A 46699-nucleotide genomic window follows, 5' to 3' on the forward strand; every position below is an offset into this window, starting at 1 on the left:
GGTTTCGGCCTTTTCGGGCGTGTAGGACAGCGAATTCTGCGCCGAGGCGCCGCCGGGGCTACCGGGCGCGTGCTCGGAAGCCGCGAAGGCGGCGACGACGGGCGCGAAGCCGCGATCGGTATCGACCTCGACCAGCGGGTCTTCCTCGCCGGTCTGGGGGATGCCGGCGCCGTCGCGATCGATCGCATGGATGCGCTGTTCGGCGGGCGTGCGCGGGGATTCGGTGCCGAACGGCTCGGACGCGGCGGCGGCTGCGTCCAGCGTGGCGGGGGGTTCCGCTCGCTCGCCGGCCGACGCTGCTTGTGGCGCGGTGGACCCCGGCACGAGGCCGGGGTGACGAGGTGGGGTTTCGCCGACGCCTTCCTTCTTGAGGATGTTGGCGGCGCGCTTGTAGCCCGCGAGCAGGTTGGCGCCCTCGGGCGTGGTGACGAACGCCTGAAGCGCATGGACGCGCGCGAGCAGGCGGACGAGATCGTCCTCGCCACCGAGCGCGAACACGGCGTCGATCAGGTCATGGCGGACGCCGGCTTCGCGCTGCTGGACTTTGAGGCGGTCGGCGAAGAACCGTGCCAGATTTTGCTCAGTCTCGCCGAAGAAAATCTTCTCGAACTTTGCGAGATCGTCCTCGCAGGCCGCAAGCAACGCCCGCTCCAAACGAAAGCGTAGCGATTTGCGCACGACAATCGCGATTACGGCCAAGGCGGCACGGCGAAGCGCGAACGGGTCTTTCGAACCCGTCGGCGGCATATTCTCGATATAAAACTGAACAATTGTATCCAGCTTGTCCGCCAGCGATACCGCCACCGTTACCGGCGCCGTCGGTACTTCATCGTCCTGCCCAACCGGCTTGTAGTGATCGCGCACCGCTTCCCACACCTCTGTGGGCTCGCCCTGGGCGCGGGCGTAATAGCCGCCCATCAGGCCCTGCAATTCGGGGAACTCGCCCACCATGCCAGTGACGAGATCGGCCTTGGCGAGCCGCGCGGCGCGTTCGGCCATGTCGGCCAAATCTCCCCTCCCTGGAAGGGAGGGGTTGGGGGTGGGTTGGACCTTCGAGGCACGGTCTTGAGCGCCATCACCCACCCCCGGCCCCTCCCTTCCAGGGAGGGGGGCAGCAGGAACGATCCCCTCCTCCACCAGCCAGCGCGCGAGTTTGGCCACGCGCTCGACCTTGTCGGCGACGGTGCCGAGCTTTTCGTGGAAGACGATCTTTTCGAGCTTCTTCGCCTGCTCGTCGAGCGGCAGCTTGAGGTCGGTATCGTAGAAGAAGCGCGCGTCGCTGAGGCGGGCGGCCAGTACCTTCTGGTTGCCGGCGACGATCTTCGCGCCGCCGTCCTTCGCATCGATATTGGCGACGCAGATGAAGGCGTTGGTCAACTGCCGCGCGCGCGCTACCCCTCCACCATCCGGCTGCGCCGGACGGTCCCCCTCCCCGTTCCGGGGAGATGTTTCGAGGACGAAATATTTCTGGTTCACGCGTGCGGTGAGCTGGATCACCTCGGGGGGCACGCTGAGGAAGCCGGGGTCGAAGCGGCCGAGGAGCGGCACCGGCCATTCGGTGAGGCCGGCATTCTCGGCGACGAGTCCCTCGTCCTCGACCAGTGTCAGGCCGGCATCGGCGGCGAGCGCCGTGGCGCGCTCGCGGATCAAGGCGCGGCGTTCGTCCTGATCGACGATGACGTGGCATGCGCGCAGCTTTTCGACATAGTCGTGCGCGCCGCCCAGCGTGATCGGGCCGGGCGCGTGGAAGCGGTGGCCGAGCGTGGCGTAGCCGCTTTCGATGCCGGCGATCTCGCAGGGCACCAGTTTCTCGCCGAAGATCGCGACGATGCCCTGGAGCGGGCGCACCCAGCGCATGCTCTCGGTCGAGCGCGAGGCATCGCCCCAGCGCATCGACTTGGGCCAGGGGAAGGCGCGGACGATCGCGGGGATCGCGGCGGCGAGCACGTCACCCGTCGCGCGGCCGGGCTTTTCGGTGACGGCGAACCAGATGCCGTCGCGCTCGGTCAAGGCGTCGCGGGCAAGGCCGGTCTTGCGCAGGAAGCCTTCGAGCGCCGCCTCGGGTGCCGAGGTGCGCGGGCCCTTCATTTCCTCGCGCACCGCCTCGGTCGCCTGTGGCAGGCCGCGTGCGATCAGCGCCAGCCGGCGCGGGGTGGCGTAGGTGACGATCCCGGCGGCGGCGATGCCGGCCTTCGCCAGCTCGGCGACGAACAGCTTTTCGAGATCGGCGCGCGCGCGGTCCTGCATGCGCGCGGGGATTTCCTCCGATCGCAGCTCGAGCAGGAAATCGGTCACAGCGACCACTCCGGGAAACGCGCCTGCCATTCGGGCGTCATCCGCTCGATCTGCTTGGCGCACGCGCCCTTCGCCAGATCGCGCACGCGGCCCATATAGGCCTGCCGCTCGGCGACCGAGATGACGCCGCGTGCCTGCAACAGGTTGAACACATGGCTGGCCTTCACCGCCTGCTCATAGGCGGGGATGGGCAGGTCGGCGGCCAAGCTGTTCTCGCACTCGGCGGCGTGCTTCCTGAACTGGTCAAACAGTCGATCGGTATCGGCGACCTCGAAATTCCAGGCCGACATCTGGCGTTCGTTCTCGAGGAATACCTCGCCGTACGTCACGCCCTCGTCGTTGAAGGCGAGATCGTACACGCTGTCGACATTCTGGATGTACATCGCCAGCCGTTCGAGCCCGTAGGTGAGCTCGCCCGCCACGGGCTTGCAATCGAACCCGCCCATCTGCTGGAAATAGGTGAACTGCGTGACTTCCATGCCGTCGCACCACACTTCCCAGCCGAGGCCCCAGGCACCCAATGTGGGCGATTCCCAATCATCCTCGACGAAGCGGATGTCGTGCGCCAGCATGTCGATGCCGATCGCGGCGAGGCTGCCCAGATATTGCTCCTGCAGGTCGGCGGGCGAGGGCTTCAGGATCACCTGATACTGGTAGTAATGCTGGAGCCGGTTGGGGTTCTCGCCATAGCGGCCGTCGGTGGGGCGGCGGCAGGGCTGGACGAAGGCGGCGTTCCACGGCTGCGGCCCCAGCGCGCGCAGCGTAGTGGCGGTGTGGAAGGTGCCGGCGCCCATCTCGAGGTCATAGGGTTGCAGGATCAGGCAGCCGCGCGCGCTCCAGTAATCGTGGAGCGTCAGGATCATGCGCTGGAAGCTCATCGGAGCGGGAGTGGACACCGTCGCAGCCTTCGCGTGTGCGGGAGAAAATCCCGCACCCCTTGGCGCAGCGTCGCGGGGGGGTCAATGGCGCGGCCTTTCGACAAGCCGGCGCTTTGCGCTATCGCGGGCGGCGATGCTGCGCCTCGCCCTCCTTGCGCTTGCCGCCCTCGCGCTTGCCAGCCCCGTCGCCCCGCGCGAGCCGCAGCCGGCGACCCCGCCCCTGTGGGTGGTGCGCGATGCCGACACGGTGATCTGGCTGTTCGGCAGCGTCCACTGGCTCAAACCCGAACTCGGCTGGTTCGACGCGCGCGTGCGCGCCGCCTTCGATGCCGCCGACACGCTGGTGCTCGAGACGCCGCCCGCCGACCCGGCCGTGGCGCGGCGCGTGCAGGATGCCATCGGCAAGACCAGCGAGGGCCCGACGCTGCCCGAGCGGCTGCCGCCGGGCTATGCCGCGAAACTCGCGACGGCGCTCGCCGAACTCGGCTATCCTGAAGGCGCGTTCGACCGGGTGAAGCCGTGGCTGGCCGCGACGACGCTGTCGGTGCTGCCGCTCCGGCGGCAGGGCTATGACCCGCGCGAAGGGGTGGAGGCAGTGCTCACCGATGCCGCGCGGCGCGCGGGCAAGCCGATCATCGGCCTCGAGCCGCGCGCCGAGCAGCTCGGCTATTTCGACGATTTGCCCGAGGAAGTGCAGATGGCGATGCTGACGCGCCAGCTCGACAATCTGGATGCGGCGACCGAATCGACCGATCGCGTGCTTGCCGCCTGGGTGGCGGGCGACGCGGCGGTGCTCGGCGCACTGGTCGACGACGACCAGCGCCAATCCTCGGCGGCGTTCACCGAGACAATCCTGACGCGCCGCAACGCGCGCTGGGCGGCATGGATAAAGGCGCGGCTGGCGCAGCCCGGGCAGGTGTTCATGGCGGTGGGGGTCGGCCATCTGACGGGGCGCGATACGGTACAGCGCGCGCTCGCGCGGCGCGGCGTGCGCATGGCGCGCGTGCAGTGAATAGCGCCTTGCCGCGCCGCGCGGCATCGGCATGATGGCGGCCATGCAAGGCGAAGGCGCGGCCGAACCCGATATCGAGGCGATCGCGCGCGATCCGCGCTACATCGCGCTGGTGCGGCGGCGCTCGCGCTTCACCTGGGGGCTGAGCGCGGTGATGCTCGTCGGCTATTTCGGCTTCATCCTCGCCGTCGCCTTCGCCAAGCCGCTGCTCGCGCGGCCGATCGCGGCGGGGGGCGTGACATCGTGGGGGATCGCCATCGGCTTTGGCGTGATCCTGCTCGCGATCGTGCTGACGGGCATCTATGTGCGCCGCGCCAATCGCGATTTCGATCTTGTCGCGGCCGATCTCGCGCGCGATTTCGCCGCGTGAGGATCGCGCTCGCCGCCGCAGCGCTGCTCGCGCCCGTGCCGCTACACGCCGCCTCCGTCGACGCGCCCACGCCCACCAACTGGCCGGCGATCGCGATGTTCGCGGCGTTCGCGCTGTTCACGCTCGGCATCACGCGCTGGGCGGCGCGGCGCACGCGATCGGCGGCCGATTTCTATACCGCGGGCGGCGGCATCACCGGCTTCCAGAACGGCCTCGCGATCGCGGGCGATTATATGTCGGCGGCCTCGTTCCTCGGCATCTCGGCGCAGATCTTCAGCGACGGTTATGATGGGCTGATCTATTCGATCGGCTTCCTCGTCGGCTGGCCGATCATCCTGTTCCTGATGGCCGAGCGGCTGCGCAACCTGGGGCGCTTCACCTTCGCCGACGTCGCCTCGTTCCGCTTCGCGCAGGCGCCGGTGCGCGTGTTCGCCGCCGTGAGCACGCTGGTGGTGGTGCTGTTCTACCTGATCGCGCAGATGGTGGGCGCGGGGCAGCTCATCCGGCTGCTGTTCGGCATCGACTATGCGCTTGCGGTGACGATCGTCGGCGCGCTGATGACGCTCTATGTGCTGTTCGGCGGCATGACCGCGACGACATGGGTGCAGATCATCAAGGCGGTGCTGCTGCTGGGCAGCGCCAGCTTCATGGCGGTGATGGTGCTCGCCCCGTTCGGCTTCTCGCCCGAGGCGCTGTTCGCGCGCGCGGTGGACGTGAAGACGGGCCTCGCCGCCGCGGCGGGCGCCGCGCCCGAGGCGGCAGCGGCGGCGGGACGCGCGATCATGGCGCCGGGCGGCTTCATCCGCGATCCCATATCGGCGATCTCGTTCGGCATGGCGCTGATGTTCGGCACCGCGGGCCTGCCGCATATCCTGATGCGTTTCTTCACCGTGCCCGATGCGCGCGCGGCGCGCAGCTCGGTGCTGTGGGCGACGGGGTGGATCGGCTATTTCTATCTGCTGACCTTCATCATCGGCTTCGGCGCGATCGTGCTGGTGGCGAGCGAGCCGGCCTATCTTGATCCCGCCGGGGGCTTGCGCGGCGGCGCCAACATGGCGGCGATCCATCTGGCGCAGGCGATCGGCGGCGACCTGTTCCTCGGCTTCATCTCGGCCGTCGCCTTCGCCACGATCCTTGCGGTGGTCGCCGGCCTCACGCTGTCGGGCGCGTCGGCAGTAGGGCATGATCTCTACGCGACAGTGGTGAAGCGCGGCACCGCCACCTCGGCGCAGGAGCTCAAGGTCTCGCGCCGCACGGTGCTGGTGCTGGCGGTGGTCGCGATCCTGCTCGGCATCGCCTTCGAGCAGCAGAATGTCGCGTTCATGGTGAGCCTTGCCTTCGCGATCGCGGCATCGGGCAATTTCCCCGTGCTGCTGATGGCGCTGCTGTGGCCGGGTGCGACGACGCGCGGCGTGGTGGCGGGAGGCAGCGTGGGGCTGGTGCTGGCGCTGGTGCTGACCATTCTGTCGCCGGCGGTATGGGTGGCGGTGCTCGGCTTTGCCGACCCCGTCTTTCCCTATTCGTCGCCGGCGATCTTCTCGGTGCCCATTGCCTTCGCGACGATCTGGATCGTCTCGCGGCTCGATCGCTCGCCACGCGCGGCGGTGGATCGCGGCGGCTATGCCGCGCAGCGCGTGCGTGCCGAAACGGGGCGGGGGGCAAGCGGCGCGCAAGCGCATTGAACGATCAACGATTGTCGCCCCGCGCGCATCGTGGCAGAAGCGGCGCCGGCGAGCCGCGAATCGGCCGCCACGGGTCGCGCCGAGTGTTTTCCGGGGGGAAGATATGGCTGCGACCGCGCGACACATCATGGTCATCGAACCGTCCGACGCGCTGCGCGCGCGCTATGTCGCGACGCTTGCCGAGGCGGGATATTGGGTGCGCGGATCGGCGACGCCCGCGCAGTGCGACGCGGCGATCGCCGAGGCGCCTGCCGACATCGTCGTGCTCGACCTGACGCGGCCGGTGTTGCGCGCGGTTCCGAACGGTCGCGCACCCGCAGCCGACGCGCTGCCTATCGATCCCGTCGCGCTGCTCGATCGCCACGCCGCGCTGCAGCGGCTGGCCTTTGGCGGGCTGGTGATCGACGCGCTGGCGCGCACGCTGCATCACGGCGCGCAACCGATCATGCTCACGCGCGGCGAATTCACCTTGTTGTGGCTGCTCGCCTCGGCACGCGGCGCGGTGCTGACGCGCGACCGGCTGTGCAACGCGGTGGCGCGCACGCCCGCCGACAGCGATCCGCGGACTGCCGACGCGCTGGTGCGCCGCATCCGCCGCAAGATCGAACCCGTGGCGGGCGGCGGCATCGTGCTGACGGTGCCGGGCCTCGGCTATCGGCTGGGCGCGGAGGTACGTGCTGCCTGAGCGGCGCCGAACATTTGTTCGCTGTCCACATCCTGTCCGTTGTCAGCCGCTGACGATGCCGCGAACGTCGGCGCACGCAGGGATCAGGCAGGGCGCGGCCGGGCGGGGTGGAACCCGACGGCGGCGGGCACGGTGCCGGACCGGCGGATAGCGGGGTCGTGACAGCATTGGAACCGTGGCGCTGCGCAGGCGGCGGCCGCGCATGTTGTGGCGCATCCGCCCGGTCCGCTCCTTCCTGAAGGCGGGGGAGAAGCGGGCATGGCGATCATCACGTTGAACCGGGGCGAGGATTTCGCGCCTTCCATTCGCGGCGAGCACATGGTGTTCGGCACGCGCGAAGGCGCCGAGACGATCCGCGTCGACCTGTCGGCCGACACGCGCGTGGTGCTCGACGGATCGTTCAACGCCGGCGGCGACCATGTGATCGTGAGCGGCATCGGCCCGGGGCTGACGATGCAGCGCTCGGGTGCCGCCGTCATCTTCGCGATGCCCGATGGCGGATCGCTGGTGGTGCCGGTGGGATCGGCGGCGATCACCGTCGAGGTCGGCGGCGAGACCTTCATGCTCCAGTTCCGCGACGGCGCGGTGATGTTCGGCGACGCGGTGGTGGGCAACGACCCCGCGCCGCTGCCGTTCGACAACGAAGCGCCCATCTTCGCCGCCGACGCCGCCGTCACCATCGACGAGAACGGCACGCTGGTGCGCGCGACGGGCGGCGCCGGGGACGCCGATGGCGATGCGCTCGCCTATCGCATCGTCGGCGGCGACGATGCCGCGCTGTTCGTCATCGACGCCGAGACGGGCGCGCTGTCGCTGCGCGACGCGCCCGATTTCGAGGCGCCGGGCGATAGCGATGGCGACAATGTCTATCGTGTCGAGATCGCCGCGTCCGACGGGCTCGCTGAAACGCGCCAGACGATCGCGGTGACGGTCGCCAATCTGAACGAGGCGGCGCCGGTGCTCGACGTGCCCGCGACGGTGGAGATCGACGAGAACGGAACCGCGATCGTGACGGTCGCGGCGAGCGACGCCGATGGCGACACGCCGCGCTTCGCCATCGCCGGCGGCGCCGATGCCGCGCTGTTCACGATCGACGGCGCGACGGGCGCGCTCGCATTCCGCGATGCTCCCGATTTCGAGATGCCGGGCGATGCCGATGGCGACAATCGCTACGACGTGGTGGTCAGCGCGAGCGACGGTACGCTGACCGCGACGCAGGCGATCGAGGTCCGCGTCGGCGACGTGAACGACGAGGCGCCGGTGTTCGTATCGCCCGCCACGGCGACGGTCGCCGAGAACAGCCTCGTGCCCGTGCGGCTGCCGCTGATCGTGGCGCGCGCCGAGGACGCCGACAGCACGACCATCCGCTACGCGATTGCCGAGGGCGGCGACGGCGCGCTGTTCACGATCGACGCCGAGAGCGGCGAACTGCGGCTGCGCGCGCCGCTCGACTTCGAGGCACCGGCCGACGCGAACCGCGACAATGTGTACGAGCTGGTGCTCGAGGCGAGCGACGGCGCGAATATCGGACGGCAGACGGTGCGCGTGAGCGTGACCGATGTCGACGAGACCGCGCCGCCACCGCCACCCCCTCCGCCGCCTCCGCCTCCTCCGCCACCCCCGCCGCCGCCGCCCCCGCCACCGCCTCCGCCGAACGAGGCGCCGGTCATTACCACTGCCGCCGCGCTCGGCGTCGACGAGAACGCGCTCGCGGTCGTCACCGTCGCCGCGACCGATGCCGATGGCGATACGATCACCTATGGGCTGGCGGGCGGCGCCGATGCCGCGCGCTTCGAGATCGACGCCGTGACGGGCGCGCTGCGCTTCCGCGCCGCCCCCGATTTCGAGACGCCGGGCGATGCCGACGGCAACAACGCCTATCAGGTGACGGTCTCGGCGAGCGACGGCACGGCGACCGTCACCAAGGCGCTCACCGTCACCGTCGCCGACCTCAACGACGAGGCGCCGGTCATCACCTCGGCGGCGAGCGTCTCGACGCCCGAGAACCGCCTGGCGACGGGGCTCACCGTCACCGCGACCGATGCCGATGGCGACACGCCGGCTTTCCGCATTTCGGGCGGCGCCGATGCCGCGCTGTTCCGCATCGATGCGACGACGGGCGCGCTGTCATTCGCTGCCGCGCCCGATTTCGAGGCGCCGGGCGACGCCAATCTCGACAATCGCTACCTCGTCGAGGTCGAGGCGAGCGACGGGGCGAACGCGACGCGCCAGATCGTCACCGTGATCGTCACCGATGTCGACGAGACGCCGGCGGGCGCGCTCGAGGCGGCGCTCGCCAACGACAGCGGCCGCAGCGCGACCGACGGCATCACCAACGACGCGACGATCGCGGGCAGCATCGACCCCGCCAATGCCGGTGCGCTGCGCTTAATGCTCGATGGCGGCGCGGCGATCGACCTGTCGGCGCTGGTGCAGAGCGACGGCAGCTTCAGCTTCGACCTTGCCGATCTGCCCGGCGTCACGCTGGCGCAGGGCGCACGCATCGCGCGCATCGAGGCGGGCGACGAAAGCGTCGAGGTGGCGTTCACCTATGACAGCATCGTGCCGACCGGCGGCAGCGTCGCGCTGGCGCGCTCGTCCGACAGCGGCACGATCGGCGACAACATCACCGCGCAGGGCAGCGTCACGCTCGTCGGCACGGGCGCCGAGGCGGGCGCGAGCGTCACGATCGCGGGCGCGCCGGCAACGGTGGTGACGGGCGCGGGGCGCTTCACGCTCGAGGACGTGGCGCTCGTCGAGGGTGCCAACCGCCTGTCGGTGCGGCTGTCCGACGCGGCGGGCAACGAGACGTTCGTGAGCCTCGAGGTCGAGCGCATCGCGGGCGGCGCCGAGAGCGACATGGTGCTGTTCTGGAACAATGTCGCGCTCGAGGTGATCGCGGGGTCGGCCGCACCTCCGGGCGTCGCCAGCCGCGCGCTCGCGATGCAGAGCGTGGCGGTGTACGACGCGATCAGCGCGATCGACGGGTCGCCGCCCCTGTGGGTCAATCTCGATGCCGGCGCCAATGCCAGCATCGACGCGGCGGTCGCCTATGCGTCCTATGCGATGCTGCTGGCGATCTTCCCCGGCCGCAAGGACGTGCTCGACGCGCGGCTGGCCGAAGTCGCCGACCAGCTCGGCAGCGGCGCGTCGCTCGCCGAGGGGCGGGCGCTGGGCGAGGGGATGGCCGAGATCATCTTCGCGCTGCGCGAGGGCGACGGCTACGACGCCTATGTCACGCATGCCGGCGGCAGCGCGCCGGGCGAATGGGTGGCGACGGGGCCAATGTACGGCGAGCCCGAGCTGCCGCAATGGGCGAGCCTCGACACCTTCGTCATCAGCCGGCCCGACGAATTCCGCGCCGGGCCGCCGCCCGCGCTCGACAGTGCCGAATATGCCGCCGACTTCAACGAAGTGAAGGCACTGGGTGCGGCCGATTCGACCACGCGCACCGCCGACCAGACGCAGATCGCCGCCTTCTGGCGCGACGGCATCGGCACCGCGACGCCGCCCGGCCACTGGAACGACATCGCCGAAGTGGCGGCCGAGATGACGGGCGCGGGGATCGGCGCCAATGCGCGCATGTTCGCGATGCTCAACCTGGCGCTCGCCGACGCGTCGATCGCGGCGTGGGATACCAAATATTTCTACAGCGGCTGGCGCCCCGAGACGGCGATCGCGCGCGCCGACGAGGACGGCAATGCGCTGACCGAGGCCGATGCCGACTGGGTGCCGCTCCAGTTCAGCCCCGCGCATCCCGACTATGTATCGGGCCACTCGACCTATAGCGGCGCGGGCGCGGCGGTGCTGACGCATCTGTTCGGCGAGGATTTTGCCTTCACCGTCGGCTCGCCGACGGTGGCCGGCATCACGCGCGACTTCGACAGCTTCGCGCACGCCGCCGACGAGGCGGGGCGCAGCCGCATCTATGGCGGCATCCATTTCGAGTTCTCGAACGCCGCGGGCAAGGCGATCGGCAGCGATGTGGGCGCGGCGGTGATCGACGCGCTGTCGCGCAGCGAGGACCGGCAGGGGCCGCGTATCGTCGTCACCAGCGACGACGACCAGGTGGTGCGCGCCGCGCTGGCGATCGAGGGTTTCGCGATCGACAATCTGTCAGGCGTCGAGGGTCTGGAAGCGCGCATCGACGGCGGCGACTGGGAAAGCATCGCCTCCGACCAGCTCGGCCGCTTCGCGCTGTCGGCAGGCGGCGACGACGGTGAGCATCTCATCGAACTGCGCGCCGACGACGCTGCGGGCAACGCATCGGCAGTGGTCGAATATCGCTACACCGTCGACAGTCTGGCGCCGACGCTTGCCTTCAGCGGGTTCGCCGACGGCGCGGTGCTGGCAGCGGGGGCGCGCATCGCGGGGCTTGCCGACGGCACCGGATCGACGATCACCGCGCTTTCCTACGCGGTCGATGGCGGGCGCGACGTGCCGATCGGCTTCGATGCCGGTGGCCGGTTCGACGCGGCGTTCGACATCGCCGCGCTGGCGGCCGGCGGGCACCGCGTGACGCTCACCGCGCGCGACGCGGCGGGCAACAGCGTCACGCAGACGCTCGACTTCAGCATCGCCGATGCCGCGCCCTTCACCGTGACGGCGATGACGCCGCGCGCCGGATCGGGCGAAGTCGGGCTGACGCAGCGGCCGCAGGTGACCTTCTCGAAGGCGGTCGACCCCGCGAGCCTGACCGAAGACAGCTTCTACGCGACCGACGCCGACGGCAATGTGCTCGCCGCCAGCATCGTCGTCGCCGCCGATGCGCGCAGCGCCTATCTGTTCTTCGACGAGGCGATGCCCGGCGCGCAGCGCATCACGGTACATCTCGATGGCGAGGCGGTGCGCGCCGCCGATGGCGCGCTGCTCGATGGCGACCGCAACGGCGCCGCCGGCGGCGACTATGCCGGCAGCTTCACCACGATCAACGACGCGCCCGTGGCCGGCACGACGATCACCGGCTTCGTCGTGGGGCCGGGCGCCGACCTCAAGCCGATGACGCCCGACGATTTCCGCGCCGGGCCCGACGGCGTGCCGCACACCGCCGACGATGTGTTCCTCGAACGGCTCGCGGGCGTGAAGGTGTGGATCCTCGGCCGCGAAAGCGAGGCGGTCTATACCGATGCCAATGGCGCATTCACGCTCACCAGCGTGCCCGGCGGCGTGGTGAAGGTGGCGATCGACGGCCGCACCGCGACCAACGCGCCCGAGGGCGTGTTCTTCCCCGAGATGGTGATGGACGTGCGCGTCCGGCCCGGCGTGGAGAACACGCTGATGGGGACGATGGGCTCGACCGATCTACAGGCCGACAACCTGACGCGCGGCGAAGTGTATCTGCCGCGCATCAGCAAGGAGATCCTCGTCGAGGTGAGCGACACCGAGACGACCTATGTGGTCGCCAAGGGCGACGACTATACCGGCCTGACGCAGGCCGAGCGCGACCGCCTGACGCTGGAGGTGAAGCCGGGATCGGTGCTTGGCGAGGACGGCCAGCCGGTGGCTGGCGCGCAGGTTGGCATCTCGACGGTGCCGCCCGAGCTGGTGCGCGACATGCTGCCTGACGGGCTGTTGCAGCACACCTTCGACATCACCATCCAGGCGCCCGGCGCGGCGGTGTTCGCCGAACCGCTCCAGATGATCTTCCCCAACACCTTCGGCGCGGCGCCGGGCACGCAGCTTAACTTCCTGAGCTTCGACCACACGACGGGCCGCCTCGTCATCGAGGGCACCGCGACCGTCTCGGCCGACGGGCTTTCGGTCGTCACCGATCCGGGCACGGGCATCAGCAAGCCCGGCTGGCACGGCCTGACGCCGCCGGGATCGCCGACGGGCCTGCCCAACAATCCCGATCCGCGCCGTCCCGACAGGCCCGACGAGCCCGATCCCGACAAGCCCGACGAGCCGGAAAAGCCGCCGTGCGAGGGTAATGGCATCGACGGCGCCGAATTCCTGGGCATCGCCAAGGAAGTGGCATTCACCTTCAAGAACACGCTGCAGGAACTCGGGCGCTTCGGGCAGATCGCCAAGTGCATCACCGACATCGCCGACAAGGCTGCCGAGATCTTCAACACCGGCTCGACGCTGGCGGGATCGATCTTCTCGAGCAGCTCGTCGGTATGGGTCGACGCGTTCAAGAGCGCCGATGCGATCAAGCAGGGCATCAAACTCGCCGTCGACAAGGTGTTCAGCGAGGCGACGGGCCAGACGATCAGCAAGGCCAAGGCCGCGGTCGAGCTGGGCATCGGCACGCTCAAGACCGCCGAGAAGACGCTCGAGGCGCTGCGCTCGACCTCGACCGATCCCGATTGCGCGACGCCGGGCATCGACGGCGCGCTCGCCGCGATCAAGGCGACGCTGTTCCTGGCCAGCCAGGTCAAGAGCGCGATCGCGTTCGGCGAGAATCTGGCGTCGCTCGCCAAGGGCGCGGCCGTGAAGGCGACCTTCGAGGCAGTGTGCGCCGTGGTCGACAAGATCAAGTTCATCCTCGACATCAAGGGCCTGTCGCCCTCGGCGGCGTCCGATGCCGATCTGGTGGCGCTGGCGCGCGCTGCCGCCGATGGCGACGAGACCTCGCTCGGCGACCTGCTGACCGCCGAGGAGCTCGCCGAGCTGCAGGGCCTGCTCGCCGAGCTCGACGCGGCCAATGCGCAGCTCGTGATCGACACCGCGCTGCCTGCCGACCGCCCCGCCGACGCGATGCTCGACCAGTTCATCGACTGGGCCGATTACGGCCTTGCCGACCTGTCCTACGGCATGTCGACCTTCCTCGATCTTTCGGGCGGCGCCTATTACGTCATCGAAGGCGGGCCGCAGCCGATCCGCGGCCGGCTCGAGGCCGACGGCACGCTCGACGTGTTCCTGCCCGCCGAGACGGTGCTGACGCTGCGCGTGCTCGACCTTGCCAATGGGCTGATCGGCGAGACGGTGTTCACCACCGGCCGTTCGGGCCAGTCGACGAGCATTCCGCTGCCCGATCTCTACGGCAGCGCCGGGCTGCCCGACACCGATGGCGACGGCCTGCCCGACGAAGCCGAAACGATCGTCGGCACCAGCGTGACGCTGGCCGATACCGATGGCGACGGGCTGTCGGACCTGTTCGAGCTCGAGAACGACCTAAATCCGCTGGGCGACTTCCCCGCCGCGACGGGCGTGGTTGCCTCGATCGACACCGGCAATGCCGCGGTGGTCGAAGTGGTGACGGTGGCGGGCCTCGGCTCGTCGGCGGCGCGCCTCGCCTTCGTGCAGGCGGGCGATGCGCTCTCGATCGTCGATATCGCGCAGCCGATGAACCCCGTGCTCGTCGCGCGGCTTGCGGTGGCGGGGGGTGCTACCGACGTCGCGGTCGACGTCGCCGCCGGGCTCGCGGCGATCGCCACGGGAGCGGGCATCCGCATCGTCGATGTCGGCGATCCGGCGGCGCCGGCGCTGCTCGCGACGTTCGATTTCGATGCGCGGCAGGTCGAGCTGGTCGACGGGCTGCTCGTCGCGAGTGACGGCAGCCGGCTGCTGCTGGTCGACCCCGCGACGGGCGAGGTGCTGGCCGAACGGACGATGGGCGCGACCGTGAGCGCGCTCGCGATCGAGGGCGACCGGCTCTATGTGCTCGCGGGCAACACGCTGTCGGCCTTCACCGTCGCCGCCGAGGGCGAGCTGATCGGGCATGACAGCATCACCGTGCCGCAGGTGTCGGTCAATCCGCAGCTCTTCGCGGGCGGCGGGCATGTGTATGTGCCGGGCTATAACGGCTTCACCGGCGGCTATGCGACGATCGACGTGCGCGATCCCGATGCGCTGGTGCTGGCAAGCGGCATCGACAATGGCGGGCTGCCGGGCAGCGACATCGCGCTCAACGGCTCGGGCCTGGCGGTGATCGTGGGCGAGGTGGGCGGCGTGTTCGGCGTCAACGCGATCGACGTGATCGACGCGAGCGACCCCGCCGACACGGGTACGCTGGTGACGCGCTACGAAGTGGGCGCCGCGCCGACGGCGGTGTCGATCGCCTCGGGCTTCGCCTTTGTCGGCGATGCGACGGGCGGCTTCCACGTCGTCAACTATTCGGGCTTCGATACCGCGGGCATCGCGCCCACCGTAACGCTTGGCGGGCTGCCTGCCGATGTCGATACGGCGGCGGCGGGTCTCCAGTGGATCGAGGGCCGCGACATCGAGCTTGCCGCGACCGTCGCCGACGACGTGCAGGTCCGCCAGGTCGAGGTGCTGGTTAACGGGCAGGTGCAGACGATCGATACGGGCTTCCCGTTCGATCTGGGCGTGCGCGTGCCGACGCTGGCCGAGAATGGCGACGTGGCGACCTTCACCGTGCAGCTGCGCGTCACCGACATGGGCGGCAATATCGGCCTGTCCGAACTGGTGACGGTCGAGCTGGTGCCCGATACCGTCGCGCCGGCGCTGATCCGCTCGAACATCTCGGACGGGCAGACGGTGGGGCAGTCGTTCCGCACCTTCACCTTCGTGTTCGACGAGGCGCTCGACGCCGATTTTGTCTCGATCGACAGCTTCAGCCTGCTGCCGGCAGGCGGCGGCGACGCGATCGCGCCCGCGGCGTTCCAGCTGCGCGATGGCGGCCGCGCGATCCGCGTCACCTTCGACGCGCTGCCGACGGGCGACTACGACCTCGCCATCGCCGATGGCGCGCTGCGCGACAAGGCGGGCAATATGGCCGCGCCCGAGGTGGGCGAGGCGAGCTTCCGCGTCGCCGACTTCTCGATCCTGTGGACGGGCGCCGCGAGCGACGACTGGAACGATCCGGCCAACTGGAATCTCGGCCGCGTGCCCGACGAGACCGACGACGTCGGCATCTCGCTGTCCGATGGCGGCATCGTGACGATCCGCAGCGGCACCGAGGTGACGGTGGCGACGATCACCTCGAACGCCGAGATCGTGGTGGCGGGCGGCCTGAAGATGACGCTGGGGTCGATCGACACGCTGACGATCACCAACGGCCGCGTCGACGTGGCCGACAGCCTGACGCTCAACAGCTTCGACATGCCCGGCTATGGCTATGTCTCGGGCACTGGCGACATCATGGTCCGCGACGGCGGTACGCTGCGATACGGCCAGTTCGAAGGCACCGGCGCGCTGGTGGTGCGCGACGGCGCCGAGATGCTGTTCGGCGATCCGCACGACCCCGACCAGCCCTATTCGAGCAGCTATCTCTACATCGGCAAGCCGGTCGTCATCGAGGGCGATGTCGTGGTGGGCGCGACGCAACTCTATTTCGGCGTGGCAAGCTATGACGACGAGGCGCAGGCGTACGTCTATCTGCCCGGCATCCTCGACGTGCGCGACGGCGGCAGCCTGACGCTCGATGGGCCGCGCGCCGACCTCTACAGCTATTATACCAATGTCGAGAACCGCCTGACCGTCGCTCCCGGCGGCATGCTGCGCAAGACCGGCGGCGGCACCTCCGACATCGGCATCGCGCTCGAAGCGACGCCCGAGATCGTCGAGGGGACGGTGGCGATCGCGAGCTACGGCGAATATCGCATCCCCGCCGGCGCGGTGATCGACGAGCTCGTCGTACGCGGCGGCACGGTCTGGATCGACGGCGACGCGACGATCGGCACGCTGCGGATGGAAGGCGGCACGATCCTCGGCGACGGCGATCTCACCATCGCCACGGCGCTCGAATGGCATGGCGGCACGATGACGGGCGCGGGCACGCTGGTGATCGGCGCCGATGCCACGGCCTCGATCGGTCGCGAGCCCGATCCCGACGGCTATGTCTCGCAGGAATCGGTATCGCTCGGGCGTACGATGCAGGTCGAGGGCGAGGTGGTTCTGGGCGACGTCTATGTCGGCCTCAACACCAGCGTCTATGACAGCGATGCGGGGCGCTACGATTATTTCGACGGCCGGATCGCGGTCGCCGAGGGCGGCGACCTTGCGATCGCCGGCACCGCGCGCATCTACAACGGCAACCGCGACGGCACGCCCGACATCGACGGGCCGGTCACGGTGCGTCCCGATGCGGTTCTGCAGGTGCAGTATGAAGCCGACAGCGCCGGCATGACGGTGGACGGCACGCTCTATGTGGATGGCGGCGTGTTCCATCTGCGCGCAGGTCATGCGATCGACGCTATCATCGTGCGCCAGGGCGGCATGGTGATCGTCGAGGACGATGTGACGCTGCCCGAGCTCTACATCGAAAGCGGCACGCTGACGGGCGCGGGCGACCTCACCGTCACCAGCAGCTTCGACTGGCGCGAGGGTACGCTGATGGGCGAAGGCAGGCTGGTGCTTGCCGATGGCGTGGCGGCGGCGCTCGGCGGCGCGGCCGATCCGGCCAATCCCGATTCCAACCGCTCGCTGACGCTCGGCCGCACGATCGAGACGAGCGACGACGTGACGGTCGGCAACGCCTATCTCTATAGCCCCGACACGATCTACGATCCCATATCGCGCAGCTATGTCGCCAACGCCGGCGGCATCGTCGCGAGCGGCGACGCGCAGGTGACGCTTGCGGGCTTCGTGTACCTGCACGGCGCGCGCGACCCGATCGCGCTTGCCGATGCGGCGACGGTGGTCAAGACGGGCGAGGACATCCTCTATCTGCTGGTGCCCTTCGACGATCCGATCGCCGCCGATGCGGGGACGATCTTGTTGCAGTCGGGCGGCAGCTGGTCGCTGCCGGCGGGTGCCTTCGCCGCCAACCTGACCGTGGCGGGCGGGCGGCTGACGGTGGCCGACGCATCGAGCGTGGGGCGGCTGGTGTTCCAGAGCGGCACGATCGACGGCGACGGCACGCTGACGGTGACCGAGTCGATGCACTGGACCGGCGGCTGCATGACCGGCACCGGCCAGACGGTGATCGATGCCGGCGCCGAGGCGGTGTTCGGCGTCGAGCATGGCGGCGATGGCGGCCAGTCGATCTACTATCAGTATCTCGACCGTCACCTGACGATCGAGGGCAGCGCGCTGGTCGAGCAGGCCTATATCCTGATCGGCTCGGCGACGGGCGGTGTCGCGATGCCCGGCACGCTCGAAGTGGCGAGCGGCGGCACGCTGACGCTGGACGGCCGCTACAGCGACATCTTCCGCGGATCGAGCAGCGTGGGCGGCTCGTTCGTCAACGACGGCGACGTCGTCAAGGTGGGCGGCGGCCGATCGGAGATCGATGCCGCCCTGACGATCTCGGGCAGCGGCAGCTATGTTGCCGAAGAGGGCGTGATCGACCTGCCTTCGGGCGATGTAGGCACGCTTCCGGTCATCCCGCCGCTCGCCGATGCGGGCGACGTGATCGGCGCGAACACCGTGGTCACGCTTACCGACGGCACCGTGCTCGACGCGCTGACGCTCAATGGCGGCACGCTCATCGTCGAAGGCAATGTGACGATCGGCACGCTGGTGATGAAGGCCGGCACGCTCATAGGCGACGGCACGCTGACGATCGACGACCGGCTCGACTGGGTGGGCGGGCACATGGCCGATACCGGCGTGACGCGCATCGCCGCGACCGCGACGGGCATGATCGGGCGGCCGACCAACAGCGACGCCCAGCCCTCGATCACCTACCCCTATCTCTCGCGCGAGCTCGAGATCGCGGGCGATGTCGTGATCGAGCAGGCCTATATGTACCTGGGCTTAGGCTATTATTCCGATGCAGACGATGCCTGGGTGTATCTGCCCGGCGTCATCGACGTCGAGGCCGGCGGATCGCTCACGCTCGAGGGCGGCAATGCCGATATCGACTGGAGCAGCGCGCGCGGGTCGATCACCGTCGATCCGGCGGGCAGCCTCATCAAGCAGGGCGGCGGCACCAGCAACCTCATTGCCGACTTCACCGGCGCGGTGACGGTGACCGAGGGCACGCTGCGGCTCTATTCGGACGAATCGACGCTGACCGGCGCGAGCGGCGACGGCACGCTCGACCTGTGGGGCGGCACGCTCAGCGTCGACGCCGCGCTCAGCATCGCCAGTTTCTCGATCAGCGGCGGCGTGCTCGACGGCGACGGCTCGATCGCGATTACCGACCGGTTCGATTTCCTCGGCGGCACGATCACGCTCGCGGGGGGCATCACCGTCGAGGAAAGCGCGTCGATGCGCTTCGGGCGCGATCTCGGCCCCGGCGACGGCGATTATTCGGGCGCCGGCTATCTCGCCACCGATCTGCTGATCGAGGGCGAGGCGGCGATGGAGGGCTTCCGGCTCTACATGGGCACCAGCACCTACGACTACGACCTCCAGAGCTGGGTCTATTCCGACGGTGCGCTGACCGTCGCCGACGGCGCGTCGATGACCTTCGAGGGGCCGGGCAACTATCTCTACGACGGCAATGGGCGGCCCGATAACCGCTTCGTCGCCGAGCCGGGTGCCAGCGTCACGCATGTCGGCGAGGGCGCGGTGCAGTTCGCGATCGAGATCGAGGGTATCGAGGCGCTGCTGGGGAGCGTGACGATCGTCTCGGGCGGCGTCTATCGCCTGACGGCCGACAGCGACGTCACGCATATCCGCCTCGACGGCGGTACGCTGATCGTCGAGGAGGATGCCGATCTCGCCTCGCTGATCGTCGCCTCGGGCACGGTGGCGGGCGCGGGGCGCCTGACGATCACCGACACGCTCGACATCCAATACGGCACGATAATCAACACCGGCGGCACGCTGGTGGCCGAGGGCGCCGCGATGCGGCTGGCCGAGCTTCGCCCGGTCGTGAGCAACACGTCCTATCTGTACCTCGGCACCGACCTGACGATCGCCGGTACGGCGCTGATCGAGAAGGGCGCGTCGTATCTCGGCTATTCGGCGACGGTGGAAGGCACGTCCTATGGCGGCGAGGGCACGATCCGCGTCGTCGACGGCGGCGCGATCGAGGTGCGCGGCAACCAGAGCAGCTTCTACGACTATTACAATCTCGACAATGCCGTCGTCGTCGAGGCGGGCGGCAGCCTGACCAAGACGGGCACCGGCACGCTCGATCTGGGCGCGGCGCTCTCGGGCGGCATCGAGGTGGTAGACGGTCGCGTGTCGCTGTCGGGCAATGGCGAGCTCAGGCTGACCAACGGCATGCACTATGACGAACTGGTGATGACCGGCGGCACGCTAACGATCGAGGGCAACGTCACGATCGGCCGGCTCGTGCAGAGCGGCGGCACGCTGACGGGCGACGGCACGCTCACCGTCACCGGCCATTATGGCTGGAGCGGCGGCACGCTTGTGGGCGACGGCGCCACCGTGATCGACGCAGGCGCGACGATGCTGCTGGGCCGCGCCTTCGATGCCGATGCGACGGGCGCATCGCACGGCATGACGCTGCTGCGCGACCTGTCGATCGAAGGCGAGGCGAGCTTCGCGCAGGCCAATCTGGTGATGGCGAGCTATGGCTATGATGCCGAGGGCAACTGGATGGTGCAGGGCGGCACGCTGACCGTAGAGACCGGCGGCACGCTGGCGTTCGAGGGGCCGTTCAGCGATGTGCTCGACTATGCCGGCACGGCAGGCGCGGCGGCGATCGTCAACAACGGCACGATCATCAAGCGCGGCGACGGCACCTCGACGATCGCCCCCACGATCGACTTCACCGACAATGGCACGCTGGTGATCGAAAGCGGCACGCTCGTTCATTCGGGCAGCGGATCGCCCGCGCCGCTCGGCATCGCGCTGTCCGATCTGCTGGCGAGCGTGACGACCGACGATGCGGGGCTGTTCGACGATCCCGCCGATGCGCCTGCGGTCATCATCGCCGAGCCGGTGTCGGCGGCGGGGCTGGTGCTGCTCGACGATGTGGTGAGCGTCATGCACCCGATGATCCCGGTGGCGTGACGCGCGGAACCCCGCTGCCGGCCGGCTGGTTGACCAGCCGAGCCAGCAGCCGGGAGCCGCAACGATGACCGACACGATCGACATGATCCACGAAGACGCGCTGCCGGGGCACGAGAGCAGGCTCGACCCCAAGCCCGAATGGCAGCCGCGCTATCCCGGATCGGGTCGACTGGCGGGCAAGGTGGCGATCGTGACCGGCGCCGACAGCGGCATCGGGCGCGGGGTGGCGGCACTCTATGCGCGCGAGGGCGCCGATGTCGCGATCCTCTATCTGTGCGAGCATGATGACGCCGCCGAGACCGCGCGCATCGTGCGCGAAGAGGGCAGGCGCGCGCTGACGATCGCGGGCGACGTGGGCGACAAGGCGTTCTGCGAGGAGGCGGTGGCGCAAGTGGTGCGCGAGCTCGGCCGGCTCGACGTGCTGGTCAACAATGCCGGCGAGCAGCATCCCGACAAGGACATTCGCGACATCACCGACGAGCAGCTGCGGCGCACCTTCCAGACCAACATCTTTTCGATGTTCTACATGGTGCAGGCCGCGCGGGCGCACCTGAAGGCCGGGGCGGCGATCGTCAACTGCACGAGCGTGACGATGTACAACGGGTCGAAGGAACTGCTCGACTATTCGGCGACCAAGGGCGCGATCACCGCGTTCACCCGCAGCCTGTCCGAAAATCTGGTGAGTGAGGGCATCCGCGTCAACGCGGTGGCGCCCGGCCCCATCTGGACGCCGCTCAACCCCTTTGGCGGTGCCAGCCCCGAGAAGCTGGAGAATTTCGGCGAGAAGACGCCGATGGGTCGCCCCGGCCAGCCCAACGAAGTGGCGCCCGCCTTCCTGTTCCTGGCGTGTGAGGATTCGAGTTACATGTCCGGGCAGGTGCTCCACCCCAATGGCGGGATGGTGGTGAACGGGTGAGAACGAGGCATTCGCACCCTATCCGTTCGTGCCGAGTAGAAACCGAGTAGCGCCGCCAGGCGCGTATCGAGGGTTCGTATCGAGGCATGGCGACCGCGACCCACCTCCCTCGATACGCGCCTTCGATACGGCGGCAGCTCCGCCTACTCAGTCGCTACTCGGGACGAACGGATTGGGGATGAGCGCTATCCCTCACTGCACCGCCGACGCGATTTACCCCGCCGCCTTCGCCACCCCCCCCACCGGCCCCACAGGCTTCTCCTCGCCGCGCGAATAGGTGCCCGTCAGCAGCCCGGCGGCGAGCACACGGCCGTGCATCGCCTTGAGCACCGTCGAGCGGCCGGGATTGTCCTTCACGTCGGGGCCGTCGGCGAGCGCGAAGAGCTGGAAGGCATAATGATGCACGCCGTGGCCGGTGGGCGGATCGGGCGGCAGCCAGCCTTCGGCGCGGTAGCTGTTGCGGCCGACATCGCTGCCGTCGTCGCTGGCGCGGCGCTTGTCGGCGACGATCGCGCCTTCCTTCAGTTCGCCGTCGCCCGGCGGCAGATCCCACACCACGGCGTGCACCAGCGGCGATGGCGTGGGCGCATCGGCATCCTCGACGAGCAGTGCGACGCGCACCGTCTCGGGCGGCAGGCCCGTCCAGAACAGGGGCGGCGAGATGCCGGCGCCATCGGCGGTGAAGCGCTCGGGCAGCCGCGCGCCATCGGCGAAGGCGGGGCTGGCGAGGCGGATCGAGGTGAAGCTGCCGAGGCCAGGCTGGACGATCGCGAGCTTCTCCTCGCCCGCGCGCAGGCCCTTCAGCGCCTTGCCGAGCCATGACGGGACATGTTCGAGCATGATGGTCCCCCCTTTACAGGTCGAGTTTCTCGTAATCGGCGTGCGGGCTCACGACTTCCATCCGCTCGGCGAGCAGCGGGCGGAAGCTCGGGCGGCTCTTCATGCCGACATACCAGCGCTTGGTCGTCTCGTGGCTCTTCCAGTCGATGCCGCCCAGATAGTCGGCGATCGAGATCTGCGCGGCGGCGGCAAGGTCGGCGAGGCTGATCGTCGAGCCGGCGATCCATTTGCGGTTGTCGAGCAGGTAATCGGTATAGTCGAGATGCGCGACCGCGGCCTTCATCGCCTCGCGCAGCCGCCCGGCATCGGGCGATTCGCGCAGTACCAGCCGTTTCTCCATGCGCTCCTTGAGCAGGGGGGCGGTGATGTCGCGGTAGAAGAAGGTGTCGAACCACGTCACCAGCCGGCGGATCTCGGCGCGGTCGGCCGAGGTGCCGCCGAGCATCGACGCCTTGTCGACCGTCTCCTCGAAATATTCGCAGATCGCCATCGAATCGATCATCGGCAGGGCCGCCGGGCGCTCGGAATTGACCATCACCGGCGTCTGGCCGGCGGGGTTCATCTGGAGGAACTCGTCGCGCCGCAGCCACGGCGATTCGCGCCGCGGCTCGTACCCCACGCCTTTCTCGGCCAGCAGGATGCGCAGCTTGCGCGAGAAGGGGCAGAGCGGGAACTGGTAGAGCAGCCACATGCCCCGACTGTTAGGGAGCAAGAGGCGGCGTGGGAAGGCGAAAGCGGTGGCGAAGGTTCGCGTCACCCCAGCGAAAGCTGGGGTCTTGTACCGCGAAAGTGCGCTTGCGGCTCGAGACCCCAGCTTTCGCTGGGGTGACGATCATGGCTATCCGATGCGATGCTCGCCGCGGACCCAGCGCACCGTGCCCGAGCTCGAGCGCATCACCACGCTCTCGGTGGTCATCACCTTGCCCTTGCGCTTGACGCCTTCGAGCAGCGATCCGTCGGTCACGCCGGTGGCGGCGAAGATGCAGTCGCCGCTCGCCAGCTCGTCGAGGTCGTAGACCTTGTCGAGATCGTCGATGCCCCATTTGCGCGCGCGCGCACGCTCGTCGTCGTTGCGGAACAGGAGCCGGCCCTTGAACTGGCCGCCGACGCAGCGCAGCGCCGCGCATGCCAGCACGCCCTCGGGCGCGCCGCCCGATCCCATATAGACGTCGATCGTGGTGTCGGGATCGGTGGTGGCGATGACGCCCGCCACGTCGCCGTCGCCGATCAGCACCACGCCGCAGCCGATGCCGCGCAGCTCGGCGATGAGCTTCTCGTGGCGCGGGCGATCGAGCACGCAGGCGATCACCTCGTTGGGCTGCACGCCCTTGGCGGCGGCGATGGCGGCGATGTTCTCGGTCGGCGACTTGTCGAGATCGATGACACCGGCGGGATAGCCGGGACCGACCGCCAGCTTGTCCATATACACGTCGGGGGCGTTGAGCAGGCAGCCTTCCTCGGCGATGGCGAGCACGGCGAGCGCGTTGGGGCCGGCCTTGGCGGTGATCGTCGTGCCTTCCAAGGGGTCGAGCGCGATGTCGATCTTTGGCCCCTTGCCGGGTGCCGAGCCGACCTTCTCGCCGATGAACAGCATCGGCGCCTCGTCGCGCTCGCCCTCGCCGATCACGACGGTGCCGTCCATGTAGAGGTCGTTGAGCGCCTCGCGCATCGCCTCGACGGCGGCGGCGTCGGCGGCCTTCTCGTCGCCGCGTCCCACCAGGCTCGATGCCGCGATCGCCGCCGCCTCGGTCACGCGGACCATCTCGAGCACGAGAACGCGATCGAGAACCTTGCTCGCCGACTGCATGATCTTGGCCATCCTTCCCGAAATCGTTGGCGGCGCGATAGGCGAGGGCGGCGCGAAGGGCAACCGGACGAACAACTTGCCGCCACATTGCTGCGCTGTGTTGGGTACATCCTGCCGGAGGCTCCGCCGATGCTGCTTGCGTTGTTGCTCGCCCAGACGATCGACGCCGACCGGCTGCTCGCCGACCATGCCGACGCGACGCGCGCGGCGATCCGCTGCGAGACCGACGTCGGCGACGAGATCGTCGTATGCGCGCTGCGCGACGCCGACCGCTTCCGCGTGCCCTTCATCGAGCTGACGCCGGGCGACCCCAAGATCATCGACGTGCCCGCCGAACGCGCGCGGCTGATCGCATCGCCGAACAACTGCCAGCAAATGGCCTTGAGCGTGAGCGGCTGCGGGATGGTGGGCGTGACGATGTCGACCTCGGGCGGGCGCGTGCAGCTTTCGCGCCCGCGGCCGCTCGCGCCCTGAACCTTGGTTGGTGCGGTACGGCCCCGGCGGCTTGCATCGCGAGCAGGATGCGGGCAATTCGAACATCCGGAATGTTTGGAGACGCCCATGACGCCGCAGCCCGTATCCAGCCAGGGCGGTATCGACGCCGATAGCTTCGACGCGTTCATCGAGCAGCTTCGCCGCTATGTGCGCGACCGGCTGATCCCTGCCGAGGCGCAGGTGATCGCCGAGGATGCGATACCCGAGCCGATCCTGCGCGAGATGCGCGACATGGGGCTGTTCGGGCTGACGATGCCGGCCGAATATGGCGGCGCAGGCATGAATGTAAGCCAGTATGTCGAGGCGATCCGGCAGCTGAGCTATGCGCTGCCGGCCTATCGCTCGATCACCTCGATCAATCTCGGCATGGTCTGTTCGGCGATCAAGAATGGCGGCACCGATGCGCAGAAGGCCGAATGGCTGCCGCGGCTGGCGGCGGGCGAGATCGCGAGCTTCGGGCTGACCGAACCCGGCAGCGGCAGCGATTCGGCGGCGATGCAGACGATGGCGGTGCGGGATGGCGATGACTGGGTGCTCAACGGCACCAAGCGCTACATCACCAACGCGCCCTTCGCGAAGCTGGCGCTGGTGATGGCGCGTACCTCGCGCGAGACGCTGCCCAAGAACGCGCACGTCTCGGCGTTTCTCGTGCCGATGGACCCGCCGGGCGTGAGCGTCGGCAAATCGGACAGGAAGATGGGGCAGGCGGGCAGCCACATCGCCGACATCATGCTCGACGATGTGCGCCTGCCTGCCGATGCGCTGCTGGGCGGCGAGGAGGGGCGAGGCTTCGCGCTCGCGATGCAAAGCCTCGACAATGGGCGCCTGTCGATCGCCGCGGCGAGCGCGGGCTATGGCCGCCGTATCCTCGACACCGCGATGCGCTACGCGACCGAGCGCCGTGCCTTCGGCGTGCCGATCGCCGAGTTCCAGCTCATCCAGGCGATGCTCGCCGACAGCGAGATCGAGCTCTACGCCGCCGAATGCATGATCGCCGATGCGTGCCGGCGCATCGATGCCGGCGAGAAGGTGCTGCGCAAGGCGGCGGCGACCAAGGTGTTCGCCTCCGAAGCGTGCGGGCGCATCGCTGATCGCTGCGTGCAGGTGCATGGCGGCGCGGGCTATCTGGCCGAATACGAGGCCGAGCGCTTCTATCGCGATGCGCGCATCTACCGCATCTACGAAGGCACCACGCAGATCCTGCAACTGGCGATCGCCAAGAACATGCTGCGCGAGTTCGCCAGCGTCTGATCGGCCGGGTCGGCGCTTGGCGTGGCGTGTGCGGCATGCCATCCTTGCCGCAAAGGGAGGGTCGCTTGTCCATCATCCGCATCGCGCTGGCGCTTGCCGTGCTGTTCTTCACCCCCGCCGCGATGGCGCAGACCGCCTGGCCCTTTGTCGAGCGCGACCATGTGCTTCGCGATTTCGCGTTCAAGACCGGCGAGCGGATGGACGTGCGGATGCACTATCGCGTCGCCGGCACGCCGCGGCGCGATGCCAAGGGCCGCGTCACCAACGCGGTGATGATCCTGCACGGCACCGGCGGAGCGGGATCGCAGTTTCTGGCACCCCACTTCGCCGATGCGCTCTATGCGCCCGGCGCGCCGTTCGATCTGGCGAAAACCTATGTGATCCTGCCCGACAATATCGGCCATGGCGGATCGTCGAAGCCGTCCGACGGGATGCGCATGGCGTTTCCGCGCTACGACTATGACGACATGGTCGATGCGCAGCGCCGCCTGCTGGGCGAGGCGCTGGGCGTCGATCGCCCGCGGCTCATCATCGGCACGTCGATGGGGTGCATGCACGCCTTCGTCTGGGGTACGCGCTACCCGCAGGCGCCGCGCGCGCTGATGCCGCTGGCGTGCATGCCCGTCGAGATCGCCGGATTGAACCGCATGTGGCGGCAGCTGCTGATCGACGGGATCAAGGCCGATCCGGCCTGGGCGGGCGGCGACTATAGCGCGCAGCCGCAGGCGGGGTTGCGCAATGCGGCATCGCTGCTGATCGTGGCGGGCGCCGCGCCGCTGGCGCTGCAACGCGCCTATCCAACGCGCGAGGCCGCCGAGCAGGCCGCCGCCGAGCGCGTGGCGAACTATATGCGCGGCTTCGATGCCAACGACATGATCTACCAGTTCGATTCGTCGCGCACCTACAATCCCTGGCCGCTGCTCGAGCGCATGACCGCGCCGACCGTGTGGATCAATTCGGCCGACGACTTCATCAACCCGCGCAACCTGCCCTTCCCCGCACAGGCGATCGAGCGCTTGCCCGATGCGCGCTTCAAGCTGGTGCCCGAGACCGAGGAGACCTTCGGCCACGGCACGCATACGCGGCCCGACTTCTGGATCGACGACCTGCGCGAGCTGCTGGCGCGCACCGAAGGCTGACGCGTGCGTCGTTGTCGGGCAACGCTCGCCCCGGACTGCCGCTAGTCGCGGCCGACGCTGGTGGGCGGCGTCGCGAGGTGCGGCACGTCGGGATCGAACAGCGCCACCAGCAGCAGCACCGCCGCCAGCAGCGCCGCGACGATCAGCGCCGCGAACCATGGCGGCGGCCGCGTGCCGCGCCCGCCGGTCACGGCGCCGCCGCCTCGGCGACGCCGCCCGCCAGCGCCGCCATGCAGATCGCGGTCTCGCGCTCGCCCATCACCACCTGATCGGCGCCATGCCGTTCGAGATACGCCACCTCGTCGTCCGAATGCGCGCGCGCGACGATACGCAGATCGGTACTGGCGGCGCGCGCTCGCGCCGCGATGACGCCGGCTTCATAGCCTTCGGGGATGGCGATCAGCAGCGTCGCGGCGCTTGCCAGGTCGGCGCGTGCGAGCGTGGCCATGTCGGTGGCATCGCCGCGCACGGTGTCGAACCCCGCTTCGCGCGCTGCCGCGACGATATCGGGCTGGTCCTCGACCACCACCACGCGGTAGCCGGCATCGCGCATCCGCGGCGCAAGCAGCCGGCCGACGCGGCCATAGCCGACGAGCACGACATGGCGACCGCTGCCGGGCGGCGGCGGCGCCACCACTTCGGCATCGACACGCGGCGCCGGCGAGCGACCCTGCTTGACGATGAGCTTGAAGATGAGCGGGTTGAGCAGGATCGACAGGATCGCGCTTGCCAGGATCAGGTCGCGCGCGGCATCGGGCAGCACGCCCAGATTGCTGCCCAGCCCCGCGAGGATGAAGCTGAACTCGCCGATCTGCGCAAGGCTGGCCGATACGGTGAAGGCGGTACCGTTGCCATGGCCGAAGGCGCGCACGATCGCAAAGGCCGCGAGCGACTTGCCGATGACGATGATCGCCACCGTCGCCAGCAGCTCGAGCGGCTGGTCGACCACCACGGCGGGGTCGAACAACATGCCCACCGACACGAAGAACAATACGGCGAAGGCATCGCGCAGCGGCAGCGTCTCCTCGGCGGCGCGGCGGCTGAGCTGCGTTTCGCCGAGGATCATGCCGGCGAAGAACGCGCCGAGCGCGAACGACACGTCGAACACGAACGCCGCGCCGAACGCCACGCCGAGCGCGATCGCGAGCACGGCGAGCCGGAACAGCTCGCGCGAGCCGGTATGCACCACCCAGTGCAGCAGCCACGGGATGAAACGACGCCCGACGACGAGCATCAGCGCGAAGAAGCCCGTCACCTTGAGCGCCACCGCGCCCATCGAGCGCAGGATCTCGGCACCGCCCGCGCCATCGGGGTTGTTCTGCACCGCGACGATCGCGGGCAGCAGCACCAGCGCCAGCACCATCGCCAGATCCTCGACGATCAGCCAGCCGACGGTGATGCGCCCGCGCTCGGTCTCGACAAGGTCGCGCGCCTGCAGCGCGCGCAGCAGTACCACGGTGCTGGCGACCGACAGCGCAAGGCCGAACACGATGCTCGCGGTGAGCGTCCATCCCAGCCACAGCCCGAGCGCGGCACCGAGCGCGGTGGCCGTCGCGATCTGCACCACGGCGCCCGGAATCGCGACGCGGCGCACCGACATCAGATCCTTGAGCGAGAAATGCAGGCCGACGCCGAACATCAGGAGGATGACGCCGAGTTCGGCAAGCTCGGCGGCCAGCCGCCCGTCGGCGACGAAGCCCGGCGTGAACGGGCCGACGAGCACGCCGGCGAGCAGATAGCCCGCGATCGGCGAGATGCGCAGCCGGTGCGCGATGGCGCCGGCGATGAAGGCGAGCACCAGTCCTGCGACGACGATGCCGATGAGCGGCGTCACATGATGCATGGCGCACCTCGCGGGGCCGGCGGGAAGGGGAAGGCGGTAGGGGTCATGGGCACCTCGCGAGCAGACACGAAAACGGCGCCCGGCGGGCGCAGCGGATCGGTCAGCGCGCAGGCGGCGCCTGTGGCTGGACGAGGTTGCGCAGCGCGCGGTCGGGCGGCGCGCGGGCCGGCGGCGTCGCGAACCGCGCGGGCGGGCGCGCTGTCGCGACGAGCGCGATGGCGAGTGTCAGGAGCGCCATCGTTAGGATCGCGCCGCCTGCGCGCTCGACCGCCGATTTCTGGATCGTCGCGCCCGGCGCCAGCAACGACACATCGGCAGTGGCCGCGCTGAACGCCGATCCGCGCCCGCGCTCGAGCGGCGCGGCGACCGGTGCCACGGCGTGACCCAGCACCATCGCCACCATCGCCAGCGCGATCAGCCGCGCAAGCAACACGCGCCATCTACCGGCAAGGGGGAGCGGAACGGCCATTGCTTGCGAAATAGGTATTGCCGGGGCTGGCCGCCAGCGGTGCAGTGCCGGGTAGTGGACGCGTAAAGCCGCACGGGATCTTCGTCGGGCTGGCACTGCGCCGAAAGCTGCCTGTCCGCTATCGCCCCACTTGCGAACATCTCGCGCGCGCCACAAAATGCGACCATGGGCAGAATCGACATCCAGCGTGAGGCTGTTCCTCAGGTCGTAGCGGACGTTCGAATGTACGACGTGGCGGATGGTGGCAGGAGCAGCCCCGCTCAGCCGGGCTGGGCCTGTCCAGTGATGGTGTGTAAGGCCGAGCCGCGACAAGGTTATGACGCGCTTCCGTTGCTTCGCGACCAACCGCTGGAAGCGGGTGAGCGACGACAGCTGGGCTTTGTATTTCTTGCGCCTGAGACGGCGGTAGCAGCGATCGAAAAAGCGGGTCGCTTCTATCTGTGGGAAGGTCGCTTCATCGGCGAGGCGACCGTGGTTGCGAACGGTAGCTAGCGCCCAATTGCGAACATTCTGCGGGATAGCGTAGATCCATTCTAATGAAGATGCCGCCAGTCACTCCCCAAGGTGTTTTGCGCGAACTAGGCAAGCAGCCTAGCTTGGCGCGCCGTATTGCAAGAGGTTGGATGGCCGTAGGCTCACTTCTGGCGTTACTCGCCATAGCCATGGCTGTCGCACACTTTGCTTATGGCGTTCCGATCCAAAACAAGGATACAGGAACAGCGGCTACTGACGTTGAGATAGCGAGTGTCGTTGCCCTCTTTGTTGGGGGCGGGTTACTGTTCGTTGCTTTAGGTTATGCGCTGCGGCGTTGGTCATTTTCGCAGTCCAATGACCGCTAACTGCCCATAACGGCCATTCAGCCGCTGCGCCAAAAGCGGCTGTCCATAGCTTCGCCACCTACAGCGCGCGCGCGATGAGCAGCTTCATGATCTCGCTCGATCCGCCATAGATGCGGCTGACGCGCGAATTGCGGAACATGCGCGCGATGGGATAGTCGTTCACATAGCCATAGCCGCCGTGCAGCTGCAGGCAGGCGTCGACGACTTCCCATTCGGTTTCGGTGGCCTGCAGCTTGGCGATCGCCGAGGTCGGCCCGTCGAGCGTGCCCGCCACCGCCGCATCGATACATTCGTTGACGAAGCTGCGCACCACGCGCGCCTTCGCCGCCAGCCCGGCGAGCGTGAACTGGGTGTTCTGGAAGTCGAACAGCGGCTGGCCGAACGCCTTGCGATCGCGGACATAGGCGATCGTCGTCTCCAATGCCTTTTCCATCACGATCGCGCTGGTGATGGCGATGAGCAGCCGTTCGCGCGGCAGCTCGGCCATCAGCTGCGCGAAGCCGCGACCTTCCTCGGCGCCGAGCAGGTTCTGTGCGGGCACCCACACATCGTCGAAGAACAGCTCGCTGGTATCCTGCGCGTCGTTGCCGATCTTGTCGAGCTTGCGGCCGCGGCGGAAGCCTTCGGCCTCGTGCGGCTCGACCACCAGCAGCGACACGCCCTTGGCGCCCAGCGACGGATCGGTCTTGGCGACCACCACGATCAGGTCGGCGATCGCGCCGTTCGAGATGAAGGTCTTGGCGCCGTTGATGCGATAGCCGTTGCCGTCCTTGAGCGCCGTGGTGCGGATCGCCTGGAGGTCGCTGCCGGCGCCCGGCTCGCTCATCGCGATCGCCGCCACGCGCTCGCCGTTCGACAGCGAAGGCAGCCAGCGGCGCTTCTGCTCCTCGGTGCCGTGGAGCTGGATGTAGGGCGTGACGATGACATTGTGCAGGCTGGCGGCGAACCCGTCGACGCCCTTGCGCGTCACCTGATCGACCACCACCAGATCGTGGCGGAAATCGCCGCCCTGGCCGCCATATTCGGCGGGCACCGATACGCCGAGCAGCCCCGCCTGCCCCGCCTCGCGCCAGAAATCGCGCTCGACCTCGCCCGCCTCGCGCCAGCGCGCGGTGCGCTCGGGCGGGGCGTTGCGATCGAGGAAGAGGCCGACCGAATCGGCGAACATGCGCAGCTCGGGATCGTCCATGAAGGCGGGCTGCGGGAACGACAGGCGCATGGGGCTCTCCGTTTGCTCGCCCTCTTGTCGGGGCAGCGGCAGCCTAAGCGAAGCATTGCAAAGTGCAACGGGTCGTCTTGGCGCTGTCCCACCGCTAGGGTTTCTGCAAAAGGCACGCAGCAGGGCAGGGCAAGGAGCACGCATGAACCGGATCGGCATCTATGGCAGCCTGGGGCGCATGGGGCAGGCGATCGTCGCGGCGATGCCCGCGCTCGACGCGATCCATGCCGGCGGCGCCGATGCGGGCGACGATCCGGTGCCCGTGGCGCGCAATGCCGACGTGCTCGTCGATTTCTCGGCGCCCGCCGCGCTAGAGGCGCATCTGGCCGCCGCGCGCGCGGCCTCGACGCCGATCGTCATCGGCACCACCGGACTGCAGCACCGCCACCACGCCATGATCGACGCCGCCGCCGGCGACATCGCGATATTGCAGACGGGCAATACCTCGCTCGGCATCGCTTTGCTCTCGGCGCTGGTGCGCGATGCCGCGCGTCGGCTGGGGCCCGACTGGGACATCGAGATCGCCGAGATGCATCACCGCGACAAGGTCGACGCGCCATCGGGCACCGCGCTGATGCTGGGCGAGGCGGCCGCCGAGGGGCGTGGGCTCAGCCTTGCCGATTGCAGCGTCGAGGGGCGCGCGGGGCTGGTGGGCGCACGCGCACGCGGCACGATCGGCTTCGCCAGCCTGCGCGGCGGCAGCGTGGTGGGCGATCACATGGTGGTGCTGGCGGGCGACGGAGAGCGCATCGAACTGGCGCACCGCGCCGAGGATCGCGCGATCTTTGCGCGCGGCGCGGTGCAGGCGGCGCTGTGGCTCGCGGGCCAGCCCGCCGGGCGCTACACGATGGACCAGGTGCTGGGCCTTTGAGGCGGCGATGAACCGCGCGGCGATCGTCGAGTTCTTCGCGCGGCTGGCCGAGGCCAATCCGGCGCCCGAGACCGAGCTCGAATATGTCAACGCCTACACATTGCTGGTGGCGGTGGCGCTTTCGGCGCAGGCGACCGATGTGGGCGTCAACAAGGCGACGCGCGCGCTGTTCGCCGAGGTCGATACGCCCGCAAAGATGGTCGCGCTGGGCGAAGAGGGGCTGAAGGCGCACATCAAGACGATCGGGCTGTTCAACACCAAGGCGAAGAACGTGATCGCGCTGTCGCAGACGCTGATCGAGCGGCATGGCGGCGAAGTGCCCGAGGATCGCGCCGCGCTGGAAGCGCTGCCCGGCGTCGGCCGCAAGACCGCCAATGTCGTGCTCAACTGCGCCTTCGGACACGAGACCTTCGCCGTCGACACGCACATCTTCCGCGTCGGCAACCGCACGGGCCTGGCGCCGGGCAAGACGGTGCTGGCGGTCGAGCAGAAGCTCGAGAAGCGCGTGCCGCAGCCCTTCCGCCTGCACGCGCATCACTGGCTGATCCTGCACGGCCGCTACATCTGCAAGGCGCGCACGCCCGAATGCTGGCGCTGCCCCGTGGCCGATCTGTGCCGCTACCGCCCCAAGACCCCGCCGCCCGCCGAACGCGCGCGCAAGCCCGGCTGAACCCACTGGCGCGGCCCGCAATGCTTTGCTAGGCGAACGCTCAGGCACCCGTAGCTCAGCTGGATAGAGCGCTGCCCTCCGAAGGCAGAGGTCACAGGTTCGAATCCTGTCGGGTGCGCCAGTTTTCAATCACTTAGAAGTAGCTCGGCTTTGACGTACGCAATTAGTACGGAGGAAAGCTCAAAGCGTATGGACGTGAAATCCCATGCACTCGCGGCGTTCGAGGATGCGCGAATAGCCATTCGCAACGATGTTGGAGGGATTATAGCCGATCACGCCCAGCGGGGTTTGTTGAGATCGGGAGCGACCTTCAAAAGAGCGATCGCTTCGTACGAAACGCAAACGGCACTCTTTATGGATGAATGTCTGTCGCGAATCTCTACCCATGTGAATGGGCGCGGAAGGCGCTGGAACGAGTATACCTCACAAGCGCGGATCGCATTGCAGGTTCACCTGAATGCAGCACGCGCGATACTTCAGCGAGCGATTGAGGTTTCAGGCGTCAGTGACGGTTCGATCGAAAGGGAGATAGGTCGTGCCAATAAGAAAATACTTCAAAAGTTTGACGACTATGCAAGCGGTTGGACAGCGCCACGGTCAATACCGTGGACAGAGCGTCATAAGTTCTTTTTTTCTTTCACGCTGATTGTGATTGGCGCGATAATTTCGAAGGCGATCGAGCTAGTCCACAAATTCTTTTTTCCTTCATATTGATTTGCGAGATCAGCTTAGCACCTCGCGATACACGCCCCGATACGCGCGCCGCACTCGATGCTTGGATTGCTCGCCAAGAAGCCGTCAGGAGTCGTCCGGAGGCAATCCGGCTCCCTGATGGCCTCAGCCCTCGAAAACGCGCTGTAAGGCCCCTCTACGGGCAAAATCGAGGCGGTTGGACACGGTGCGCAAGACTCTTGTTGCGCCGCTATCCCTTTTTGACTTAACTGAAAGATGGTTGTCCCCCGAGACGACGAAACCCCAGCGCTGGCAGGCGCCGGGGTTTCTGATCGGGGGCAACTCTCGCGGGATACCAGTCCGGAACGCGAGAGCGGGATGAACCCCAGTGTATGGCGGCAACGTCTAACGCTTAGGTTCGTGCCGTCAAGTCCGGTCGTTTGCCAGCTAAGGATGAAGAAATGGCAAACCTTCCGAAGCCGCCTAAGCGGCGTAAGCGATACCCTCTCAGCGATGCAGCGATAGCTGATATTTGGACCCGCATTCGTGCGGGCGAAAAGCAGCATGATATCGCGGCGGACTATGGGGGCAATCAGGGCCGCGTGTCGGAGATTAAGACCGGGAAGCGTGGAAATCACGTTACCGGCTTGCCTCCAAGGTAACGGCAGAAGCCGGAACGGGGGTCGTCGGGAAACTGGCGGCCCCTTACCTTCAAGCCAAGAGCGATGCGAGCGCCGCGACCATAAGCGCAGTAAGGATCGCGGCCTCGATCTGGATGGGGTTAGGGCGCTTCACCACCGCACCCTATACGTTCGACCTCGCGGTCGATCAGGCGGAACCCGTAACCGGCAGCAACCCGAGCCGCGAAGCCCAGTCCATACGAATAGCCGATGCAGTTGTGCGTGCGCTGCATCCCCGGCTGCATCGGCTCGATTGTAACCGTGAACAGGTTGCCCACCGCGCGCTCTAGAGTGACCGTCCCCATCATCGGCCGCGACCGCCCATCGCGCGGCGCTGTGCCTTCATCTGCGCCATCTGCGCGCTTTGGGTGTTCCGGGTCGAAACATCGCCCGCGATGGCGGTGACGACCGGGCGGAACAAAGCGCCCTCCTCAACAGCAACCTGCACGATGGTCTGCCGCTGCCGAGCCCCCCCCTTGCCCGGATCGATATACATGTTTTCGCCGCGCGACACGCGAGCGATGCCGCGCCCGTTCAGCGACAGCACATTGGTATCGACGCCGCCGAACCCGCCAAGCTTCATCGCACCGCCATTGGCGAAGCCGGGCAGCGCCACGGCGTCCGCACTGGTGATGCCGTTGCCCTTCGCAAGCAGGCTTTCAGCCGATGGCCCCTTGAGCACGCCCAGCGCGCCCAACGTATCGAGGATGCCGCCGAACAGCCCACCAATGTCGCCGGCCTTGATGGCGTTGACCATCGACTGAATCGATTGCGTAACCGATCGGGCGGTGCTCTCGAAGCTGCTCGCAACGTTATCGTTGGCCGCGATCGACGGATCGACCATCACGCCCTGCAAGCGCGCAAAATGATCGCGGATGCCGTCCACCATATCGGGCACCCAGCTATTGCCGACAACAGCGATGTAGGCGTCTCGAAATGGCTTCACCATCGCAGCCACGCGCTTTGTCACGCCCGCGACAACGGCGCCCATCTTGTCGAGCAACCAAGTTTTCACGCCCTCGTACAGCCCACGTACCCAGCCTAGCGCGCGATCGATGTAGGGCTTGATCTGGTCCCAATTCTTGAACGCATAGACCGCCGCCCCGACAGCGGTTGCTACCAGCCCGATCGGCCCGAGCATGAACCGGAACGCCACGCCCAATGCCATTGCGCCGACTTTGCCAGGACCGAACAACGGCAGCAGCAGCCGCATAGAGCTAACCAAGCCGCCCACGGCGATCAGGGCAGGCCCGAGCGCCGCCGACACGCCAGCGATGGCGATACCCCATTTGACCGTTTCGGGGTTCGATTGCGACAAGCGCGCCGCCAGATCGGTGAATTGCTGTACCATCTTCGTCAGGCTGTTCAGCAGCCCGCTACGGACTAGCGTGATCGTCAGGCCCTGCATCGCCTTGTCCATCTGGCGCTGCGCGTCAGTGTATTCCTTGAAGCGTGCGATATCCTCGGCCGTCATTGGCTGCGCTTGGCGCCCCAGCTCGGCCAAAGCCTTCCCGTTGTCCTGAAGCAGCGGCAACAGGAGCGTGGCGTCGCTCGCCATCGCTTCCATGTAGAACGTCATCTCGTTGGCGTTCAGACCGGCCTTTTGCAGCGAAGACACGAACAGTTGCAGCGCGTCGGGGCCGCTCAGATTGCGAAACGCCTCGGCGGTGATGCCAACCTTGGGCGCCACCTTCTCGAAGAAGTCGGCCATCGGGCCGCCGCCGGTTTGCAGGAAGTCGCCCACCCGGTCGCGCACGTCCTTCAGGATATCGCCGAGCTTGTCCTGTTCGATGCCTACCGTCTGCGCGGCATAGGCCATGCGCTGGAATTGCTCGGACGATGCGCCGGCCATGTTCGCAAGGCGGGTGATCTCGCTCGCGCTTTGCGCCATTTCGCGCGCGCTGCCGAGCGCGGCGGTTCCGATCGCGGCAAGCGGCGCGGTCAGGCCGATCGACAGCTTGGCGCCGATCCCCTGCATCGCTTTGCCGGCCTTCTCCATCGACCGCTGCGCGGCCTTCAGGCGCTTGTCGGTGTCGCCAATGCCCTTTTCAAAAGCGAGGCTATCGAAGCTCAGGATATAGCGCAGATGGCCTAGAACTACGCCTGTACCGCCGCCTTTAGCCATGCCGGCCCCCTATGCCGTGAAGGTTGAGGGGAAGCGCGTTTGGATACCCCAACGCGGGCCGCGCTTCCCCAAGGTCCGTCGTTGGACCTATCTCGTCTCAAGCGCGGAAATGCGCTCGTGAAGCTGGTGCAGGCACTCGTCGGTCGTCTGCGCGACCTGCACCAGCGCCTCGGTTGAAAGATGAAAGTCGCGGCTGATACCGTCAGGCGCCGGGGCTGGCGGTTGCTCGGCCCATTTCAGCAGCGCATGGCTAACCGGCTGGTCGAGCCGCACGACTGGATGCGCTCGCGCAATCGCGCCGGCCGTCCGCTCGACAAGCGCCGTGGATTGATCGCGCCCAATCGTCCGAACTGGATCTGACAGCCGCACGACACGCACCGGGCGGGGGTTGGCAGCGCGCAGCCTCGCATCGAGCGCCTTCACCTCGGCGATCGTGCAATCCCGGTTCGCCGGCACCGCCACGAGACTCAACTCGTGCCATTCCCATTGCAGGAACCGCATACCGCCGTTGTCCATGAACTCGCTCTTGATCGGGCGAAACCCGATGCTGACCGCCGTGCGCAGCCCCGCGCGGATCATATCCCAAGCGCCGTCAACCAGCTCCTTGACCGGGCCGGGCGTCGTCACCTTGGCAATCTTGGCGCGAAAGCGGATGCCGCCTTTCGTCGGCTCGGCCTCGACAACCGAACCAACTGCGCTGGTATGGTTGTGGTCAAGCAGCAGCGGCAAGGGCAGCTTGAGCATGGCGCCGAGCGGCTCCACGACATCGCCTTGGCGATCGACGCTAGGCGTGGTCGCAAGGCCCGAGATGGTGCGGTCGCCATCATCGGCCTTCGTGATGGTGATGAGCGAATAGGCCCGGTTCACGATGCCGGCTCCTCGCTAGGCGCGATGCCCGAAAGCAGCGCCACCGAACCGGCACGCTCGACGCGCCAATTCTCGCGGATCATCGCGGCGATGGCGACCGCATTGACCTGCCATAGCGAAACCGTGGTGGTCGCGGTTGGCGTGGTGCTGTCCATCGTCGGGTTGTCGAGCATCTGCACCGTTGTCTGCGAGCTGGCGCGGATTTCGGCGCCCACGTCATCGGCGGCATAGGCAATGCCGGTCGGGTCGATCAGCGCGAGCTGGTAATTCCCGTCACCGTCGTTCGGCATCGAGCGCGAAGCGATGGCGGGGATGCCGGCGATTTCACCGCCGCGCGCGCCTACGTTCGGGTAATCGGCGCCCGATAGCTGCACCAGCAACTCGGGCTTGCCCACCAGTACCGCGGTTGTCAGATCGCCGCCGAAGCTCGCGACCAGCCGCTCCAAATCGGCCTTGAAGCTGCCGGCTGGGTTCGCTTCAACAGGTGTCAGGCCATTCGTGACCGACGACGGCATTTCGTCCGCAACGCCAGCGTTGGCCGGGTCGATGAACGCGGTGTCGCTCGCTTCCATGATCGCACGCACCAGGTCGGCGCGGATGCTCGCCTCGGCGGCCGGGTCGGCGCTGGTAAGCAATTCTTCCGTGGCGACAGTCATTGCGGCGATGCGCAGCGCCTCGAGCGTGCGCCGCTGAAACTGCATCGACGTGAGCGGCATCGCAGCGCCTTCGGGCACCCAAGCGGGCGTGGCGCCGCTCGTGATCGCCAGAACGGGCACGCGCAGCGGAACGCGGCGAAGGCCCGTCAGCCGGCCGATGATCGACTGTTGCCGCACCAGCCCGAGAAAGTCAGCGGCTACGGCAGCGTATTCGCTGACAAGCTCCTCGCCCCAAGCGTCGCTGACGGTCGCGCCGCTGGCAACGGTCGCCTTCAGCAGCCGGGCCGGTTGCGATCCTTCGCCCCAGCGCGAAGCCGCATATTCGGCCGTTTCAATCCCGTTGCCGCGCGTCACCGCCTTGGCGATCGCCATGCGCAGAAACGCCGAACCCTTCATCATTGCCGTCATGCAACGCCCTCCATCATGGCCAAGCTGTTGCAGCTTCGGCGCCTTCGCGAAAGGAAGCGTCGGGAACGATCGGGAACTATCGGGCTAAAAACTTAGCTGCGCGCGGTGTAGTCGCTCAAGTCGGACAGGCGATAATAGGCTCCGCCGGCTCGCTTCACGCTCGGGATATGCCGATCGGTGCCAACTGTATTGGCCAGCGTCTTTGGCGCGCGGTCAATCAGCTTTGCAGCAATGTCGCGACGCACCCGGTCGTCTGGTGTGATCGTCCACCCGTTTTCAATGCACGTCGCGCGCATAGCCTCGACCGACACGCGGGCGCCTTCGTCCGCATCGGGAAGCGTGCCAGAGCCGCCGCAATGTGGACAGCAGCGCATCAGGCGCGCCGCCTAGCGCACGCGCGCGCGCGTGAACGCGGGCGAAAAACTGTGTTAGCGTTGAAGATCGATTTCCGCGCCGGTTTCCCGTCCGGCGGTGTTCGGCGCGCGATCCACCCCCCTATGGCGCGGTCCGTGGCGACCGGGGTGCGCGGGTTGGCCATTTGTTGAACTCTCAATTGTGGATGTGTGAAATTCAGTCCCGCGCCGGTTTCCAGTCGCTCGGGCCAGAGGTGCGCCTCGCCCCCCGTCACTCGAAGTCGTCCCAGCCGGGAACAGGCTCGTCGCCAGTCTCCCCCGGCGCAAATATCGGCACGCCAAGGTCGCGCTTGCCGGCGGTGCCTACCTTCCAGGAAGCGGGCGCGGCGGCCCTAGTGGCCGCGCCCGGTATATCTTTAGATATAGGGTGTGTGCACGGTGCGGGTTGGTGGTGTTGGTTGGTGCGCTCGGGAGCATCTGGTTGGTGCATGGTTGGTGCAATGGTTGGTGCACCCTCGGCGCGCGTGATGCCCGTTACCCATTGCCGGTTCTGGCGCTGGAAAACGCGGCCTTCGGCAACGATTTCGCCTAGGTGCAAAAGCCGCTCTAAGGCAGCCTCAAAGGCAGCGGCTTTCGTGCCCTTGGCACCTGTCATCGCCTCGAATACGCGCGGCGCGTAGTTGCGAGCAGCCCGGCTTGCGGACACGGCACGTCGTTCATCGCGGGTCTTATCCAGCAGCTCGACAAAGAGGCTGTTGACCTTGGAGTCTCGCGCCACAGACTCGATTTCTGCGCGCACCGATTTCGGCAAATCTTCATCACGCACAAGCGCGAAGTCATGCCAGCGGAACGCCACCGGTTCGCCCGCACGTGCGTAGTTGGCTTTGCCCAGGCTCAGCGCGCGCGCGTCGGGGTCGTGCTCGTCGGTGCGCTCCAAGAGCACCTGCGACCGCACTGCGTTCAACCAGGCCGTCGAGCCGGAAAAGCTGTCACCAGCCTTGTTGCGGTGGGCGATCAACAGGATCGTCACGCCCAGGTCGCCGCATAGCCGGTACAAGAGGTTGATGAACGCCGTGACCTGACCGCGATCATTCTCGTTGCCGGCGAACAGATGCGCCACGTTGTCGAGCGTCACCAGCTTGGCGCCGGTCGCCTTGATCGTCGCGCGCAGCATTGCATAGGCGGGTGTGGCGCGCAGCGTGCCCGCGCCGTCGAAGGTCGCCAGCTCGTTGTTCAGGCGCCCGCGCAGGCTGACAACGTGGAGCTTCCCCGCGAGCGCGGGCAGCGTCGTGCCGATCGCGTCGGCTATCTTGGCGAGCCGCCAATGGTTTTCGCGCTGGTCGTCCTCGGCCGTGACGTAAAGCGCCGGGCCGGGTGCCACGTCCATGCCCAGCATAGGGCGCCCAGCCGCCGCGCAGGCGCTTATCTGAAGCGCCAGCGTCGACTTGTTCGCGCCCCCGTCCCCGGTGATGATGACGACCTCGTCGCGCGGGATGAAGGGCGCCATCACAAACGCCTTGGGCGTCGGTGCGGTCGCTGCCCAAGCGCTCAAGTCGGCAATGTCGAACGTGTCGCCGGGTGCGTCGATCGCAGCCTTGACCAGTGCCGCCAGATCGTCTGCGCTACCGTTCCAGTCCATAATGTCGCCCTTGGCGGGCAGCCCGGGTAGATCGACAATCAGCGCCGTGCCATCGGCACGCTCGACAGCTTCCTTCGCCGCCACGGCGATGCGCGTCCCCTCGGGGTCGTTATCGGGCAGTATCACGGCTGTCCGCCCCGTCACGTATCGTGCGAACTCGAAACCCTTCCAGTCCTTGCTCGACGTGGCAACTAGGCCCCAGCTCGCGAGCTTGTCCGCCTGCTTCTCGCCCTCGGCCATGTAGATGATCGCGTCTTTCGGCGCGGCGATAAGGTCCGGTAAGCGGTAGGGCACCGGCTCGGCATCGCCTCGGCCGGGCTTCCATCCGCCCGCACCGTCGGGATGCTCATAGCCATACTTCTGCTTCGGACGGTCGAGGCGCGTCTTGGCGTACAGCACGCGCCCGCCTGCATCGTGATAAGGATAGCGGGGGTTTGCCAGGCCGGCTTTCCAGCCACTCGCCAGCGTCGCCTCGATTTCCTTCCGATCCAGCCCGGTTTCGTTCGCTGCGTCGTACAGGGCGCGCCGCGCGGGATCAGGATCAAGCTGCTCGCCAGCGACCAATTGAGCGACCGCGAACGCCGATCGGTTGAGTTGAGCATTACGCCCGCCGCTTCCGATCGAACGAACCGCCGCGACTTCTGCGTTCAAAGCCGCCTCGCCATAAGGGGTCATCAGAACTCCCCCGGATAGGTCGCGAAGCCAACGTCAGGGCAGGCGTCAGTGCGTGCGGCATCGCAGATGAACACATCGCACTGGCCGCCGTATTCATCGCGGTTCAGCGCATAGGCGGCGGCAATGGCGTCCTGCCCGCGATCGAACGGGCCGATCGCGCCACCCCAGCTATCGCCCGACGCACTCTCGTGCGACACGGTGAAGCCCTCGATACGGTCGCCAAACACATGCACCGTGCCGTGACGATCCGAGCGCCGCGCCGGGAACGGAATGATATGGCTCATGCCGCACCCCCGCTGCGCAAGCGAAGCGTGCCGACTATGCGCGGCCGGTTCATACGGCGTCCTCGTCGCTGTCGGCGCCCCAGCCGCTATGCCCACCCAGCATGTGGAAGCCACACCCGTCGTCGCCGGCCTCGCAAACGTCGGTTTCAGGATCGAAGCCGCGCGGGTCGTCCTCGACCGACGTGTCGGGGTCGTCGTCCTCTAGGTCCGGGTCAGGATCGATGCGGTCGAGGCGTGCGATCAGGATTTCGACGCGCGACAGATGCTGCTCGATTTCCGCCTCGACGGCATTGCGCAAGCGGAAGGGGAGGGCCTTACCCATGTGCGGCCTCCGCTTCCCGAACGCGGCAAAGCGCGTCGTGAATGTCGCCCGCTTCGCGATCGACAGCCTTCCATATCTCGATCGCGGCATAGATCAGGTTTGATGCGCGGTTCGGTTCGTGGTCCACATGCTCGGCAGCGACGTCGATCAGCGTATGCACGATATCCATGTGTGCGCGCAGTTGATCCATTACGTCGAGGTCGAAGCTTGCGAAGCGTTCGGTGCTTGTCTGGTCAGCCATGACGCACCGCCAATTCCAGCTTGGTCAGCCGTTCAGCGATCGTACGGGCCTGCGCCTCGACCATATCGGCGATGTGCGTGGCGATGTTCTGCGCGCGCAACTCCATCGGCCGCGCGCCCTCGGCTGGCTCCCAGTCGTCGAGCGCGTTCGTGAGCGCCTGTCCGAGCGCCTCCAGTTGGCAGGTCGCGCTAATGATGCTCCAAAGCTCGTCTTGATGATGCCGGGTGGGGTTGGTAGTGGTTTCCGTGTCGCCGGCCAGGTTGACAACGGAAGCCCCTGCCGCGCCGCGGTGGGGGTTTTCTTGTGGCATCACGCGGCCTCCCGCGCTGCAATGCGGGTTTCAATCCACGCGTCGATTTCTGCGTTCGGCCAAGCGTTCAAGCGCCCGCCGATCTTCACCGGGCGCGGGAACTGACCCGCCGCCATAAGATCATAAACTGCGGATCGCGATAGCGCAGTGCGCGCCATCACGTCGGGCAATCGAAGTAGCTGCATTGTGTCGTCCTCCAATGTTTACTTGGACGACACGAACACTACGCATGGAACGCGCGATGGCTACAAGTTTGCAGTGCGCCTATTTGTCGTAAATAGCGTTCCGCGCGAGTTGCAGAGTAAGCTTCCGTGCTCGCCGCCGGGAAGCGATCCATTCGACACACTCGGTTCGACCCAACCCGCTAGATTGCATCGCTTCCGACAGCACCGCCTCGAAATTATCGCCCGAGTCCAAAGCCTCGGCGGCCTGATTGAACACTCTTCGGACATCGACCAAATCGGCCCTAAGTTTTCGCTTAGGCCCACGCTTTCGCTTCTTGAACACGATACGCATTTCCGTATCAGCGTCGTCGTCCAGTGCCATGTCGAGCGCCACGCACAGAATTCGCATGTGCTCGCACAGTATTTGCGCTGCCCGGCCTTCGGTTTCGAATATGTTTTTCTGATCGGTAAAGGCGAGTATCTCTTTCACGTACGCCTTGAGCGTGTCGGTACTTTCGATGCCGGTGGTAAGGCTTTCAAACGCCCATCCAGCCGTGACAATATTTGGCTTTTCGCCGCCGCTCATAGTGCTAGCCCCGCCAGTGCCTCGGTCGCGGCTGTTCGGATCAGATGTCCATAGTGGCGCTCGATCATTTCAACACTGGTATCGCTAATTTGCGCGATCGTCAGCAGCGACAGGTCGCCGGTCGCCAAGTCGGTGATGGTGCTATGTCGAAGCGTGTACGCAGTGACGCCGGCGGGTAGGTTCGCTGCCTTGGCCGCCGCCGCAATGGGCAGCTTCCAGCTATTCTTTTCCCACGCGGCCCCATTTGCCCGCATAAATAGGGGCGCTGCCGGGAGCTTTCCTTTTGCCTGTTCGGCGAACAGGTTGGCCGCGACGGGCGGCAAAAGGATACGGCGCGGCTTGCCGCTTTTGTCACGACCGATAGACAGCTCGGACGTGCGCTTGTCGAAGTTGCCAGCCGTCAGACTGGCGACAGCTCCGGGCCGTAGTGGCAGGAGGCACATGGCGCGAAAGAACGGCTCGGCGTCAGCAGGGAGCGCCGCTAGCAGGGCTTTGCGCTGTGTTCGGTCGAGATAGAGCGTGCGTTGCCGATCGGCGTTCCTGATAGGTCGTAGAGCCTCTTGCCAAGCCGCCTCAGTGTCGGGCGTGCCCGGAGCCAGCACGCGATTTAGCGCCGCTCGTAGAACAGTCATGTCACGATTGATCGAAGCTGCCGCGCGCGGTCGGGTCGCGGCCTCGCCCTCTTTCCGGCGACTGACCAGCGCGGGGGTCGATTGCAGCCGTTCACGCCATGCCGTCAGATGATGCCGCCTAAGCTTCGCCAACTTCACCTTGGCGATCGCGTCAGGATATACATAGCGCCTGAAGCGCGCCTCGGCTTCGGCGCGGCTTTCAGCATATTTCCGGCAAGCCTGTTCGACGGTTTCGACCTTCAACTCGCCGCCGCTTTCGATGCGGGTCGCGTATGCCTCGGCCTCCGTTTTTGCGGTAGCGAACCGCTCGCGGCTTGGCTGGTCGCCGAAATCGCCTAGCGCCTTCAGCTTGTATCCGTTCGTTTGCTCGTCGTACGACCGGGCGATCCACGTCCCCGCGCCGCCTTTTGCGGATGGCCGATAGCCGATAAAGCAGCCCGGCCGGATGCGATGCCAATATGGCTCGCGGCGCGCCTTCAAAGCCTCGCGATCCTTTACCTTGCTAAGGTCCATTCGCCGCCCTTTCATTCCGTACGTAAAAAGTACGAAAAACGTGGTCGGAAAATGCTGGATCGTATCGGACGAAAAGTCAAGGTTTTCTGCGGGCTCTGTCGTTCAATGGCGTCCAGCTAGATGGCTCTTTTCTGCCCTCCGAAGGCAGAGGTCACAGGTTCGAATCCTGTCGGGTGCGCCACAAATCAGTGACTTAGCGGCACAGACGAGACCGGCTTTAGCCGGGCTGGCGATTTATGTGCGACAGCAGATCCTTCAGACCTGCGTTGTCGAGCATCGCATCCGCCAGCAAGCGCTCGAGCCGGGCGTTCTCCTCAAGGGCACGGAGCCGCTTCGCGTCGGTCACCTCCGACCCGCCGAACTTCGCCTTCCACACAGAGTACGTCGCGCTCGACAGACGGTGTCGCCGGCAAAGCTTCGTCACCACAGCGCCCGCCTTAGCCTCCTTCAGGATGCCAAGCATCTGCTCTTCCAAGAACTGCTTCCACTTCATCTCTTCGTCCCTTCGAGCGGCCGGTCTCTAGCTCCAGGTGGATGAAGAAACGGGGGTTCACGTCAGTCGTCGATTGCGCCTCAATTGCGCGCGGGCGCGGTGGAGGCACGGATCAGCAATCGGTGTGCGAGGCGGGTTTCGGCGGTGAATTCGCGCCTTTCTATCCGTGCGAGGAGAACGCCGGTCGCCTGCTTGGCCATTTCATATGTCGGTTGGCAGATTGTGGTGAGCTGTGGCCACACCACACGCGAGATTAAGCTGTCGTCGAACCCCGCGATCGAGACCTGCCCGGGCACGTCGAGCCCGCGTTCCTTGGCGGCCAGCAGCACGCCGGCGGCCATGTCGTCATTGGCGGCGAACACCGCGGTGGGCCGCGTCGCGGCGGCGAAGATGCGGCGGCCGGCGGCAACACCAGATTCGAAGGTGTAGAGCCCGCCGTCGAGCAGTGCCTCGTCGTGCACGATTCGACGTTCGGCCAGCGCTTCGCGAAAGCCCGCAAGGCGCTGCGTGTTCGAGGGGTGATTGGGGTCGCCCTGCACGAACGCGATCCGGCGATGGCCTAGATCGAGCAGATGCCGCGTCATCTCGCGCGCGGCGGCGATGTCGTCGATGCCGACGGCGGGCGAGGCGGTAGGGGCGGTGGTCGGCGCGATCCGCACGAACGGGAAGCGCGCCTGCGTCAGTTCCTCGACCGTCGCCGCGTCGTCGCCGAGCGGCGGCGCGAGGATCAGCCCCTCCAGTCCCGACGCACGCGCGATGCCGAGCAGCCGGCCCGACATGTTCGCCGCACTCTCGCAAGGGAACAGCAATAGCTGGAAGCGCTCGTCGTGCAGCCGGTCGAGCGCCCCCGTCTGCAGATCGACGACATAATTGGGGCTGGGATTCTCGTAGAACAGCCCGATCAGGAACGAGCGCCCGCGCACGAGGCTGCGCGCGGCCATGTTTGGGTGGTAGTCGAGTTGCGCGGCGGCATCGAGTACGCGCTTGCGCGTGGCCGGGCGGACGAACGGCTCGTCGTTGAATACGCGCGACACGGTCTTGATCGAGGTGCCCGAGAGTGCGGCGACATCGGTGATGGTCGCGCGCCCACGCGTGCGGCCACGCTCCTCGACGTCGGTAAACTGCATGGGCCCTCCAGAACTGCCGGCGCACGATGATGCGTTAGTGTCGCCCTGACAAGCGGACGAACGTTATCAGGCACACGTTGACAGCGTTGCCATAAAAGCATAGACAGCGTTGTCATAACAAGCTAGGCGAGGAAGACTGATGGGGTGGCGCGGCGTGGTCGTTCGACCGGCGATGATGGCGAGCGTGGCGCTCTTGTCGCTTGCCGCGATGAGTCCCACGACTGCCCAACAAGCAGCCCCGCCCGTCGATCCGCAATCATGGCCGGTGCCCGCGCGTGTCGGTACGGCGGATGCGGCGGTCGAGGCTCGGGTTGAGGCGTTGCTGCGGGCGATGTCGCTCGAGCAGAAGGTGGGGCAGGTGGTGCAGGGCGATATCGCCAGCCTGACGCCCGAGGACGTGCACCGCTATCATCTGGGCTCGGTACTGAACGGCGGCAACTCGACGCCGAGCGGCGCGTACAATGCGCCTGCGCCCAAGTGGCTGGCGCTGGCCGATGCGTTCCACGCCGCCTCGATGCGCCCCAACGGCACGCTGCCGCGCATCCCGGTGATGTGGGGATCGGATGCGGTGCACGGCCACAACAACATCGTCGGCGCGACGCTGTTTCCGCACAATATCGGCCTCGGCGCCGCGCGGAACCCCGAGCTGATGCGTCGCATCGGCGAGGTGACGGCGATCGAGATGCGCGTGACCGGGCTCGACTGGACCTTCGCGCCGACGCTGGCGGTAGTGCGCGACGATCGCTGGGGGCGCACCTATGAGGGGTTCGGCGAGCATCCCGAGATCGCGACCTCGTATGCACGCCCGCTGATCGAGGGGTTGCAGGGCAGGGTGGGCGATGCCGACTGGCTGCGCGGCCCCCACATCATCGCCACCGCCAAGCATTTCCTC

General features: G+C 67.4%; 39 protein-coding genes, 2 tRNA genes and 1 pseudogene (1 of these 42 only partly in view). 18 read left to right on the top strand and 24 right to left on the bottom strand.

The window, feature by feature from the left end:
- Positions 1–2295: the 5' portion of a glycine--tRNA ligase subunit beta gene (glyS, locus tag FBR43_RS15805; RefSeq protein ID WP_169542645.1), read on the bottom strand. Its footprint begins 237 nt before the window's first position; 2295 of the gene's 2532 nt are visible here — the first part of the coding sequence; the start codon lies at positions 2293–2295; its stop codon lies beyond the left edge, outside the window.
- Positions 2292–3158, bottom strand: a complete 867-nt coding sequence (locus FBR43_RS15810; protein ID WP_136944296.1) for a glycine--tRNA ligase subunit alpha — start codon at positions 3156–3158, stop codon at positions 2292–2294. The genes glyS and FBR43_RS15810 overlap by 4 nt, the downstream gene beginning before the upstream one ends.
- 148 nt (positions 3159–3306) lie before the next feature.
- On the opposite strand from FBR43_RS15810, the gene FBR43_RS15815 reads away from it, so the two are divergent.
- From FBR43_RS15815 to FBR43_RS15840, 6 genes are all read left to right on the top strand, one after another.
- Positions 3307–4185 carry a TraB/GumN family protein gene (locus FBR43_RS15815; RefSeq protein WP_169542646.1) on the top strand — a complete coding sequence of 293 codons (879 nt, stop codon included), beginning with the start codon at positions 3307–3309 and terminating at the stop codon, positions 4183–4185.
- A gap of 31 nt (positions 4186–4216) precedes the next feature.
- Positions 4217–4555 (top strand): DUF485 domain-containing protein, encoded by a 339-nt coding sequence (locus tag FBR43_RS15820; protein WP_249276638.1) that lies wholly within the window; start codon positions 4217–4219, stop codon positions 4553–4555.
- Positions 4552–6237 (top strand): cation acetate symporter, encoded by a 1686-nt coding sequence (locus FBR43_RS15825; RefSeq protein ID WP_136943972.1) that lies wholly within the window; start codon positions 4552–4554, stop codon positions 6235–6237. Before FBR43_RS15820 ends, FBR43_RS15825 begins: the two co-directional genes overlap by 4 nt.
- A gap of 103 nt (positions 6238–6340) precedes the next feature.
- Positions 6341–6922, top strand: coding sequence for a winged helix-turn-helix transcriptional regulator (locus tag FBR43_RS15830; protein ID WP_136943973.1), 582 nt, complete (start codon positions 6341–6343; stop codon positions 6920–6922).
- 258 nt (positions 6923–7180) lie between these two features.
- Positions 7181–20701 carry a cadherin domain-containing protein gene (locus FBR43_RS15835; RefSeq protein ID WP_136943974.1) on the top strand — a complete coding sequence of 4507 codons (13521 nt, stop codon included), beginning with the start codon at positions 7181–7183 and terminating at the stop codon, positions 20699–20701.
- 64 nt (positions 20702–20765) lie between these two features.
- Positions 20766–21617, top strand: coding sequence for an SDR family oxidoreductase (locus FBR43_RS15840; protein ID WP_136943975.1), 852 nt, complete (start codon positions 20766–20768; stop codon positions 21615–21617).
- Between the two features lie 213 nt (positions 21618–21830).
- On the opposite strand, the gene FBR43_RS15845 is transcribed toward FBR43_RS15840, so the two are convergent.
- From FBR43_RS15845 to glpX, 3 genes are all read right to left on the bottom strand, one after another.
- A complete protein-coding gene (locus FBR43_RS15845; protein ID WP_136943976.1) occupies positions 21831–22457 on the bottom strand; it encodes a YbhB/YbcL family Raf kinase inhibitor-like protein in 627 nt (208 codons plus the stop codon).
- A gap of 13 nt (positions 22458–22470) precedes the next feature.
- Positions 22471–23148 (bottom strand): glutathione S-transferase family protein, encoded by a 678-nt coding sequence (locus tag FBR43_RS15850; RefSeq protein ID WP_136943977.1) that lies wholly within the window; start codon positions 23146–23148, stop codon positions 22471–22473.
- A 147-nt stretch (positions 23149–23295) separates the two neighbouring features.
- Positions 23296–24264, bottom strand: a complete 969-nt coding sequence (gene glpX, locus FBR43_RS15855) for a class II fructose-bisphosphatase (protein ID WP_136944298.1) — start codon at positions 24262–24264, stop codon at positions 23296–23298.
- Between the two features lie 129 nt (positions 24265–24393).
- Here glpX and FBR43_RS15860 point away from each other — a divergent pair, with 129 nt between their 5' ends.
- From FBR43_RS15860 to FBR43_RS15870, 3 genes are all read left to right on the top strand, one after another.
- Positions 24394–24738 carry a hypothetical protein gene (locus FBR43_RS15860; protein WP_136943978.1) on the top strand — a complete coding sequence of 115 codons (345 nt, stop codon included), beginning with the start codon at positions 24394–24396 and terminating at the stop codon, positions 24736–24738.
- Positions 24739–24825: 87 nt separating this feature from the next.
- On the top strand, positions 24826–26010 hold the full coding sequence (locus FBR43_RS15865; RefSeq protein ID WP_136943979.1) for an acyl-CoA dehydrogenase family protein: 1185 nt from the start codon (positions 24826–24828) through the stop codon (positions 26008–26010).
- A 71-nt stretch (positions 26011–26081) separates the two neighbouring features.
- On the top strand, positions 26082–27149 hold the full coding sequence (locus FBR43_RS15870) for an alpha/beta fold hydrolase (RefSeq protein ID WP_394344057.1): 1068 nt from the start codon (positions 26082–26084) through the stop codon (positions 27147–27149).
- 41 nt (positions 27150–27190) lie between these two features.
- On the opposite strand, the gene FBR43_RS16260 is transcribed toward FBR43_RS15870, so the two are convergent.
- From FBR43_RS16260 to FBR43_RS15880, 3 genes are all read right to left on the bottom strand, one after another.
- Entirely contained in the window at positions 27191–27340 is a 150-nt protein-coding gene (locus FBR43_RS16260; RefSeq protein ID WP_169542647.1) for a hypothetical protein, read from the bottom strand.
- The gene (gene ybaL / locus FBR43_RS15875; protein WP_136943981.1) at positions 27337–28992 is read right to left on the bottom strand and encodes a YbaL family putative K(+) efflux transporter; all 1656 of its coding nucleotides are present in this window, start codon (positions 28990–28992) and stop codon (positions 27337–27339) included. Before ybaL ends, FBR43_RS16260 begins: the two co-directional genes overlap by 4 nt.
- Before the next feature lie 100 nt (positions 28993–29092).
- Positions 29093–29461, bottom strand: a complete 369-nt coding sequence (locus tag FBR43_RS15880) for a hypothetical protein (protein ID WP_136943982.1) — start codon at positions 29459–29461, stop codon at positions 29093–29095.
- Positions 29462–29626: 165 nt separating this feature from the next.
- On the opposite strand from FBR43_RS15880, the gene FBR43_RS15885 reads away from it, so the two are divergent.
- On the top strand, positions 29627–29953 hold the full coding sequence (locus FBR43_RS15885) for a hypothetical protein (RefSeq protein WP_169542648.1): 327 nt from the start codon (positions 29627–29629) through the stop codon (positions 29951–29953).
- 44 nt (positions 29954–29997) lie between these two features.
- Complete coding sequence (locus FBR43_RS16375; RefSeq protein WP_212611940.1) at positions 29998–30300, top strand: hypothetical protein; 303 nt, start codon at positions 29998–30000, stop codon at positions 30298–30300.
- Positions 30301–30358: 58 nt separating this feature from the next.
- On the opposite strand, the gene FBR43_RS15890 is transcribed toward FBR43_RS16375, so the two are convergent.
- On the bottom strand, positions 30359–31519 hold the full coding sequence (locus FBR43_RS15890; RefSeq protein WP_136943983.1) for an acyl-CoA dehydrogenase family protein: 1161 nt from the start codon (positions 31517–31519) through the stop codon (positions 30359–30361).
- 142 nt (positions 31520–31661) lie between these two features.
- Here FBR43_RS15890 and dapB point away from each other — a divergent pair, with 142 nt between their 5' ends.
- From dapB to FBR43_RS15910, 4 genes are all read left to right on the top strand, one after another.
- Positions 31662–32390, top strand: a complete 729-nt coding sequence (gene dapB, locus FBR43_RS15895) for a 4-hydroxy-tetrahydrodipicolinate reductase (protein WP_136943984.1) — start codon at positions 31662–31664, stop codon at positions 32388–32390.
- A 7-nt stretch (positions 32391–32397) separates the two neighbouring features.
- Positions 32398–33060, top strand: a complete 663-nt coding sequence (gene nth, locus FBR43_RS15900; RefSeq protein WP_136943985.1) for an endonuclease III — start codon at positions 32398–32400, stop codon at positions 33058–33060.
- Positions 33061–33104: 44 nt separating this feature from the next.
- Positions 33105–33181: transfer RNA gene (locus FBR43_RS15905), tRNA-Arg, on the top strand.
- Positions 33182–33249: 68 nt separating this feature from the next.
- The gene (locus FBR43_RS15910) at positions 33250–33774 is read left to right on the top strand and encodes a hypothetical protein (RefSeq protein WP_136943986.1); all 525 of its coding nucleotides are present in this window, start codon (positions 33250–33252) and stop codon (positions 33772–33774) included.
- Positions 33775–34513: 739 nt separating this feature from the next.
- Here the strand turns inward: FBR43_RS15910 and FBR43_RS15915 are convergent.
- Together FBR43_RS15915 and FBR43_RS16380 are read right to left on the bottom strand one after the other, a co-directional pair.
- Positions 34514–34690 (bottom strand): hypothetical protein, encoded by a 177-nt coding sequence (locus FBR43_RS15915; RefSeq protein ID WP_169542649.1) that lies wholly within the window; start codon positions 34688–34690, stop codon positions 34514–34516.
- Positions 34691–34716: 26 nt separating this feature from the next.
- Positions 34717–36231 (bottom strand): hypothetical protein, encoded by a 1515-nt coding sequence (locus FBR43_RS16380; RefSeq protein ID WP_212611941.1) that lies wholly within the window; start codon positions 36229–36231, stop codon positions 34717–34719.
- Between the two features lie 63 nt (positions 36232–36294).
- Here FBR43_RS16380 and FBR43_RS16265 point away from each other — a divergent pair, with 63 nt between their 5' ends.
- Positions 36295–36507 carry a hypothetical protein gene (locus FBR43_RS16265; RefSeq protein ID WP_212611942.1) on the top strand — a complete coding sequence of 71 codons (213 nt, stop codon included), beginning with the start codon at positions 36295–36297 and terminating at the stop codon, positions 36505–36507.
- Between the two features lie 117 nt (positions 36508–36624).
- Here FBR43_RS16265 and FBR43_RS15925 read toward each other — a convergent pair whose 3' ends face one another.
- The 11 genes from FBR43_RS15925 to FBR43_RS15975 form a co-directional block, all read right to left on the bottom strand.
- Positions 36625–37404, bottom strand: a complete 780-nt coding sequence (locus FBR43_RS15925) for an HK97 family phage prohead protease (protein WP_136943988.1) — start codon at positions 37402–37404, stop codon at positions 36625–36627.
- Positions 37401–38468 carry a phage major capsid protein gene (locus FBR43_RS15930; RefSeq protein ID WP_136943989.1) on the bottom strand — a complete coding sequence of 356 codons (1068 nt, stop codon included), beginning with the start codon at positions 38466–38468 and terminating at the stop codon, positions 37401–37403. Before FBR43_RS15930 ends, FBR43_RS15925 begins: the two co-directional genes overlap by 4 nt.
- A gap of 92 nt (positions 38469–38560) precedes the next feature.
- The gene (locus FBR43_RS15935) at positions 38561–38779 is read right to left on the bottom strand and encodes a hypothetical protein (RefSeq protein WP_136943990.1); all 219 of its coding nucleotides are present in this window, start codon (positions 38777–38779) and stop codon (positions 38561–38563) included.
- Between the two features lie 313 nt (positions 38780–39092).
- Positions 39093–41135: an AAA family ATPase gene (locus tag FBR43_RS15940; protein ID WP_136943991.1), complete on the bottom strand. Its 2043-nt coding sequence runs from the start codon at positions 41133–41135 to the stop codon at positions 39093–39095.
- Positions 41135–41419 carry a hypothetical protein gene (locus FBR43_RS15945; protein ID WP_136943992.1) on the bottom strand — a complete coding sequence of 95 codons (285 nt, stop codon included), beginning with the start codon at positions 41417–41419 and terminating at the stop codon, positions 41135–41137. The genes FBR43_RS15940 and FBR43_RS15945 overlap by 1 nt, the downstream gene beginning before the upstream one ends.
- 49 nt (positions 41420–41468) lie before the next feature.
- Entirely contained in the window at positions 41469–41741 is a 273-nt protein-coding gene (locus FBR43_RS15950) for a hypothetical protein (RefSeq protein WP_136943993.1), read from the bottom strand.
- Positions 41734–41982, bottom strand: coding sequence for a hypothetical protein (locus FBR43_RS15955; protein WP_136943994.1), 249 nt, complete (start codon positions 41980–41982; stop codon positions 41734–41736). The genes FBR43_RS15950 and FBR43_RS15955 overlap by 8 nt, the downstream gene beginning before the upstream one ends.
- Positions 41975–42292 (bottom strand): hypothetical protein, encoded by a 318-nt coding sequence (locus FBR43_RS15960; protein WP_136943995.1) that lies wholly within the window; start codon positions 42290–42292, stop codon positions 41975–41977. Before FBR43_RS15960 ends, FBR43_RS15955 begins: the two co-directional genes overlap by 8 nt.
- The gene (locus FBR43_RS15965; protein ID WP_136943996.1) at positions 42292–42477 is read right to left on the bottom strand and encodes a helix-turn-helix transcriptional regulator; all 186 of its coding nucleotides are present in this window, start codon (positions 42475–42477) and stop codon (positions 42292–42294) included. Before FBR43_RS15965 ends, FBR43_RS15960 begins: the two co-directional genes overlap by 1 nt.
- A 79-nt stretch (positions 42478–42556) precedes the next feature.
- Complete coding sequence (locus tag FBR43_RS15970; RefSeq protein ID WP_136943997.1) at positions 42557–43042, bottom strand: hypothetical protein; 486 nt, start codon at positions 43040–43042, stop codon at positions 42557–42559.
- On the bottom strand, positions 43039–44187 hold the full coding sequence (locus FBR43_RS15975; RefSeq protein ID WP_249276640.1) for a tyrosine-type recombinase/integrase: 1149 nt from the start codon (positions 44185–44187) through the stop codon (positions 43039–43041). Before FBR43_RS15975 ends, FBR43_RS15970 begins: the two co-directional genes overlap by 4 nt.
- Before the next feature lie 108 nt (positions 44188–44295).
- Between FBR43_RS15975 and FBR43_RS15980 the strand changes: the two genes are divergently transcribed.
- A tRNA-Ser gene (locus FBR43_RS15980) sits at positions 44296–44368 on the top strand.
- 63 nt (positions 44369–44431) lie between these two features.
- Here the strand turns inward: FBR43_RS15980 and FBR43_RS15985 are convergent.
- Both FBR43_RS15985 and FBR43_RS15990 read right to left on the bottom strand, forming a co-directional pair.
- Positions 44432–44680, bottom strand: a pseudogene (locus FBR43_RS15985) (transposase); the annotation flags it as partial.
- Between the two features lie 80 nt (positions 44681–44760).
- The gene (locus tag FBR43_RS15990; RefSeq protein ID WP_136944000.1) at positions 44761–45807 is read right to left on the bottom strand and encodes a LacI family DNA-binding transcriptional regulator; all 1047 of its coding nucleotides are present in this window, start codon (positions 45805–45807) and stop codon (positions 44761–44763) included.
- Positions 45808–45946: 139 nt separating this feature from the next.
- Between FBR43_RS15990 and FBR43_RS15995 the strand changes: the two genes are divergently transcribed.
- Positions 45947–46699: glycoside hydrolase family 3 N-terminal domain-containing protein (locus FBR43_RS15995; protein ID WP_317128333.1), on the top strand; the 753-nt coding region annotated here is incomplete at its 3' end.

Source organism: Sphingomonas baiyangensis (genome assembly GCF_005144715.1).
Taxonomy (GTDB): Bacteria; Pseudomonadota; Alphaproteobacteria; order Sphingomonadales; family Sphingomonadaceae; genus Sphingomonas; species Sphingomonas baiyangensis.

Excerpts from the sequence above, each read along its gene's own strand:
- FBR43_RS15950 (WP_136943993.1), bottom strand. The coding sequence starts at position 41,741 with ATGGGTAAGGCCCTCCCCTTCCGCTTGCGCAATGCCGTCGAGGCGGAA.
- FBR43_RS15885 (WP_169542648.1), top strand. The coding sequence starts at position 29,627 with ATGGGCAGAATCGACATCCAGCGTGAGGCTGTTCCTCAGGTCGTAGCG.
- FBR43_RS15890 (WP_136943983.1), bottom strand. The coding sequence starts at position 31,519 with ATGCGCCTGTCGTTCCCGCAGCCCGCCTTCATGGACGATCCCGAGCTG.
- FBR43_RS15830 (WP_136943973.1), top strand. The coding sequence starts at position 6,341 with ATGGCTGCGACCGCGCGACACATCATGGTCATCGAACCGTCCGACGCG.
- FBR43_RS15815 (WP_169542646.1), top strand. The coding sequence starts at position 3,307 with ATGCTGCGCCTCGCCCTCCTTGCGCTTGCCGCCCTCGCGCTTGCCAGC.
- dapB (WP_136943984.1), top strand. The coding sequence starts at position 31,662 with ATGAACCGGATCGGCATCTATGGCAGCCTGGGGCGCATGGGGCAGGCG.
- FBR43_RS15970 (WP_136943997.1), bottom strand. The coding sequence starts at position 43,042 with ATGAGCGGCGGCGAAAAGCCAAATATTGTCACGGCTGGATGGGCGTTT.
- FBR43_RS16380 (WP_212611941.1), bottom strand. The coding sequence starts at position 36,231 with ATGGCCTATGCCGCGCAGACGGTAGGCATCGAACAGGACAAGCTCGGC.
- FBR43_RS15940 (WP_136943991.1), bottom strand. The coding sequence starts at position 41,135 with ATGACCCCTTATGGCGAGGCGGCTTTGAACGCAGAAGTCGCGGCGGTT.
- FBR43_RS15845 (WP_136943976.1), bottom strand. The coding sequence starts at position 22,457 with ATGCTCGAACATGTCCCGTCATGGCTCGGCAAGGCGCTGAAGGGCCTG.
- FBR43_RS16375 (WP_212611940.1), top strand. The coding sequence starts at position 29,998 with ATGAAGATGCCGCCAGTCACTCCCCAAGGTGTTTTGCGCGAACTAGGC.
- FBR43_RS15835 (WP_136943974.1), top strand. The coding sequence starts at position 7,181 with ATGGCGATCATCACGTTGAACCGGGGCGAGGATTTCGCGCCTTCCATT.
- FBR43_RS15865 (WP_136943979.1), top strand. The coding sequence starts at position 24,826 with ATGACGCCGCAGCCCGTATCCAGCCAGGGCGGTATCGACGCCGATAGC.
- glpX (WP_136944298.1), bottom strand. The coding sequence starts at position 24,264 with ATGCAGTCGGCGAGCAAGGTTCTCGATCGCGTTCTCGTGCTCGAGATG.
- FBR43_RS15840 (WP_136943975.1), top strand. The coding sequence starts at position 20,766 with ATGACCGACACGATCGACATGATCCACGAAGACGCGCTGCCGGGGCAC.
- FBR43_RS15965 (WP_136943996.1), bottom strand. The coding sequence starts at position 42,477 with ATGCAGCTACTTCGATTGCCCGACGTGATGGCGCGCACTGCGCTATCG.
- FBR43_RS15880 (WP_136943982.1), bottom strand. The coding sequence starts at position 29,461 with ATGGCCGTTCCGCTCCCCCTTGCCGGTAGATGGCGCGTGTTGCTTGCG.
- FBR43_RS15955 (WP_136943994.1), bottom strand. The coding sequence starts at position 41,982 with ATGGCTGACCAGACAAGCACCGAACGCTTCGCAAGCTTCGACCTCGAC.
- FBR43_RS15930 (WP_136943989.1), bottom strand. The coding sequence starts at position 38,468 with ATGACGGCAATGATGAAGGGTTCGGCGTTTCTGCGCATGGCGATCGCC.
- nth (WP_136943985.1), top strand. The coding sequence starts at position 32,398 with ATGAACCGCGCGGCGATCGTCGAGTTCTTCGCGCGGCTGGCCGAGGCC.
- FBR43_RS15810 (WP_136944296.1), bottom strand. The coding sequence starts at position 3,158 with ATGATCCTGACGCTCCACGATTACTGGAGCGCGCGCGGCTGCCTGATC.
- FBR43_RS15960 (WP_136943995.1), bottom strand. The coding sequence starts at position 42,292 with ATGCCACAAGAAAACCCCCACCGCGGCGCGGCAGGGGCTTCCGTTGTC.
- FBR43_RS15910 (WP_136943986.1), top strand. The coding sequence starts at position 33,250 with ATGGACGTGAAATCCCATGCACTCGCGGCGTTCGAGGATGCGCGAATA.
- FBR43_RS15945 (WP_136943992.1), bottom strand. The coding sequence starts at position 41,419 with ATGAGCCATATCATTCCGTTCCCGGCGCGGCGCTCGGATCGTCACGGC.
- FBR43_RS15990 (WP_136944000.1), bottom strand. The coding sequence starts at position 45,807 with ATGCAGTTTACCGACGTCGAGGAGCGTGGCCGCACGCGTGGGCGCGCG.
- FBR43_RS15820 (WP_249276638.1), top strand. The coding sequence starts at position 4,217 with ATGATGGCGGCCATGCAAGGCGAAGGCGCGGCCGAACCCGATATCGAG.
- ybaL (WP_136943981.1), bottom strand. The coding sequence starts at position 28,992 with ATGCATCATGTGACGCCGCTCATCGGCATCGTCGTCGCAGGACTGGTG.
- FBR43_RS15850 (WP_136943977.1), bottom strand. The coding sequence starts at position 23,148 with ATGTGGCTGCTCTACCAGTTCCCGCTCTGCCCCTTCTCGCGCAAGCTG.
- FBR43_RS15975 (WP_249276640.1), bottom strand. The coding sequence starts at position 44,187 with ATGGACCTTAGCAAGGTAAAGGATCGCGAGGCTTTGAAGGCGCGCCGC.
- FBR43_RS15860 (WP_136943978.1), top strand. The coding sequence starts at position 24,394 with ATGCTGCTTGCGTTGTTGCTCGCCCAGACGATCGACGCCGACCGGCTG.